This window comes from Lysobacter sp. Root916 (assembly GCF_001429785.1).
Taxonomy (GTDB): domain Bacteria; phylum Pseudomonadota; class Gammaproteobacteria; order Xanthomonadales; family Xanthomonadaceae; genus Lysobacter.
This window is the reverse complement of record NZ_LMJF01000014.1, coordinates 167,913-217,943: the sequence shown is the minus strand read 5'-3', so window position 1 is coordinate 217,943 and position 50,031 is coordinate 167,913. Positions and strand designations below refer to the sequence as shown.

Below are 50,031 nucleotides of genomic sequence, written 5' to 3'. Positions count from 1 at the left end.
CCTCAGCCGCCGCAACTCTCGCGCAACGACAGTGCCTTGGCGATATCGCGCCAATCGAACGCGCCCACGCCCATGTCGTCGTGCACGGCGTAGAACACGCCCTGCGGGAAGCGCTTCGTCGCCCGCTGCTGCAGCCATACGCCGTCGGTGTTGCCCACGGTTTCGCCAGAGAACGCGCCCAGGTGAGCGAGGGTCTTGCGGTCGAAGACGTGGAACAGGCTGCGGTCCTTGAACTGGTCGGTAGTGAGCCAGTAGCCGCTGCCGTCGGAGCAGGTCCACAGGGCGATGCCTTCGGCTTGCGCTTTGAACAGGCCCAGGCCTAGGGTGCGGCCGCGGTAGCGGCCGGCGAGGTCGTACTCGCGCACGGCGGTGCCGGTCTTCAGGTCTTCCTCGGCGATCAGCAGGCGGTCGTGGGCGACGTCGCCCCACAGGGATTCGGGTACGCGGATGGCGCCGGCTTCGGTGGTGTCGCCAAAGGCGCCGAGGTAGCGCGCTTCGAACGCGCCAGCGCCGGTACCGACCTGGTAGCGCTTGTAGCGTGCGTTCAACTCCGCCAGCGGCGGCGGGATTTCGTCGCCGTTGGCGTCTTCGCCAGCCATATAAGCGTCGCTGACCAGCACTTCGACTTGGCCGGCGCCGTTGTCGCGCACCCACAAGCCATAGGGCTGCTTGAGTTCGTCGCTGCCGAAGCTGCCCAGCGATTCCAGGCCGGGCAGCTGCAGCACCTGTACGCGGTGGTTGTCGCGCTCGACCACGTAGACGCGGTCGCCGTGCACGGCGATGCCGTTGGGGCGCAGGAACTGGCCGGGCTTGGCGCCGGCACTGCCGTAGCGGCGCAGTTCGGTGCCGGTGTCGCCGTCGTAGATCATCAGGCGGCTGGTCTTCTTCGAGGTGGCCAGCAGCAGCACGCGGCCGTCGGGCGCGATCCACGAGGCGGGCGAATCCACGTTTTCTTCCGGCGTGCGCGCGGTGAGGAAGGCTTCGCGGATCACCTGGTGCGGCACGTTCGCGGTCGCCAGCATGGGCTCGGCGCCGGTTTCGTCGGGCTCGCGTTCGGCACGGCCGCTGGCGCAGGCGGACAACAGCAACAAACCGATAAAAGACACGGTGACTGGCGGCGCGATACGCAGGCGCATGAGGGTCTCGTTGGATGGGAGCGGAGCGACGGTCCGCGGCGCGCGGAGCGTAGCCGGTGCAGATGACAGCTTGCGGACATCTGCCCGTCAGAGGCAAATGCGCGCGGTGTCATCGTCCCGCCATGCAGGTGACGTAGATAGTCGCGCTTCCCCGAAGCGGACACCCGCAATGACCAAGACCCTCCTGGCCATCGGCCTGGCGCGCGCGCTCGCCGGCACGGCTTTGTTCGCCGTCGCTGGTGGCGCGCTCGCCCAGACCGCCAGCACCGCCGCCGCCAGTGCCGCCGCCGATGCGCGCGATCTCGATGCCGTGGTGGTGCAGGGCGATATCGTCTATCGCAATCGCACCGAGGCGGTCGCGCCGACGCTGTCCTACGATCTGGAGTACTTCCAGCGCTTCGAGCCGCTGACCGTGGGCGACATGCTCAAGCGCGTGCCCAGTGTGACCTTCGTATCCGATGTGCTCGAGTACGACGGCGCCCGTCTGCGCGGCCTGGATTCGGCATATACCCAGATCCTGATCAACGGCAAGAAGGTGCCCGGCGCGGGCGACGACCGTTCGTTCTTCGTCGACCGCATCCCGGCCGAACTGGTCGAGCGCATCGAGATCATCCGTAGCCCCAGCGCGAATCGCTCCGGCGACGCGGTCGCGGGCGCGCTCAACATCGTGCTGCGCGACGCCTACGAGTTCGACGGCGGTTACCTGCGCGCGGGCGCGCTGCGTTTCGACGACGGCGAGGTCAAGGGTACGGCTGGCGCGGTGATGGGCGGCCAGGTCGGCGAGGGCCGCTTGCTCGGCGGCTTCAACGTGCAGGGCCGCTACAACCCCAAGCTCAAGCGCAGCGACCGTTTCGAGGAGCCGGGCGGCGACTTCACCGATGCCGAGAACCAGACCGACACCCGCGACGGAACCGATTACTCGGCCAATCTGTCCTACACCCGCGACATCGGCAGCGGCCGCCTGTCGCTGAGCGGCCTGTACGTGCGCACGGACCGCAGCGAGCGCGAGCATTCGCTGGAGTACAACGACGCCCGCCTCAACGACCGCGCGCACCTGTTGTCGGACAACGACCAGGTCGTGGACATCGACCAGAACAATTTGGCGCTGTCGGGCAGCTACCGCTTCGACATGCTGGGCGGCCGCACCACCGTGGACCTGGGCTATTCCCGCTTCGAGGACGAGCGCACCGACACCGAGGAGGAAAGCAGTTTCGACGACGACGACACGCCGCCCTCGTTCGACGAGCGCGAGGGCACGCGCATCCTCACCGATCAGGTCGACAGCGAGCGCACGGCGTCGCTGTCGCACCAGCGCGACCTCAGCGGCGGCGTGCGGCTGGAGTTCGGCGTCGACACCGCCGCCAAGAACCGCGAGACCACCCTGCGCACCAGCGAGGTCGACAGCGACGACGATGGCGCTCCGCTGCCGCCGTACGCGGACTTCGAGCGCAGCCGCAGCACCATCGAGGAACGCCGGGTCGATCCCTACCTGATGTTCTCCGGCAAGGGCGGCGTCTTCGACTGGGAGGCGGGCCTGCGCTACGAGACCACCGAGGTGGACGTGCGCAACGACGACGAGCGCGCCTCCAACGACTACGCGACCTTGCTGCCGTCGGCGCACCTGCGCTGGAACGTCAGCGAAAACGACCGTATCACCCTGTCGCTGGCGCGCACGGTGCGCCGTCCGAACTTCAACTACATCCTGCCGCTGACCCTGGAAGAGGAGTACGGCGACAACGACTTCGTCGGCAATCCGCAGCTGGACCCGGAGACCGCCTGGGGCCTGGACCTGGGCTTCGAGCGTCGCCTGGGCCGGCACGGCATCGTCGGCGTCAATCTGTTCTACCGCGACGTCAAGGATCTGATCGAGATCGCCAACACCGGCGAACCCAGCGCGACCGCGCGAGACGATTACGAGGACGAGCTGGAGGAGTTCCTGGACGATCATCCGGGCGCGACCCCGGCCACGCCCGGCTATCCGCAGTTCGACCCGGACAGCTTCGTCTACACCGCCGCCAATGTCGGCGACGGCTACGTCTACGGCATCGAGTTCGACCTGTCTACACCGCTGACCGCGTTGGGCCTGCCCAACACCGGCGTGTTCGCCAACTATTCCTGGCTGGACAGCTCGGTGGACGACGAGTTAGGCGAGCGCCGTTTCAACAACCAGTCGCGCTACGTCTACAACGTCGGCTTCATCCACGATATCGCCGACTACGGCATCGCCTTCGGCGCCAGCTACCGCCGCCAGGGCGATGTGCGCTCGCGCGTGTTGGCCGAGGAAGTGACCACGCGCTACGGCGCCGATCTGGAAGTGTTCGTGGAGAAGCGCTTCGGCGAGAACTTCTCGCTGCGCCTGACCGGATCGAACCTGCTGGACGCCAAGAAGCAGGAGTACTTCAACAAGTTCGACACCCTGGCCGACCAGATCGATCGCGATTACGACGAGTACGAACGCGAGAGCGAGCAGGCTGGGCCGGTGTATCAGCTGATCGCGCGTTATCGGTTCTGAGCAACCCGTCCGAATTGGGGCTGGGTGCGGCGGGCGATGGTCGCCGCGCCCGGAGTTCGGCCTGCGTAGGATGCGGTGAGCGCAAGCGAACCGCATCGTCGTGGCCTGCGTGACCGGCGGAGTTTGGCCATAGCCGCGCATGCTTGAGGTTCGCGATCGTGCCGAAGTTGCGCTGGTGCGGTTCGCTTGCGCTCACCACACCCTACGGCCATCGCGTGGCGCGGGCGCGATGGTCAGCGGTCGTCGCACGCGGGCTTCGCTCCATCGTAGGATGCGGTGAGCGCAAGCGAACCGCATCGTCGTGGCCTCCGCGACCGGCGGGGTTTGGCCATAGGCGCGCTTCCTTGAGATTCGCGACCGTGCCGAAGTTGCGCTGGTGCGGTTCGCTTGCGCTCACCACACCCTACGGCCATCGCGCGGCGCGGGCGCAACGGTCGGCGGTCGTCGCACGCGGGGTTCGCTCGCATCGTCGTTACCTCCGGAGCACGTCCGGATCGGAAAAATTCACGCCGCCACAGGTTGCGTACGCGTACCGATGCGACGTTGGTGCGGTTCGCTCGCGCTCACCGCACCCTACGGGTTGAGGCGTCACAACGACGGCCTCGGCGCCGCGCACGGTCAGTTATCGCGGCGCATGCGCAACAAGGCGATGATCAGGATCACCACCAAGGCGAAACAGCCGCCCAAGCCCAGAACGATGATCCAGTGCCACAGACTTAATCCTCCCATTCCCCCCCTCCTATTGCGTCAGCTCCATCCAGCGGCAGGGTAACGGAGTCGGTTGTTGCGGGAGTGTGTGCGCAATGGATACGTGTGGTGACGACGCAGGAGATGCACGGCCTTGTGGCACGAGTTATGCGCACGATGCGGCACAGTTATTCCGCACCACCTAGTGTGGAGACGTACCCGAAGTGATCTGAGTCCAGCGCCTTTCCCCCTTTGAAAAAGGGGGATTAAGGGGGATTTGCTCTTGCAGCCCGATCAGGATTTGAAGCACTCACCGCGACGCTAAGAGCCGTTACCAGCGCCTGCAACGCCCCTCACCCCCGATGCTCCAACGCCAAATACTCCGCCGACTGCATCTCGATCAAGCGCGAGGCCGTGCGTTCGAAGGCGCCGCCCAGTTTGTGGCCGCGGTACAGCTCGGTGGGCGCGGCGGCGGCGGTGCAGACCAGGTTGACGTGGCGGTCGTACAGCTCGTCGATCAGGGTGACGAAGCGGCGCGCGGGGTCTTCGTTGCGGCTATCGAACAACGGGATGTCGCCCAGCAGCACGGTGTGGTGCTCGGTGGCGATCTCGATGTAGTCGCTGGCCGCGCGCGGCCCTTCGCATAGCGCGGCGAAGTCGAACCAGGCGTGGCCCTCGGCGAGGCCGCGCACGGGAATGTCGCGGCCGTCGATATGCAGCGGGCCCTGCGCCTTGGGGCAGGCCATCGACAGTTCTTTCCAGCGCGCGCCCAGCCAGGCGTCGGACTCGGCGTCCAGCGGGGTGCGGTACACCGGCGAGCGCGTCAGCGCGCGCAGGCGGTAGTCGTGCGCGCTGTCCAGCAACAGCACTTCGCAGTGTTGTTCGATCTGCGCGATCGCGGGCTTGAAGCGGTCGCGCTGCAGGCCTTCGGCGTAGAGATTGGGTGGCGCGGTGTTGGACGTGGTCACCAGCGCCACGCCCTCGGCGAACAGGCGTTCGAGCAGGCGGCCCAGCAGCATCGCGTCGCCGATGTCGATGACGAAGAATTCGTCCAGCACCAGCACGCGCAGTTCGCGCCGCCATTGGCGCGCGATCTTGGCCAGGGGGTCGCTCTCGCCCGCGTGCGCGCGCAATTGCGTGTGCACTTCGCGCATGAAGCGGTGGAAGTGGGTGCGGCGCTTCTCGCGGATCGGCAGCCCATCGAAGAACAGATCGATCAGGAAGGTCTTGCCGCGACCGACGCCGCCCCACAGATACAAGCCCTTCGGCGTCTCGGCCTTCTTGCCGAGCAGCCCGTCGAACAGGCCGCGCTTGGGCGGCTCGCTGAGCAGCGCATGGAGACGGTCGAGTTCGCGCAGCGCGGGGTGCTGGGCGGGGTCGTCGTTCCAGTCGCCGCGGGCGACGCCGGCGGCATAGGCGGCGGACGGCAGCGCCGCCGCGGTGGCTTCACTCATGCGCAGGCAGGTAGGGCTTGATGCCGTTCTTGATCGCGCCGCGCAGGTCGATCAGGCGGCGGTGGAAGAAATGGCTGGTGTCGGGCATGCGCACCAGGTCCGGCGGCTGCTTGAGGCTGTCGATCCAGGCGTAGACCGCCTGCGGGTCGACGATCTCGTCGGCCTCGCCCTGGATCACCAGCCAGGGGCAGTCGGGCGCGACGATGCCGGCGAAGTCCCAGCGCCCGGCCGGCGGCGCGATCGAGATCAGCATGCCGGGCTTGAGTTCGTCGGCCAGCTTCAGCGAGACATAGGCGCCGAAGCTGAAGCCGGCCAGCCACAGCTGGGCGTCGGGGCGGGTCGCGCGCACCCAGGCGGCGACCGCGCGCAGGTCGTCGGCTTCGCCGCGGCCTTGGTCGAACTCGCCTTCGGACTGGCCGACGCCGCGGTAGTTGAAGCGCACCGTGGCCGCGCCGGACTCGCGCAGGGCGCGCGCGGTCATGGTCACGACCTTGTTGTGCATGGTCCCGCCCTCGGTGGGCAGCGGGTGGCAGACGATCGCGACCAGCGGCCGCGGCTGGTCTTCGGCGGCTTCTACGATGGCCTCGAGGGTGCCGGCCGGGCCGGTCAGGCTCAGCGCGGTGGAGGCTTCGCTGGGGAAGGCGGGGGTGGTCATGCGCGCATCATACCGAGGGGGCGTGAGCGGGCCGGCCCTCAGCGGGCCGTCACCAGGCGGAACGCCAGCAGCAGCGGGTCGTGGTCGGAGCTGCGCCAGGGGCCGTCGGCGCCGGCGCGATAACCGGCCGACAGTGGCTCGTCGGCATTGATGTGCCATTCCACCGCGCCGCGCAGGCGCGTGGCCAGGCTGGGGCTGAGCAGGGCGTGGTCGAGGCGGCCGAGCTCGCCCTGGTACACATAGCTATAGGGACGCGCGACCTTGGCCACGACGAAGGCGTCGCGCCAGCCCGCATCCTTCAGGGTGCGCACCGGCTCTTCTTCGGCGTAGGCATTCAGATCGCCGAGGATGACCGCAAGATCGCTGCCGGAATGGGCGGGGTCGGTCTTCAGCCAGGCATCCAGGCGGCGCGCCGATTCGGTGCGCAGGGCGTTCCAGCAGGCGGCGCCGTCGCCGGCATCGCGGTCCGCGCCCTGGGCCTGTTGGCCGCAGCCCTTGGACTTGAAGTGGTTGGCCGCGACCGTGAAGGCCGGGCCGGCCGGGCGGCCGCGTCGCAGGGCGACGAAGGCCTGGGCCAGCGGCACGCGGCTGCCGCTGTCGAAGGGGCCGCCGGGCAGGGTGACGGCGGCGCCGCGCGGGGCGACGCGGTCGGCGCGGTAGATCAGGCCGACCCGGATCTGGTCGTTGCCGGGGCCGCGCGCATCCGCCGCGCAGGGCAGCTGGCAGGTGGCCACAAAGCGCCAGTCGCCGCCGTCGCGGCGCAGGCCTTCGACCAGCTGGGCCAGGGTCGAGTCCGGGCCGTAGCCGTCGTTCTCCAGTTCCATCAGCGCGGCGATGTCGGGCTTCAGGCCCTGGATGGTCGCGATCAGCTTGGCCTGCTGGCGCTGGTACTCGACCGCGTCGCGGGCGCCGCGCGGGGTCGGGAAGCCAGCGCCGCGGCCGTCGCCGTTGAACAGGTTTTCCAGGTTGAACGCGGCGATGCGCAGGTCGCTGGCGTCGCCGGCCTGCGGCGCCGGTTCGCGCGCCGCGGCGTGCAGGGTCGGGGTGGCGGTCAACTGCAGGCGCCAGCCGCCGTCGCGCGCGTCGAGCACGCCTTCCGCGCCTTCCAGGGTGCTGCCGCTGCGCGCCTGCGCGTAGCCGGACGGGAGCACGCCGGCGTCCAGCGCGGGCGCGCCGACGATGCGGCCGTCGTCCAGCCACAGGCGGCGGCGGGCGTTGTCGGCGGCGATCGCGCGCGCCGCTTCGCTGCCGGGCGCGGCGCGTTCGCCGGGCTGCCACAGCGGCCCGTCGAAGGCGACCAGGGCGCGGCCGTCCTGGGCGATGTCGTCGGTGTCGGCCAGGGTCAGGGCGCGGCCGATGCCGATGCGCATGCCTTCGTAGCGCGACCAATCGGCGGGCGGCGCGTCCAGCACCAGGGTTTCGGTGCGGCCGGGGCCGAGCACGCGCGCGGCTTCGGGGTCCAGCGCGGTGAGGTGGCTGCCGCGGCCGGTGTCGAGTTCGAGCACCCGCCCGATCACGCGCACGCGGTCGCCCGTGTGCAGCGACACGTCCGCCGCGGCGGGCACGAACAGCGCGTCGGAGCTGGCCTCGTCGTCGTCGCCGCCGTCCTGCACGAACCAACCCATGAAGCGGTCGTTCTCGCCGATCAGCGCCGCGGTCACCGTGCCTTCGACGACCAGCCGTTGCCCGATCAGGGGGCTGGCCGCGCCGTGCCCCTGCACGCTGCCGATCGGCGTCGACGGCGTGCCGTCGGCGCGCAGCGGATCGCGTTGCAGGCTGGCGCAGGCGGCCAGCAGCAGACAGGGCAACAGCAGGGCGGCGGAACGGGGACGGAAGGCAGGCATCGCGTGGGCGCCACGGAGAGGTCGCGCATTATCGAACGGATCGGGCGACTCCGTATTACGCCGCCGTAATGCGCGCGGCGGCGGGGCCCGGAAACGACGACGCCGCCCGAAGGCGGCGTCGTGGCGCGGCGCGATGCGGCGGCGCTTACTTCAGGTTGGCCAGCATCCAGTCGACGGTCGCGGAGACCTGCTCGTTGGTCAGGGCCGGGTTGCCGCCCTTGGGCGGCATGATGCCGGCGGTGCCGGTGAAGCCTTCGATGGCGTGCTTGTGCAGGGTGTCCTTGCCCTTGGCCAGGCGCGGGCCCCAATGGGCCTGATCCAGGGTCGGTGCGCCGCCGGCGCCGGACTTGTGGCAGCCCGCGCAGAGGTTGTCGAAGATCACCGCGCCGTCGGTGGTGCCGCCGTAGGCGACCTGCGAGGCGGCCTTGGCGGCAGCGGCGGCCTTGGCCGCGGCTTGGGCCGAGGCGCCTGTGCTGCCGGCGTAGACCGCGCCGACCGGAGCGATGCGCTGCTCGGTGCGCTTGACCACGGCCGGGTCGATCTCCGGCGGGATCTGCTGGTGCACGAAGTAGGCGGCGATCATCAGCCCGAGGGTGACCAGCATCAGGAAGCCGATCACCATCGAGAATTTCTTCAGGAATTCGAGGTCGTAATTGCGCACGATCCACCTATTGCGCACACCCGGCCGGGCATGCGGAGCCATCAACAAGAACCGCACCAAGGTGCGGCCGCACGCCAGTATAAAGCCGGCACCCGTGCCCGTAGACATGGGAATGGCGCGCCCGGAGGGATTCGAACCCCCGACCAATGGCTTCGGAAGCCACTACTCTATCCGGCTGAGCTACGGGCGCCTGGCTGAGATCCCGGCGCTCCGACCGGTCAAAGTCGGGGCCACGCGGGACCGGCATTCTAGCCGCAAACGCACGCGGACGTGGCGTGGCGGCGGCGAACGGCCGGCATCGCGGCGCGCTTGCGGGGCTTGGTACTCTGATCGGATGAGTTACGAGCGCTACGAAACCCCCGAATCGGTGCCGCCGCCGGCCTGGAAAGTCCGCCTGGGGCTGTACTGGAAGCTGGTGCGCGGTGACCGCCCGATCGGCTGGCTGCTGCTGCTGTGGCCGACCTGGTGGGGCCTGTGGATCGCCGCGCGCGGGGTGCCCTCGCTGTGGACCCTGTTCGTGTTCAGCGCCGGGGTCTGGCTGACCCGTTCGGCCGGCTGCGTAATCAACGACTATGCCGACCGCTGGCTGGACCCGCATGTCGAGCGCACCAAGCACCGCCCGCTGGCGACCGGCGAGGTGCGCGGGCGCGAGGCCCTGATGGTGTTCGCGGCGCTGATGCTGGCCGCGTTCGCGCTGGTGCTGACCCTGAACCGCCTGACCGTGCTGATGAGCGTGGTCGGCGTGGTCCTGGCCGCCAGCTATCCCTACCTCAAGCGCTACACCTATCTGCCGCAGGTCTACCTGGGCATGGCCTTCGGCTGGGGCATCCCGATGGCGTTCGCGGCGGTGCGCGGCGAGGTGCCGGCGGTGGCCTGGCTGCTGTACGCGGCCAACATCCTGTGGGCGACCGCCTACGACACCTGGTATGCGATGGTCGACCGCGAGGACGACCTCAAGATGGGCGCCAAGTCGACCGCGATCCTGTTCGGCGAGATGGACCTGATCGCCCAGGGCGTGTTGTACGCCCTGTTCCTGGCCGCGCTGGCGCTGGCCGGGCAGCGCGCCGATCTGGGCGTCTGGTATTTCGGCGGCCTGGGCCTGGCGAGTTTGCTGGTGGCCTACGAATTCGCGATCGCGCGCGGCCGCGAGCGCGCGGCCTGCTTCAAGGCCTTCCTGCACAACCACTGGGTCGGGCTGACGGTGTTCGCCGGGCTGGCGCTGGACTACGCCCTGGGCGGCGGCGCGACGGCGGCCTGAAGGGTCGGGCCCGGCGCAGTCCTGGCGCCGGCCCCGTGCCTACAATGGCGGCACCGTCCGTCACCGGAGTGCTGCGATGCCGCGTCTGCCTGTCGTGCTGGTGCTGTCCGTGCTGTGCGCCGTGGCCACCGCCGCGGGCGCCGAAACCCCGAGCGCCGCCGCGCCCACGCGCGAGCATTTCGCGCCGGCCGGCTGGCAAAGCTCCTATCACGACATCCACTACACGCCGGTGCTGCGCGTCGGCGACCGGGTGATCGTCTCGGGTATTCCGTCGCGTTCGGGCCCCGACGAGGAGGCCAATATTCGCTGGGCTTTCCAGCAGCTCGAGGTCCACCTCAAGCAGGCGGGCGCGAGCCTGGAGGACGTGGTCGAGCTCAACAGCTTCCACGTGGCCCAGAACCACGAGGAGTTCCGCCGCGTGGTCGAGCCGGTGCTGAAAGTGCACCACGAATTCTTCAAGGACCACTACCCGGCCTGGACCGCGGTCGGCACCACGGCGCTGTTCTCGAAAGGCGCGTCGATGGAACTCAGCGCCGAAGCGGTGATCGGCTCCGGCCGCCGCCCGCGCGCCGACATCCCGAAGCCGAGCCCGCCACCCGCGCCCTGATTCGGCGTCGGGGTGGCACGCCGCGGGTGCCGCTAAGCGGATGGCGTGAAGACCAATTCAGGCATCTCTCCTGATTTTTTGTGACACTGGTCACGTAACAGGGGGATACATGACTCGACGCCGTTTGTTTCGCGGCCTGACCGCGCTCGCCATCGCCTGCCTCGCCTTGCCTGCCGCCGCGCAGGTCCAACGCAGCTTCATCAATATCGGTTTCGAAGCGCCTGTGCTCGGCAACGGCACCACGGCCTGCTACGCGCTGATCCCGGAAGGCGCGATTCCCGGCTGGACCACCACCCATCCGATCGGCACCGCCGGCGGTACGTGCGTGCCGCCGGCCTCGGTCGGCACCAGCGGCCGGCTGATGGAGCTGTGGGCCAATAACTTCAGCAGCGTGCCCGCGCGCGAAGGCAGACAGTTCGCCGAACTCAACGCCGCCGCGACCTCGCGCATGTACCAGAACGTTTGCATGATCAACGGCGAGCGCATCGATTGGGTGTTCAGCCACCGCGGCCGCAGCAGCAACACCGTGCGCGACGTGGCCGAGATGAAGGTCGGCGCGTCCTCCACCGTGATCCGCGTGGGCACCACCGCCAACGGCAGCTTCGACACGCCCACGGTCTCGCAGGGCACCGCCAACGCGCCGGTCGCCGGCGGCAACGGCTGGGTCGACTACAGCGGCAACTTCACCTACGCCGGCGCCACCGGCACCAACAGCCTGGGCTTCGAGTCGATCAGCACCGCCGGCGGCGATCTCACGGTCGGCAATTTTCTCGATGCGATCCAGCTGGTACTGCGGCCCTTCATCGAATTCGATCAGCCCAGCAGTTCCTCGCCCGAATCCACCGGCGGCAATCTGCCGGCCTTGCGCATCAACGGCACGGTGCCGGCCGGCGGGCTGACGGTGCAGGTGCAGGTCACCGGCGGCACCGCGACCCTGGGCGTGGACTACACCACGCCGGGCAATGCGGCGACCTTCAACGTCACCGTGCCCGCGGGCACCTACGACGGCGGTACCGGCAGCCTGATCGCGCTGCCGATCGCGATCACCAACGACATCCTGCCGGAAGGCAACGAGACCATTGCGCTGCGGATCTCGCCGCCCACCGGCTCGCCGCTGCCGTTCCTGCTGACCTCCATCACCACCTGCGGCGGTGCCGCCCAGGACACGCGCAGCTACACCATCACCGACGACGATGCGAGCCTGGCCGTCAACAAGAACGCCGACGCGCCGGTGGCGGTGGCGGGCAGCGCCGATCTGTCCGACGTGCGCTACACGGTGACGGTGAACAACCCCAGCCTGGTCGCGGCCAGCTACAGCCTCACCGACACGCCCGGCCTGGACCCGGACACCAGCATCGTCTCGGCCAGCTACACCTTCAACGGCGGCGCCGCGAGCGCGTTGAGCGGGAGCGGCCCGTGGCTGTTGCAAGGCCAATGGCGCAACCTCACGGCGGGGCAGACCGATACCTATGTGATCAGCGTGCGGGTGCGCGTGAATCGCGGCGGCAGCACCGGCAACGATGCCTGCGCCGTGCCCAGCGCCGCCGGCAGCGGCCTGCACAATGGCGTGCGCGCGGTGCTGCGCGGCCTGATCGGCAACACCAACTTCGACGCCAGCGCCTGCCGGCCGACGCCGACCCCGGTCTGGGTCAACCTGAGCAAGCAATTGCAGGCGCGCGTCGGCGCCAGCGATCAGGCCACGGTGCGGATCTACTCCGGCGGCATCCTCGCCGCCAGCGCCGCCACCAGCGGCGGCGCCGCGCCGACCAGCGCGAGCACGGGCGTAACCATCCTGCCCGCCGGCAGCACCATGCAGTTCGAAGAGGCGATCAAGGCCACGCCGGCCGGCGCGGATCAGGCGCCCAGCGCGTACCGCGTGTCCTTGAGTTGCAGCAATGCGACCGCAGGCTCGGCCACTGCACTGCCCTCGGGCGGCGGCAACAACCTCGGCAACCGCCAGCAATGGGCCGAGTTCTCGCCCAGCGCCGGCGACGATCTGAACTGCACCATCACCAACGCGCTGCGCCAGGCCGACCTGAGCATCGTCAAGAGCGACGGCGCGGCGACCTACACGCCGGGCGGCACCGCCAGCTACACCCTGACGGTGACCAACAACGGCCCGGACGCGGCCAACGCTGCCCAGATCAGCGACAACCTGCCCACCGGCGTAAGCCTGAGCGGGCCCTGGACCTGCAGCGCCAGCAACGGCAGCTGCCCGGCCTCGGGCGGCGCGACCGGCGACACCGCGGTGAGCTTGAACCTCAGCCTCAACAACGGCGGCAGCGCGACGATCACGGTACCGGTGCGGTTCGCGGCGGAGAGCAGTGGGTATTGAGGGTGGGTGTGCGATGCAACCTGTGCGGAGCAGGACGCACGCACGGCTTGGAGTCGTGAGAGCCCTGCTGCAGATGGTTCGAAAAACTCACCATGAACCATGTCCGGCGAGAGTTCGCTCCAAGCTGAGCTCACAAAGCTGGGTCCCCTCTCCCGCTTGCGGGAGAGGGCTAGGGTGAGGGGTGCTTTTGTTGCTGCTCTGCTGGAGCAGCAGCAGTAGAGGCTTGCGCCTACGGCGCTCGCTGCCCTCACCCCAACCCACACCCCGGCCCGACCGCACAGCGGTCGGGCGTTCGGCCCAGCGCGAGCCAGTGGCTCGCGCCACGCCTCACCCCGCAAGCGGGAGAGGGGCTTGTGTGTTGCCCGCACCGGCCCATACCTCGGCCCGAGCGCACAGCGGTCGGGCGTTCGGTGCAGCGTGAACCAGTAGCTCGCAAGCGCTGCCTCTCACCTCGCAAGCGGGAGAGGTCTTCTATCGCTGAGGAGCCAATTTCGGACTCCCATCGCAAACCGCGCCCTCGCTGCGACTAAAGTGCTAACGGCGCTCGCCGCAGGGCCGCGCAGAATCTTCGTGTCCATCGCCGCCGGAAACCTCGACCATGACCCCGACCGCCGCGTCCGCTCCCGCCAACGACGGCGCGCTCGCGCGTTTCGCCCTGCGCAGCGCGGCCTGGGCCGAGCGTTGGTTTCCGGATGCCTATGTGTTCGCGGCCCTGGCGGTGATCGTGGTCGCGATAGCCGCGCTGGGCTTCGGCGCCACGCCCAAGGCCACCGCCAGCGCGTTCGGCGAGGGCTACTGGAGCCTGATCCCCTTCACCATGCAGATGGCTTTCGTGGTGATCGGCGGTTACGTGGTGGCGACCGCGCCGGCGGTGGCGCGCTTGATCGATGCCTTGGCGCGGGTCCCGCGTAGCGGTCGCGGCGCGATCTGCTACGTCGGCCTGCTGAGCATGCTGACCTCGTTGCTGAGCTGGGGCTTCTCGCTGGTGTTCGGCGGCCTGCTGGTGCGCGCGCTGGCGCGGCGTGAGGACCTGGACATGGATTACCGCGCCGCCGGCGCCGCCGCCTACCTGGGCCTGGGCGCGGTCTGGGCGATGGGCTTGAGCTCCTCGGCCGCGCAGTTGCAGGCCAACCCGGCCAGCATGCCGCCGGCGCTGCTGGCGATCACCGGCGTGATCCCCTTCAGCCAGACCATCTTCCTGTGGCAGTCGATCGCGCTCACCGCCGCGCTGATCGGGGTGTCGCTGCTGGTGTGCTACGTGACCGCACCGCGCGGCGCCTCGGTGCGCCGCGCCAGCGAGTTCGGTGCGGACCAGCGCCAGGCCACGCCGGCGCTGCCGCCGCGCACACGCCCGGGCGAATGGCTGGAGTACAGCCCGCTGATCACCATCGCGCTGTCGGCGCTGGGCTTGGGCTGGCTGGTCTACGAGTTCGCGAGCAAGCCGGCGGTGAGCGCGATCGCCAGCCTCAACACCTACAACTTCCTGTTCCTGACCCTGGGCCTGCTGTTGCACTGGCGCCCGCGCAGCTTCCTCGACGCGGTCGCGCGCGCGGTGCCCAGCACCACCGGCGTGCTGATCCAGTTCCCGCTGTACGGCGGCATCGCCGCGCTGCTGACCTCGGCGCCCGGCCACGGCGGCGAGACGCTCGCCCATCATCTGTCCAGCGTGTTCGTGCATATCGCCAGCGCCGACACCTTCGCCCTGGTGATGGGCGCCTATTCGGCGGTGCTGGGCTTCTTCGTACCCTCCGGCGGCGGCAAGTGGATCATCGAGGCCCCTTACGTGATGCAGGCGGCGATCGACCTGAAGGTGCATCTGGGCTGGGCGGTGCAGATCTACAACGCGGCCGAAGCGCTGCCCAACCTGATCAATCCGTTCTGGATGCTGCCGCTGCTGGGCGTGCTGGGCCTGAAGGCGCGCGACATCGTCGGCTTCACCTTCGTGCAGCTGCTGGTGCATATCCCGCTGGTGCTGGGCCTGCTGTGGGCGCTGGGGCTGACCCTGAGCTACCAGCCGCCGGTGATGCCGTAGGGCGCGCGCGAGCGCAGCGATCGCCGCCGCGCCCAGCGCGCGGCAACGCCTCATCACGATGCTCACGGCACCCGCGCGCACACCCAGGCCTCCACCCGCGCCACGCCCGCGCGGCGCAGGGCGCCGGCGGCCGCTAGCAGGGTCGCGCCGGTGGTCATGACGTCGTCGATCAACACTACCCGCGCTGGCGCCGCGCCGCGGAAGCCGGCCGCGAAGGCGCCACGCAGATTGCGCCGCCGCGCCAGCGCGCCGAGGCTGGACTGCGGCGGGGTGTCGCGCGTGCGTCGCAGGGCGCCCTCGATCAGCGGCATGCCCAGAGCCCGCGCCAAGGGCCGCGCGAGTTCGCGGGCCTGGTCGTAGCCGCGTTCGCGCAGGCGGGCACGCGCCAACGGCACCGCGATCAGGGCCGCCGGGGCGGGGCGCTGGGGATCGTCCAGCATCAGGGCGGCGAGCAGGCGGCCGGCGGCGAGGTCGTCGTGGAACTTCAGCCGCGGCAGCAGGCGGTCCAGCGGTGTGCCGTAGACGAAGGCGGCGCGGACCGCGTCGAGCGCGGGCGGGCGTTTCAGGCAGCGTCCGCAGGCAAGCGCGGGTACCGCCAGCGGCAGTGCGCAACGCGGGCAGGCGCAGCGGTTCCAGGGCAGGGCGCGCGCGCAGGCCCGGCACAAATCGCGGCCGTCCGCGCCGCGCTCGCCGCAGACCAGGCAGCGCGCCGGCCACAGCCCGCGCCCGAGCCGGGCCAGGCGGCCGTCAACCGTTGCGGGGTAGGTTTGGTTGACAGCGTCGTCCATGCTTTCCAGACTGCCGCCTCTGCCCCGTGTCGTCTGCCGGAAAACCTCCATGTCCGTCGTCAGTAAAGTCCCCGTCGCCGAGTCGGCCGTTTCCCCCCCGCGGGCCCTGCGCCACGACTGGTCGCGCAGCGAAGTGCGCGACCTGTTCGATTTGCCGTTCCCGGAGCTGCTGCACCGCGCCGCCAGCGCCCACCGCGAGAATTTCGACGCCACCGAGGTCCAGGTCAGCACCCTGCTGTCGGTCAAGACCGGCGGCTGCCCGGAGGACTGCAGCTACTGCCCGCAGGCCGCGCGCTACCACACCGGCGTCGACGCCACCAAGCTGATGAGCACCGAGGCGGTGCTGGAGAAGGCCAAGCAGGCCAAGGCCGCCGGCGCCTCGCGCTTCTGCATGGGCGCGGCCTGGCGCTCGCCCAAGGACCGCGATATCCCGAAGGTCGCGGCGATGATCCGCGAGGTGAAGGCGCTGGGTCTAGAGACCTGCGCCACCCTGGGCATGCTCTCGGGCGACCAGGCCCAGGCCCTGAAGTCGGCCGGCCTGGACTACTACAACCACAACCTGGACACCGCGCCGGAGTTCTACAACGAGATCATCCACACCCGCGAGTTCCAGGACCGCCTGGACACGCTGGCGCACGTGCGCGATGTGGGCATGAAGACCTGCTGCGGCGGCATCGTCGGCATGGGCGAGTCGCGCAGCCAGCGCGCCGGCCTGCTGCAGACCCTGGCCAACCTGCCGGCGCACCCGGATTCGGTGCCGATCAATCGCCTGGTCCAGGTCGAGGGCACCCCCCTGGCCGGCACCGCCGAGCTGGACCCGTTCGAGTTCGTACGCACCATCGCGGTCGCCCGCCTGCTGATGCCGCGCTCGATGGTGCGCCTGTCGGCCGGCCGCGAGAGCATGTCCGACGAGCTCCAGGCCCTGTGCTTCCTGGCCGGCGCCAATTCGATCTTCTATGGTGAGAAGCTATTGACCACGGGCAACCCGGACACCGAGCGCGATATGGCGCTGTTCGAGCGCCTGGGCCTGCGGCCGATGCAGATCATGGAAGAATCGGCCACCGTACACGCCGACATCGTCGAAACCGACGCGGCGCCCTCCCACTCCTGCGCAGCCTGACCACCATGCACCGAGCGCAATGGCCCGAACGCATCGCCGCCGCGCGCGAACAGCGCGAGGCGACCTCGCGCACCCGCGTCATGCGCACGGTCACCCACCGCGACGGCGCGCGCTGCGAAGTCGACGGCCGCAAGCTGCTCAACTTCTGCGGTAACGACTACCTCGGCCTGTCGCAGCATTTCGGCGTGGTCGGCGCACTGCAGGACGCGGCCTCGCGCGAGGGCGCCGGCGGCGTCGCCTCGCATCTGGTCTGCGGCCACCACGCCATCCACGAAGCGTTGGAGCGCGAGATCGCCGACTGGCTGGGCTCGCCGCGCGCGTTGCTGTTCGGCAGCGGTTTCATGGCCAACCTGGCCGCGGTGCAGGGGCTGCTCGGCGAAGACGACGTCTGCGTGCAGGACCGGCTCAACCACGCCAGCCTGATCGACGCCGCGCGCCTGGCCAACTGCCGCCTGCGCCGCTATCCGCACGCCGACGCCGAAGGCGCGATCCGCCAGCTGCGCAGCGTGCCCGAGGGCATGGCCATGCTGGCCAGCGATGGCGTCTTCAGCATGGACGGCGACGTCGCGCCGCTGCGCGACCTGGCCTTGATCGCGCGCGCGCAGAAGGCCCTGCTATACGTCGACGATGCCCACGGTGTGGGCGTGATCGGCCCCGAGGGCCGCGGCTCGGTCGCGTCGGTGAAGCTGTCGGTGCGCGAAGTGCCGCTGCAGTTGGCCACCTTCGGCAAAGCCCTGGGCAGCTACGGCGCCGCGCTGCACGGCGACGCCGACCTGATCGGCCACCTGGCCGAAACCGCGCGCAGTCACATCTACACCACCGCGCTGCCGCCGGCCCAGGCCGCGGCCACGCTGGCCGCGGTCAAGCTGGCGCGCAACGAACATTGGCGGCGCGACAAGCTGGTCGAGCTGACCCAGCGCTTCCGCGACGGCGCGCGCAAGCTGGGCCTGGAACTGCAGCCCTCGAGCACGCCGATCCAACCGGTGATCTGCGGCGACGACGCGCGCGCGATCGCGATGGCGCGTTCGCTGGAAGAAAGCGGCTACTGGGTCGCGGCGATCCGGCCGCCGACCGTGGCCGAAGGCCGCGCCCGCTTGCGGGTGACGCTGTCGGCGCTGCACACGCCGGCCGACGTCGACGGCCTGATCGAAGCCTTCGCGCGCGCCGCCGAGCGCGCCGGCCTGGGCCGCGCCCCGGTCGTCGCCGCAGCCGAGCTGCGCGCCACCCCCGCACCATGACCGCGGCGCCCGTCGCCGCGCGCCCGGTCGCCGAACGCGACCTCGCGCCGATGCTGGCCAGCCTGGACGTGTATCGGCGCGCGGGCGAATACGTTTACGTCGCCAGCGCGCGGCACGATCCCGAACTGGCCGCGCTCGCTCACGCCAGCGTGCGCGAGGACGAGGGCGCGAGCTATGTGCTCGCGCGCGCCGATGCCGACGCGCGCGGGCTGGGCTACGACTTCGTCGCCGCCTGGCTGAGCCTGAGCGTGCATTCGGCGTTGGACGCGGTCGGACTGACCGCCGCGGTGTCGGCCGCACTGAGCGAACGCGGCATCGCCTGCAACGTACTCGCCGGCCTCCATCACGATCATCTGCTGGTGCCGGCCGAACGTGCCGCCGACGCGGCCGCGGCGCTGGCCGCGCTGCGGCGACCGGCCGACGCGCACTGAGGGCCGCGCATGTACGTGCAGACCCTCGGCAGCGGACCTTCGCTGGCGCTGATCCACGGCTGGGCCATGCACGGCGGCCTGTTCGCGCCGCTGGTCGAGCGCCTGGCCGACGACCACACCCTGCACCTGATCGACCTACCCGGGCACGGCCACGCGCGCGATGACCGTACCGCGCTGGAGCCCGCGTCGCTGGCCGCCGAACTGGTCGCGCGCATTCCCGATGCGGTCTGGCTGGGCTGGTCGCTGGGCGGGCAGTTCGCGCTGCGCGCCGCGCTCGACCATCCGCAGCAGGTGCGCGGCCTGGTGATGATCGCGTCCTCGCCGCGCTTCGTGACCGGCGCCGATTGGCCGCACGGCGTGTCGCCGAACCTGTTCCGCGATTTCGGCGATGCGCTCAAGCGCGATTTCCGCGGCACGCTCGAGGGCTTTCTGGCCCTGGAGGCCTTGGGCTCGGCCAGCGCCCAGGACGAGTTGCGCAAGCTGCGCAGCCAGGCCTTCGAGCGCGGCGAGCCGGCCGAGCACGCCCTGCAGGAAGGCCTGCGCCTGCTCGACGCGATCGACGTGCGCGATCAGTTGCCGAACTTGCGCGTGCCCAGCCTGTGGATCTCCGGCCGACGCGACCGCCTGGTACCGGCGGGCGCGATGCCGGCCGCGGCCGCGCTGGCGCCCGGTGGCCGCAGCGTGGTGCTGGACCGCGCCGGCCACGCACCCTTCCTGAGCGCGGCCGAACAGGTCGCGCAGCTGGTCGACGAATTCGCCGCATCTTTGCCGCCGGCGAACGCCGCCGGCGCATCGCCCTGATCCCCCAGCGCGGACGTCGCGCCCACGACGCACGCGCGCTACCGAAATCGCCTTACCGATGACCGATCTGTTCGACCACCGCCAAGTCCGCCGCGCCTTCTCCCGCGCCGCGCATGGCTACGACGGCGCCGCCGCGCTGCAACGCGAAGTCGGCGCGCGCCTGTCGGAAACCCTGGACTATCTGGAAGACCGCACGCCCGAGCTGGTGGTCGATGTCGGCTGCGGCCCCGGCCATGCCGCGATCGCGATGCAGAAGCGCTGGCCGCGCGCGCAGGTCGTCGCGCTGGATCTGGCCCTGCCGATGCTGCAGGAAACCCGCCACAACGCCGGCGGCGGCCTGCCGCGCTTCCTCGGCGGCGCGCGCCGGCCCGACGCCATTTGCGCCGATGCGCGCGCGCTGCCGCTGCGCGACGCCAGCGTCGATGTGCTGTATTCCAATCTGTGCCTGCAGTGGGTCGAGGACCTGCCGACGGTGTTCGCCGGCTTCCGCCGCGTGCTCAAGCCCGGTGGCCTGTTGTTGGTGTCGACCTTCGGCCCCGACACCTTGTTCGAGCTGCGCGGCGCCTTCGCCGAAGCCGACAACACCCCGCACGTGAGTCTGTTCCCGTCGATCGCGCAGTTCGGCGATGCCTTGATCGCGGCGGGCTTCAAGGACCCGGTGCTGGACCGCGACGAGTTCGTGCTGAGCCACGACGATCTGGGCGGCCTGATGCGCGAACTGCGCACTCTGGGCGCGACCAACGCCATGCGCGAGCGCCGCCGCAGCCTCACCGGCCGCACGCGTTTCGCGCGCGCGGCGCAGGCCTACGAGGCGCTGCGCACTCCCGACGGCCGTCTGCCGGCGACCTGGGAAGTGGTCTATGCCCACGCCTGGGGCCCGCAGCCGGGCACGCCGATCCGCGTCGGCGGCGTCGACGAAGTGCAGGTGCCGGTGGCGAGGATTCCGATCCGGAGACGCGGCTGAGCATGCGCGCGCTGCGCGCCGGCTGGCTGTCGCTGCTGCGCGAGATCCGCTTGGGCAGCCAGCCCGAGGGCGGGCGCAAGACCAGCTTCATCGCGGTCGATCTGCATCCGTTCGCGCCTAGCCTGACGGTCACCTGGTGGCGCACGCCGCGCGCCGAACGTAGCGTCAAACTGCTGGCCGCGAGCTATCTGGAACGCGCCGAGCGCGGCCATCACGAATTGATGCACGTCGTCGAGCTGATCCAGCGCACCCTGCAGGAACGCTGCCTGGATCCGGGCGTGTTCGAAGGCGTGCTCACCGCACCCGCGGGCTCCTTGTTCGATCGTCTGGCCGTCGCCGAAGCCGACGCGGTCGATACACTGCACGCCGCGATGGAGGCGCAGCTGCTGGGCGACAGCGGCCGCTGGGTCGCGATCCATCCTTTGTACCGGATCGTCGGCGCGAGCGTCGATCTGGGATTCGCGAACCTGCGCATCGTGCGGCCCGACGACGAAAGCTATTGGCGTTCGTTGAACGGCGGCCGCGTACTCGCGAATTGGAGCCCGCTGACCGGTCACCTGACCGGCAGCGCGATCGGCTTTCGCGAAGGCCTGTTCCATGCCTGGCTGGTCGGCGAGTACCAAGGCAGCAAGGAAGGCGTGCGCCAGCGCTACAAGCGCGATGCGCAACAGGCGATGGCCGCGGTGTACGCGTTCTGGAGCGAAGACCGCCGCCGTCATCGCGTCGCCCAGGTGGCGCAGGAACACTGTCTGCTGCTGCAGGACGGCCCGCTGCGCAGCGGTTACGAGCTGTCCGGCCTGGGTCGGGTCTATCCCTGCTACGGCGACGAGAACGAGGTCGCCTTGCTGGCGCCGCGCCTGCGCGCCTGGAACCTCGCGCGCGCGGCCTTGTCGGCGGACGCGGCGCAACGGCTCGGCAACGCGCTGTGCTTCGTCAACCTGGCCATGGGCTCGGACGACATCGCCTACTACCTGCATTACTTCATCGCCCTGGACGCGCTGTTCGGCGTGCGCGGCCGGGTCGAGGACAGCATCGTCGAGGGCGTGCGCCGGGTGTCGGCGCTGCCTGCGGCGGCGGACCGGGCCGCCTGGCTGTTCGAGCTGCGCAACGAGCTGGTGCATGGCGGCTCGCGCAACGTGCACGAGTGGCCGCGCTATCCCGATTACCTGCGTCATTTCGATACCGAACCCGAGCGCGATATCGAAGCCATCGTCCTCGACTGCCTGCGTCGCTACCCCGACGCGTACGCGCCTGGAGCGCCGCCATGACCCCACGTCGTCTCGCCCTGGCCGCGGTCGCGATCGCGCTCGCCTCGGCGTTGTTCTTCACTTGCACCTACGTGCTCAACCGCGCCGCCGCGGTCGGCGGCGGGCATTGGGCATGGACGGCGTCGCTGCGCTACCTGATCACCCTGCCGCTGCTGTTGCTGGTGATGCCGGTGCAGGGCGGCGCGGCGCCGGTGTGGCGTGCGATCCGCGCGCATCCGTGGCCGTGGTTGCTGTGGAGCGGCATCGGCTTCGTGCTGTTCTACGTGTGCCTGAGCTGGGCCGCGGCAAGCGGGCCCTCGTGGCTGGTCGCGGGCACCTTTCAGCTCACCGTGATCGCCGGCATGTTGTGCGCGCCGTTCCTGTACCGCGATGCGCGCGCGCGGATTCCGTTGCCGGCGCTGTTGGCCGGTGCGGTGGTGGTGGCCGGCGTGTTGCTGCTGCAGCTCGGACACGGCGGCGGCCAGCTGGATCGCGAAGGCTGGATCGCGCTGATCTGCGTGGCGGTATCGGCCTTCGCCTATCCGCTGGGCAACCGCGGCCTGCTATTGCATCTGGAGCGCAGCGGGACCGAATTGAACGCGACCCAGCGCGTGTTCGGCATGACCCTGGCCAGCCAGCCGCTGTGGATCGCGGTCGCGGTGTACGCCTTCGCGCAGGCCGGCGTGCCTTCGGCCGGGCAACTGTGGCTGGCCGGCGGCGTGGCGCTGGGTGCAGGCGTGATCGCGACCGTGCTGTTCTTCCAGGCCACCGGCATGGTCCGCAACGACCCGACCGCATTGGCCGCGGCCGAGGCGATGCAGGCGGCGGAGATTTTGTTCGCGACCCTGATCGGCGCGCTCTGGCTGGGCGAAGCCTGGCCGCAGGGGCGTAGCCTGCTCGGCGCGGCCATCGTGGTGGTCGGCATCGTCGCTTTCAGCCTGGTCGCGGCGCGCGCGGCGGCCGGCGACGATCACCGCACCAAGGAAATGCGCAGCGACCGCGGCGCCTGAGCCGGGTCAGCGCATCGCGTCGCCCGGCCGCGCCAGACGCGGCGCGAACTCGACCTGGAAGATCACCCGGCGCTCGAAGGGCGCGCCCAGCGCGCTCGCGCGATAGCCGAGCGTGGCCACGCGCGCGCGCAACCGCGGCCACATCGTTTGTTTGCAGACCCAGACCGTACCGGGCTCGTGCTCGGCCAGCTCCTGCGCCAGCGATTCGTCGAACTCGGGATTGAAGCGTGCGCCCGGCGCCGGCTCCAGCGAGACCTTCTCGATCTCGGCATCCAGATGCAGGTGCAGGCCGTAGCGCGCCATGTCTTCGACGAACACCACCTCGCGCACCGGACCGGGCGCGCGCGTGCGGATCGCCTCGGCCCAGGCCGACGCGTCCTTGTGGGTGGGCCAATAGACCGTGGCCAGCTTGAGCGCCAGCAGCACCGCGACCAGTGCCGCCAGCCATGGCCAGGTCGGCAGGCCGCGGCCTTCGTCCTGGCGCTGCCGCGCCGCGATCACCGCCAACGGCAGGAACAGCGGCAGCAGGTACAGCGGCATGCGCGACTGCGCCAGGCAGAACACCAGCAGCGGCAGCCACAGCCACAAGGCCAGCAGCAGCGCCGGCGCCTCGCTCAGGCGCGCGGCGCGATCGCGCCAACGCCCGGCCCGCGCGGGCAGCGCGCGCGCCCAGCGCCACAGCGCCGGCGTCCACGGCAGGGTGCCCAGCAGCAGCGTGGGCAGGTAGATCTCCAGCCAGCCGTACCACTCGCCGTGGCGGCCGAATTCGTTGGTGGTGACGCGGTTCACCACCTCGTCGCCGATGAAGTACTTGAACAGGCCCGGATGATTGGCGATCACCGCCGCGTACCAGGGCAGCGCCAGCAGCACGAACAGCGCCAGGCCCGACCACTGCAGGATCCGATACCCGCCCGGCGCGAGCAGATTGAAAGCCAGGATCGGCAGCAGCAGGAGCAGCGCCGGCGGGCCCTTGCACAGGAAGCCCAGCGCGAAGCCGATCCACATCAAGGCGATCCAGCCGCGCGCGCGCAGGCGTTCGCGCGCGGCTTCGGCCTGCGCCGGCCCGAAGCGCGCCTCCACATAGGCCCACATCGCCAACCCGGTGCAGGCCGACAACAGGTAATCGGTGGTGATCAGCTGCGAAGCGCCGACGGTGAACGGCAGGGTCGCGTAGATCGTCGCGGCCTGCGCCTGCGCGCCCGGCGCGAGCCGGCGCGCGACGCGCCAGGCCAGCCACACGCTGAGCAGATAGGCCAGCGCCGCCGGCAGCCGCGCCGCCCAGGTGTGATGGCCGAACACCGCCACGCTGGACGCGATCGCCCAGTAGGTCAGCGGCGGCTTGGTCCAATGCGCGACTTCATGACTGCGGCGCGGATTGATCCAGTCGCCGGTGTCGAGCATGTTCAGGGCGACGTTGGTGTAGCGGCCTTCGTCGGGGTCCCAGATGCCGCGACTGCCCAGAAAGCACAGCGCCAGCGCCAAGGCCAGCGCGGCGATCCAGTAGGCGGGCGTACGCGGGAGTCTGAGCATCGGGGCCGTGCGGCGGTCGGGCGCCGCGACAGCCTAGCGGAGCGGATGTTACGCGTCGGTCGCGTCGCCGCGCCGATGCGCGGCGGTTGCGCCGCGGCCGCGCTCAGCTGACCTGGGCGATCCAGTCCTGCAGGTTGTAGTAGTTGCTCACGCGCTGGATGCGGCCGTCGCGCAGCTCGAAGAACGCGCCGCCGGGCAGCACGTATTTCTGCCCGCGCGCTTCCGGCAGGCCGGCGTCGCTGGCCAGGTACTGACCGTGGACCACGTACTCGGCCGCCGCGCGGCTGCCGTCGGGCGAGACCAGCACCACGATGTCGTGCAGCTGCTCGCGGTAGCTGGCCTGCATGCGCTGCAGGAACTGAGCGAATGCGGCGCGCCCGTTTTCGCGCGGGCCCTGGTTGAGGTCGTGGGCGACGTCGTCGGACAGCAGGACGAGCATGCCGTCCCAATCGCCGCGGTTGAAGGCGGCGTAATAGGCCAACACCACCTCGGTGGCACGGTCGTGGCTGCGGGTACCGTCTATCTTCATCGGGGGCCTGGCTGCATCGGTATGCGGGACGCGGCGATGATACCGGCGTCGCGCTCAGGCCGCGTGAGCGCGGTCGAAAAACGCGAGCGCGCCCGCGCCGCATGCGCCAAAACGAAGGGCCCGCATCGGCGGGCCCTTCGCGCTACCGCGTTACGGAAGGTGCGGTCAGATCTGCACCATCGCGCGCTGACGCTGGCGCAGCATGCTCAGGGTCAGCACCGTGGCCAGCAGCAGGGTGGTCACGGCGAAGATGCCCATGCCCAGATTGGCGCCGCTGATGCCGCCGGCCAGCGCGGCCGCGCCGGCCTGATTGGGCGCGAAGCTGGCCGCGAGCATGCCGGTGTAGTGCATGCCGCACACCGCCACGCCCATCACCAGCGCGCTGCCCAGCATCTGCAGCCAGCCGCGCAGGTTGAAGGCCAGCCACAGGGCCACGATCGAGGCCACGATCGCGATCGCCGCCGAGGCCGACACCAGGGTGCCGTCGTAGTGGATGTCGGCCGGCATGCGCATCGCCGCCATGCCGCTGTAGTGCATGCCGGTCACACCCAGGCCCATGAACACGCCGGCGATCACCAGCTTGCCCCAGCCGAACACGCCCGCGCTGGCGATCGCCAGGCCGGCCATGCACGAGAGGATCGCGATCACCGCCGAGGCGATGGTGATGGTGAGGTCGTAGGTCACCGGGATCTGCATCTGGCAGGCCAGCATGGCGATGAAGTGCATCGCCCAGATCGCGCCGCCGCCCATCGCCGCGCCGGCGGCGAAGATCGCGCGCCAGCGCGCCGCGCCGCGCGCGGCCGGGATCGCGATCGCGAGCTGCAGGGCGGTGAACGAGCCCAGCACCGAAACCAGGTAAGAAAGCACGACCAGCAGCGGGTCGTGGATGCATTGAATGGCGTGATCGTGCGGCATTGGTAGTCCCCCGTGGTGGTTGGCCTGACTCAGGCGTGGAACTCGAAGCAGCAAGTCTCCGCGCCGGTGTTGCGACAATGGCTTTCGACGACGCGCACCCCTTCGGTGCCGTGGGGTCCGCCGAGCAGGCCGCCGAGCATGCCGCGCAGGAAATGGCAGGAAGCGCCGTGTTCGCCGCGATGGCAGAAGGGACTGTTCTTGACCCGCAGGGTGTCCTCGTGGAGTTCGGCCTGGACCAACTGGCGCATCGCCGGCAGGGCGATGTGGCGCACCGCGTCGGCCAGGGCGAGGTGGCCGCCCAGGGAGTAGTCGCGCTTGTAGACCCATGTGCCCACGCGCTGGCCGATGTAACGCAGCGTCGCCTCGCGCTGCGACGGCGGCAGGTCGTGTTCCAGCGCCAACAGCTGGATGAAGATGTTGGGGTAGTCGCGCGCCAGCTGCGGCAGCAGAGATTCGACCCGGCGCGTGTCCATCGCGGTGGCGGCCTCGTCGGACGCGGTCGCGGGCTTGAGCGTCGCTCCGCCGTTGGCCTTGGGCGCGGCCGGTGCGGGCGCAGGCGCGCTGACGGTATTGGCGACGCTGGCGTCGACCGGCGAGGCTTCGAAACTATTGACCAGGTGATGGGTGCCCAGACGCTCTTCGAGCATCAGCAGCCCGTTCTCCGGGCCGCGCACCACCATGGTCAGCACCACGCCTTCCTCGCTGTTGACCATGCGCTGACGCAACAGGGTGAACCCCGCCGCGATCACGGTCTGGCCCAGGGCCAGCAACAGCCCGTCGCGGCGGTCTGCGACCACCCGAAACTCGACATCCACCATCAGCCACCCCTTCGGCTAAACGTTGTTCAGTGCTTGAACGAAATGGTCGGATCTCGTCGCGCACCGGCGTAAGTGAATCAACGCCGTGGGGTGCGCTGCGTAGCTCAGCGTGCCAGTGGCATGCGCAAAAAAATGATAGAGGTGTCACAAATAAAACACGTCGCATCGCCGTCGATGCGGCGGCTTCCACCGCCGATGTATTCAGCGCGCGAACAAAGTCGCCAACGCATCCGCATCGACGTTGCCGCCGGACAGGATCACGCCGACTTTTTTTCCGGCGAAAAGCGAACGATTAGCGAATACCGCGGCTATTGCGACCGCAGCGGAGGGTTCCAGCACTTGTTTTGCGCGTTGCAGGAACAGGCGCATCGCGGCCACGGTGTCGGCGTCGTCGACCACCAGGGCCTCGACAGCATAGCGCTGCAAAAGCGCGAAATTAGGCGCGCCCAACGTGCCTCTCAATCCGTCGCAAATCGTGTCCGGTACGAACTGCGTAATACGTTTACCCGCTTGCAGCGAAGCGTGGGTCTCGGCGGCGCCGGCCGGTTCGGCCACGAACAGGCGCGTGGCCGGCGACACCGCCGCGCTCGCGATCGCGGTGCCGCTGGCCAGGCCGCCGCCGCCGACCGGCGCGATCAAGGCGTCCAGCGCGGGCGTCGCCGCCAACAATTCCAAAGCGGCCGTGCCTTGGCCGGCGATCACGCGCGCGTCGGTGTAGGGATGGACCAGCTCGGCGCCGGTCTCGGCCTGCACCTGCGCGCACTTGGCCTCGCGCGCGTCGATGCTCGGCGCGCAACGGTGCAAGGTGGCGCCGTAGGCTTCGATCGCGGCCAGCTTGGCCGCCACCGCGCCCTCGGGCACGACCACGTGGCAGGCGATGCCGCGGGTGCGCGCGGCCAGCGCCAGCGCGGCGCCATGATTGCCGGAGGAATGGGTGACCACGCCGTGCGCGGCTTCGGCCTCGGACAAGGACCACACCGCATTGCAGGCGCCGCGGAACTTGAAGGCGCCGATGCGCTGCAGGTGCTCGGCCTTGAAGTAGAGCTCGCAGCCGGCCAGGGCGTCGATCGAACGCGAGCGCAGCACCGGCGTGGTGTGCGCATGCGGGGCGATGCGCGCGGCCGCGGCCAGCACGTCGCGGAAACCGGGCAGGTCGGTGGCGGGCGCGGAGGGGTCGTTCGGGGGAAGTTCGCTCATCGTCGCGAGACTAGCGCACCCGCGCCACCGCGCTCCATGCCGGCGCGACGGCGTTCATGCGTTTTCGCTGGTGGGCGCGCGCCGCCCGAGCAGGCTGACCGCGGCCGAACCGGCCACCACCAAGGCCGCGCCGACCCAGCCCAGGCTCGAGATCCGTTCCGGCGCCAGCATCTGCGGCCAGAACGCGTGCACCACCGTCACCGCCACGATGCACAGCAAGGGCGTGGTCGCCAGGATCGCCGACACCCGCGAGGCTTCCCAGTGCGCCAGCGCCTCGGCGAAGGCGCCGTAAGCGCCGACGGTGTTGAGCGCGCAGTAGGCCAGCATCGCCCAGTGGAAACCGTCCAGCGCCAACAGCGCGGACGGACGCGCGAACGGCAGCAGCAGCACGCTGGCGGCGACATAGATGAAGAGCAGGATCTGCATCGATCCCAACTTCATCAGCAACTGCTTCTGCAGCAGCGCGTAGGCCGCCCACACCACCGCGCCGGCGATCACGAAGGCCGAGCCCAGCAGGTAGTCGCCGCTGTGCGCCGCGCTTGCGCTGGCCGCTTCCTGGGCCCAGGCATGGACCAGCTGGTCGCGGAAGAACAGGCTCAGCCCGATCAACAGCAGGGCCAGGCCCAGCCATTGCGCGGCGCGGAAGCGTTCGCCGAACACCCAGATCCCGCCCAGGGTCATCAGCAGCGGCGCCAGCTGGATCAGCAGTTGGGCGTTGGCCGGCGAGGTGTACTGCACGCCCAACAGGTACAGCACGTAGTTGCCGACCAGCATCAGCGCGGCCACCGCCAGCAGGGTCCAGCCGCGCCGGCCCAGGGCGCGGTAACCGCCCAGGCGCCCGCGCAGGCCCAGCCAGGCGCCGGTCACGCCGGCCGCGACCAGGAACCGGAACCAGGTCAGGGTGATCGGGTCCAGCGCCTCCAGCACGATCTTCAGCGCGATCGGCAGGGTCGCCCAGCAGGCCGCGGTGAGCAGGGTCAGCAACAGGCCCAGCCGCCAATGGCCGGAGGTGCGGTGCAGGGTCATGGGGGCTCGCGAACGGGGGGGCGGGGCGCCTGCGCGCGGCCGCGGACCGGCATGCTGGCACCGGTGCGCCGGCCCGGCAATTGCGCAAGCGGTCGGTTAGGGCGGCGACACTGGTAGCGCGGACCTGAACCGGTCAGGATGGGGTTTCCGGCCACCCGCCGAGTTAAGCCCGAGTTCAATGCCCCGGGCCGAAGCTGGCGGCACACCCTGGGGGGTTCCAGCCATGATTCGCAAACTGATCCTGCCCGTCGTAGCCGCCGTCCTGCTGGCCGGTTGCTATCCCGATTACGTGTATCGCGACGGCGCGCGCGGCGACTATTACTACGGTCAGCCGAGCACCGAGTACCGCTATTACGGTTCTTACGGCGGCTCCTACGGCGGCTATTACCCGTACGGCGAGGCGTACCGCTTCGGCTACCGCTACGGCGGCTATCCGTATCCTTATAGCTACGGCTACCGACCGGGCTACGGTTACGGCTACCCGGGCTATTACCCCGGTTATCCGGGCTACGGCTACCCGGGCTATCACCGTCCGCACCGCCCGCGTCCGCCGGTGGTGGTCAATCCGGGCCAGCCGCCGACCAATCCGCCGCCGCCGGGCCGTCCGGACAACGATCGCTCGCCGTGGCGCAACCTGGACGGCATCCGCCGCCAGCATGCCGACGGCGGCCGTCCGCCGACCCACGTGCCCTCGCAGCCGATGCCTCGGGTCTACAACAACCCGCCGCCGCGCCGCGACGGCGGCTCGCCGATGCAGCAGACCATCCGCCGCGCGATCGAGAGCCGCGACAGCCGTCCGGCCACGCACGAGCAGTGAGACCGGGCCAGGGGCGGCGCTGAACGCAGCGCCGCTCCCGCACCGCCGCTTTCCACGGGTGCGGCTTCCGCAAGCGCGGCTTTCCACAAGCGAGTTTCCGGTCACACCCCAGGGTCTTGCATCGGGACCGGACTGACCGCAATCTACGGGTATTGACCGGCTGCGTCGCATTTGGACGTAGTCGGTAAGACAGCCTGACTATGTCGGCGCCCGGCGAGGAATCACGGATCCCCCCTGTTCCGTCCCCGTCGGGCGTCGGCGCCTTCTACGAGGCGACGCGCAAGACGCGGCGTCCCGCGCGCAAGCCGCGCCAGACCGGCCTCAGATCGATGGATCGCGCGTATCGCGCAGCGGAATCGGGAAAAAAATAAGGGGCCGAATGTCCCCCGACATTCGGCCCCCTGCTTCCCCCGCGAGCGCTTGGCCAGCCCCTGTTCCAATTCCGACCGGCGTCTAGCGCCTGCCCCGCTGGGTGCAAGAGTAATGACGCAGGAACCGTGCCAAGTTTCCGTGCCCGGGCGCCCCGCGCCGGCATGCCCTAAAATTCCGCCCGCCGCCCCGCGGCGCCGGACCCTGCGATGACCGACTCTTTCTACCAATACGATGTGATCGTGGTCGGCGGCGGCCACGCCGGCACCGAAGCCGCGCTGGCTTCGGCGCGTGCCGGTGCGCGCACCCTGCTGCTCACCCATTCGGTCGAGACCGTCGGCGCGATGAGCTGCAACCCCGCCATCGGCGGCATCGGCAAGGGCCACCTGGTCAAGGAGATCGATGCCATGGGCGGGATCATGGCGCGCGCCGCCGACGCCGCCGGCATCCAGTGGCGACGCCTCAACGCCAGCAAGGGCCCGGCCGTGCGGGCGACGCGCTGCCAGGCCGATCGCGGTCTGTATCGCAGCTTCATCCGGCGCGCGGTCGAAGCGCAGCCGAACCTGACCCTGTTCCAGGCCGCGGTCGACGACATCGAATTCGCCGACGGCCGCGTCAGCGGCGTGCTCACCCAGACCGGGCTGCGCTTCCAGGCGCGCGCGGTGGTGCTGACCGCCGGCACCTTCCTGGCCGGCAAGGTCCATGTCGGCCAGACCACCTACGCCGCCGGCCGCGCCGGCGACCCGCCCGCGACCGCGCTGGCCGCGCGTCTGCGCGAAGGCCCGTTCGTGGTCGACCGGCTCAAGACCGGCACGCCGCCGCGCATCGACGGGCGCACGCTCGACTACTCGGTGATGGAGGAGCAGCCCGGCGACGATCCGCGCCCGGTGATGTCCTTCCTCGGCAGCCGCGACGACCATCCGCGTCAGGTCTCGTGCTGGATCACCCACACCTCCGAGCAGACCCACGACCTCATCCGCGGCGCGCTCGACCGCTCGCCGCTGTACACCGGCCAGATCGAAGGCACCGGCCCGCGCTACTGCCCGTCGATCGAGGACAAGGTGGTGCGCTTCGCCGAGAAGGCCAGCCACCAGATCTTCGTCGAGCCTGAAGGCCTGGATGTGGCCGAGATCTATCCCAACGGCATCTCGACCTCGCTGCCGTTCGACGTGCAGCTGGCGCTGGTGCGCTCGATCCGCGGCTTCGAGCGCGCCCACATCACCCGCGCCGGCTACGCGATCGAGTACGACTACTTCGACCCGCGCGGCCTCAAGACCACGCTGGAGACCAAGGCCGTGGCCGGCCTGTACTTCGCCGGCCAGATCAACGGCACCACCGGTTACGAGGAGGCCGCCGCGCAGGGCCTGCTGGCCGGCGCCAACGCCGCGCGCCACGCGCACGGCCTGGACGGCTGGAGCCCGCGCCGCGACCAGGCCTACCTGGGCGTGCTGGTCGACGACCTGATCACCCACGGCACCAGCGAGCCCTATCGCATGTTCACCTCGCGCGCCGAGTACCGGCTGCAACTTCGCGAGGACAATGCCGACCTGCGCCTGACCGAAACCGGCCGCGAACTGGGCCTGGTCGACGACGCGCGCTGGGCCGCGTTCGCGCGCAAGCGCGAAGCGATCGAGCGCGAGAGCGCGCGCCTGGCCGCGGTCTGGGCCGCGCCCGGCAACGCCCTGGGCCGCGAAGTGGCGCAGACGCTGGGCATCGAACTCACGCGCGAAACCAGCGCGCTGGACCTGATCAAGCGCCCCGAGCTGGACTACGCGAAGCTGACGAGCGTGCCCTCGCTGGGCCCGGCGGTGGCCGATGCCGCGGTGGCCGAGCAGGTCGAGATCGGCGTCAAGTACGCCGGCTACCTGGAACGCCAGCGCGAAGAGATCGCGCGCCAGCAGCGCAACGAAGACACCGCGATTCCCGACGGTTTCGATTACGCCGGCGTGCACGGCCTGTCGGCCGAGGTCCAGCAGAAACTGGAGCGCGTGCGTCCGCAAACCGTCGGTCAGGCCCAGCGCATTCCGGGCATGACCCCGGCGGCGATCTCGCTACTGCTGGTGCACCTGACCCGCGCGCGCCGCGCGCGCGTGGCCTGAGACGCGGCGCGCTCGCCGCGCACCCACCCGCCCGCCCGCTCGCCCGTAGGATGCGGTGAGCCATAGGCGAACCGCATCGTCGCGTAACACCACGACCGCCCTCGCGGCCTCGGGCTGGATTACCCTTCCGCCATGAAGCCCCGCCCGATTCTCGCGATCGCACTGATCCTGGCCGGCAGCGCCTGCGGGCGCGGTGACGCGCCGCCCCCCGTTGCAGCCGAGGCCCCCGCATCGGCGCCGGCCCTGCGCCTAAGCGCCAGCGCCTGGGCGCTGCCCGTGGACACCGCTGCCGCGCAACCCGATCTGGTCGCCGGCGCGGACGGCCGCTTGCTGCTGTCGTGGATCGAGTCGCATGACGGCGAACATCGCCTGCGGCTGGCGCAATCGAGCGATGCCGGCCACGCGGCCTGGTCGGCGCCGGTGCAGGTCGCCGCCGGCCGCGACTGGTTCGTCAACTGGGCCGACACCCCGCACGTCATGGCCACCGCCGACGGCGCGTTATGGGCGCATTGGCTGCGCAAGTCCGCGAGCGCGCCCTATGCCTACGACGTCGCACTGGCGCGTTCGGCCGACGATGGCGCGACCTGGTCCGCGCCCGTGCTGGTCAACAACGACGGCACTTCGACCGAGCACGGCTTCGTGTCGCTGTGGCCGGCCGCGGAGGATCGCCTCGGCATCGCCTGGCTGGACGGCCGCCACAATGCGGCTGCGTCCACCGACGCGCATGCCGGCCACGAGGACCATGGCGGCACGATGAGCCTGCGCAGCGCGATCGTCGATGCCGAGCTGCGGCGCAGCGACGAGGTCGAGTTGGACCGCAGGACCTGCGACTGCTGCCAGACCGATGTCGCGCTGACCGAGGGCGGCACCTTGCTGGTCTATCGCGATCGCTCGGTCGAAGAGCTGCGCGACATCGCGGCAGTACGGCGCGGGCCGGGAGGGTGGGGCGCGGCGCGCATGGTGCACCCGGATCGTTGGACCATGCCGGCCTGTCCGGTCAACGGCCCGGCCGTGGCCGCGCGCGGATCGCGCGCGGTGGTGGCCTGGTACACCGCGGCCGGCGACACCCCCACGCTCAAGCTCGCGCGCAGCGAGGACGCCGGCGACTCCTACGCCGCGCCGCGCGTGCTCGATCAGGGCGCGCAGGTGCAGGGCCGCGTCGATGTCGCCATAGCCGCGGACGCGGTGTGGGTGCTGTGGCTGCGCGAAGACGCGCAGGGCCAATCGCTGCAGCTCGCGCGCTACGCCGCCGACCTGTCCGGCGAACCGCAACGTCTGGAGCTCGCGCGCCTGCAAGGACGCGGCCGCGCCACCGGTTTTCCGCAGCTGGCCCTGTCCGGTGCCGCGGCCTACGCGGTGTGGACCGACGTGGCCGACGGCCGCCCGCGTCTGCATGGCGCGCGCATCGTCGCGCGCTGAGCGCTCAGGCCTCGGTGGAGTACAGCAGCAGTTCTTCGGCGTCTTCGCTCAGCCGCATCCGGCGCTGGTAGCGCAGGCCGATCTTCTCCAGCACGCGGGTGGAGGCTTCGTTGCCGGGCGAGACGATGGCCAGCACGCGCGGCAGTCGCAAAGGTTCGCGCGCATGCGCGATCACCGCCGTGCAGGCCTCGACCGCGTAACCCTGGCCGCGGTACTGCGGCAGGAAGGCGTAGCCGATGTCCGCATCGGGCAGGGTGTCGCGCTGCAACAGCCCGCTCAAGCCTAGACGTTCGCCGCTGACCTTGTCGCGCACCAGCCACAAGCCGAAGCCGTGCTTGGCGTAGCTGGCGGCCGGCCCGTTGGCGATGTAGCGCAAGGCGTCGGCGTGATCGCGTACGCCGCGATCGCCGATGTTGGCCAGGAAGGCCGGGTCGTTGAGCAGTTCGACGATGAAGTCCGCATCCGGCGGCGCCAGTTCGTCCAGCGTCAGGCGTTGCGTTTCGATCACGGTGGTCACGCGTTGCGGTCCTCGAAGTATTTGGCCGATGCCGGCAGTGTCGCCGCTGGACTAAGCTTGATGCCAGTGCAGGCGGCCCGCAATTCGATGACCGACGTCCCCGATTCCGACATCCATCCGATCGCGCCGGAGCAACGCGCGGCGGTGCTGGCTGCCCTGGACGGCATCGAGCGCGATCACGATGTGCGCATCGTGTTCGCCTGCGAGTCCGGCAGCCGCGGCTGGGGCTTCTCTTCGCCCGACAGCGACTACGACGCGCGCTTCGTCTATGTGCACCGGCGCGACTGGTACCTCAGCGTCAACGAGCGCACCGGGCCGGGCGAGCCGCAGCGCGACGTGATCGAACTGCCGATCGACGACGAGCTCGACGTCAGCGGCTGGGACCTGCGCAAGGCGCTGCGCTTGCTGTCGAAGTCGAATCCGACCTTGCTGGAGTGGCTGCGCTCGCCTGTCGTCTATCGGCAGGACGAACGCTTGGTCGCCGGACTGCGCGAACTGGTGGACCGCAACTATTCGCCCATTGCCACTTGGCACCACTACCACCGCATGGCGCGCGGCAACTTCCGCGGCTACCTGCGTGGCGAGCGAGTACGGACCAAGAAGTATTTGTATGTGCTGCGGCCGATATTGGCCTGCCTGTGGATCGAACAAGCTTCCGGTCCGCCGCCAATGGCCTTCGAGCGGCTACTCGACCGCCTGTTGCCCGACGGACCGCTGCGAGTCGCGATCGACGCTTTGCTGGTTAAGAAGCGCAGCGCCAAGGAAGTCGAGGATGGACCGCGCGTGCCCGAGATCAGCGAATTCATCGAAGCCCAGTTGCGGCGTATGGAACAGTCGCCGCCGACGCTGACGCCCGGCCGCGGCCAGGGCGAGCAACTCGACGAATTCTTCAGGCGCGCCATAGCGCCCGCCTGACCGCGCGCCAGTCGTAAGCTTTTAGCGGCCGAGGTTCATCGTGCCCAACCTGGGCGCCGGCTCTGCCATCGATTCGAGCAGGCTTCGATAAGCGAAGACGCCACCGCCACGCCGCGCGAGATCAGCGCCGCAGCATGCGAGGCAGGGTCTGGCGCATATCGAACCGAGGCGGCTGCGGCGGAGCGGCCCCGTCCGGCCGCGCGCTGGCGCACAGCGGCGCCGGCAATGCCGAACGCGGCGCGGCGATCGTCGCCAGTTCGGTGCATGCGCCTTCGGCGCCGCGCACGCCTGCGGTTTGCGCGCGCATCGCGACGGGCACGCCTGGCGCGGCCGGTACGCCGCCGGTGGCGTGCGGCGTGTCGCCCAATTCGATGTGCTCGCGGGTGGCAAGTACGGCCGGGTTGGCCGGCAGGCCTTCCCAGGCGCGCGGCGTATCCAGCAGCTCGATCTTGCGCAGCATCACCTCGCCGGGAACATTGATCGCCCAGGTGCGGAAGCTCGCGCCGTTTTTGGGATCGCTCGCGTTCGCGGGCGGCGCCGTCATCGGGCCCCACCAGGAGCGAAAGCCGCCTTGCAGCAATACGTGACGCACGCTGCCGTCGACGTAAGTCAGACGCAGGCTGTAGTCGCAGCCGCTGGCGTGGCAATACCAGGGCACCGGCCCGGTGTTGGGCACGATGCTGGCGCGTTGCGCCGCATCGGTGGGGTCGATCGTACGCAGCAGGTTGCCGCGGTGGCTCAGCACCGGATAGATCTGCGAGACCTGGGGCGTGCCGGCCAGGCTGTAGGAGATCGCGATGGCGTGCACTGGCACGTCGCGCCGCAGAGGCAGCCCGCCGTCCAGGCCGTACAGACCCTTGTCGGTGGTGGTCCGGTCGACGTTGACCCAACGCCGGTCCAGGCTATCCCAACGCTTGTAACCGCCGGGGAAGGCGGCATCGGCGACGATGCTGCCGCCGTCGTACACGCGCCGGCCCTGGTCGTCGTTGCGGGCGACGCCTTCGAAATGCCGTTGCATCATGGCGGTGCTGTAGTCGGAGAAGGTGGCGAAGCGATAGCCGGCCGCCTCGTCTCCGGAGCCGCTCTGCATCGGGTCTTGCTTGATGCAGCGCCCCTGGGCGTCGAGCTGGCGCGGCGTGCCGGCGAAGGTATCGCCGCGGCAGGTGCTGTAGCGCGACGCGGTGGTCGGCACGAACGGCGCCAGGAACTGCTTGCGCGTGCTGTCGTAACCCCAGACCGATCCGTTGAGGCTGCCGGCCAGATACGGATAGCGGCCGCCCTTGTAGCCGTCGTCCTGATGCGGCAGGCCCATGGCGTGGCCCTGCTCGTGCACGAAGATCCCGCGGTAGTTGTGATCGCCGACGCCGGTATCGCCGCCGACCGTGCCCAGGCCGCCGCCGGGGCTGCGGTACACGCGGTTGGCGTCGAACATGATCAAGGGCGCGTAGTACTGCACCGGACCATTGCCTTCGCCGTTGGCGTCGAGCAGGCCGCCCAGCACGTCGAGCACCGCGCCCATCAACTCGTAACCGGCTTGTTCCTCGTTGGTGTTGTGGGCGACGTAGGCCGGCCGGCCGCCGGCGGGCCCGACCACCAGGATCGGCCATTGCGCGAGCCGCGCGGGATGGTTCTGCGCGACCACGCTGGCGACCGGCCACTTGGCGTAGAGCTCGTCGACCGTGGCCGCATTGGGCACCGCGGTGGTGCTGAGCGGGATCGAATTGAGTTCGTTGGCGCCGAACAGGTAGAAGGGCAGCACGCGCAGGGTGACCGGGCTGTCGGCGCCGATCGACGGCGAGCGGAACCCGCCGGCGCTGTAATTGTCGGCGCTCGCGCGCAATTGCAGGCCCGGTGCCAGCCACGACGCCGGCAGCGTGGCGCTAAGCGTGCCGTAGGGGTGGGCGGGGCCCGCGGCTTCGGTCGGCGGCGTCGCGCCGCTCAGCGCGATCGAGCCCAACTGCTGGCCGCCGCGCCAGGCTTCGATCCTCGGATTGACGGCGTTGTCCGCCGCCAACTTGACCAGCACCAGCGCTTCGCGATTGCCGATCGCATGCAGTTCTTCCTTGGCGTTGGCCAGGCTCCATTGCAGGCCCGCTTCGGGCATGACGTGGGTCTGCGCCAGGTGCAGCTGCACAATCTCCAGGGGCGTGGCGAAGGGCTGCGCTTGCGGCGCGTTGGGCGTCGCCATCGACATGCCGGTGGCCGCAGCGGCGCCCGTCGCGGCCGTTTCCCCTGAGCTAGCGCCCTCCTGTTGCGCCCCGGGCGTGCAGGCGATCAGGCATAGCGTGGCCGTCAAAGCGGCGGCGAGTCGATGAATGCGCATGGGGTCCCGGATCGGCTGAAGGGCGGCCGTTGCGCCGCGCGCAAATCTTGGGCCCTGCGGGCATGCAAAGCGATGGCAGCGGCGGTCGCGGCCACTGTTTGGCTGTGATGCAGTTCGCGAATCGAGCGCAAGCAGGCTCGGCGCGAAGCGCGACGAATCCTTCGTCGCGCCGAAACGAAAGTTTCCTGGCGTGCGGCTTACTTTTCCTTGCGCCAGTTGATCGAAGCGCGGTTCTCGATCGTGCTGGATTCGATCTCGATATCGAAGCCCTTGCGCAGCAGGTATTTCAGCGTGAGCACCTGGCCGGTGCCGAGCAGGGACACGCCGTAGCCCACGTACAAGCGCGGCGACAAATACTTGCCCACGCCCAGCACCGAACCGCCGAGCGCGCGGCTTTCCATCACGCCGGCGTCGTCCAGGCCGATCTTGGCGCCCAGCTGGGAGGCCAGCAGGCTGCCGCCGGCCGAGAGCGCGGCGCTGGCGGCGTTGAGCTGGCGGCTCTCGTCGCCGCTGGCGCTGGACAGCGGACGGCCCAGCGCGAGGTAGGCCAGCGCTTCGGACTGCGAGCTGGCCGGGTTGGACCACACGTTGACCTGCGGCGCGCTGGCGCGGCCGGAGATGTCGACGCCTGCGGTGACTTCGCCGACTTCGCGTTCGGCGCGTACGTCGAGGATGGGATCGGACACCGGGCCGTTCGACCAGGCCAGATGGCCGCGGGTGATCTGCAGCTTCTGTCCGTAAGCGCTGTAGCGTCCATCGACATCCAGGCGCCCGCTCGCGGTCATCTCGCGGCCGGGCCGCGCGCGCACGCGCATCTGGCCTTGCAGGCTGCCGTCCAGGCCGAAGCCGTTGAGCTTGACGTCGTCGCCCAGCGCCAGGGTCAGGTCCAGATCCAGCGGCGAGTCGCCGGTGTCTTCGGGGTCCACGGGATCGAGCACGACCACGTCGGGGGAGGCCGACACGCCCTGATCCAGGCGCTCCAGGTCGATGCGCGCCGACGGAATCGCAACCGTGCCGGTCACCTGCAGCGGTTGCTTGGCGGCGTAGCGCACGGTCAGGTTGGGATCGGCCACCGCGCGCAGATCGCGCGTGTCCGACATCAGCACGTTCTTGCCGCGCAGGTTCAGCACCAGCGGGGTGTCGTCGCCCTGCCAGCCCAGGCTGCCGTCGATGTTGAGCGTGCCTTCGCCCGAACGCACTCTGCCGACGATGCGCGCAGTGCCATCGGGCTGCGCGTCCAGGCGCACGTCGCCGTCCTGCAACGCGATCGCCAGCGCCGGCAACTCGGTGCTGAACTCGCTCAGGCGCGCCTGTCCGCTCAGGCGCGGCGCATCGCGGGTGCCGCTCAGGCCGATGCGGCCGTCGAGCTTGCCCTTGGGCTCGACGATGTCGGGCGAGAACAGTTCCACCCAGGTCAGCTCGTCGGTGTTGAGCGCGATGTCGCCTTCCAGCGGCGAGTACGCGTCCCAACCGGTGGCGATGCGCGCGTCGAGACGACCGTCGTCGTTGACCACCGCGTCCAGGTCGGCTTCGATGCGGCGCGGGTCGAAGCTCGCGCGCAGGCTGAGGTTGCTGTAGCGCACCGGCTCGCGGCGCGCGCGTTCGCTGAACTTCATGCCGCCGCCGGCCGAGGTCACCGTGGCCTGGCCGCGCCAGGCGTTGCCGACCGGGCGCAGTTCGCCGTCGATCGCGATCTCGCCGCGCAGCACCCACGGCCGCTTGTCGGCGCGCTCGGGCAGATAGGGCTGGGCCAGCGTCAGCGGCAGGCCCTGACCTTTGACGTCCAGCCCGCGCCGCGGCCAGTCGGCGTTGGCGCACAGCGAACCGCCGCCGCTGGAGGCCAGGCAGGCGTTGCTGAGCGCGCCGTTCTTGCCGTCCCAGCGGAATTGCGCGGCCTGCTGCAAGCGCCAGGACGCGCCCTTGCTGGGCGCCAGTTGCAGGGTCGCCAGCGCGCCCTGCCAGGTCGCGCCGCGCTTGTCGGCGTGGCCGGACAGTTCGAGCGTGCCGATCTCGCCGCGCGCGTTGCCCTGCAACTGCAGCGATTCGACCGCGCCGCGCGCGTCGATCGCGACGCTGTCCATCGGCAGGCCCACGTCCAAGCCGCTGGCGCGCACTTCGATCGCGCCGCCGCGACCGGTCCAGGGCAGCCTGCCCTTGGCCAGCAGGGTCTCGGCGCGGTAGTCGCCGTACTTCAGGCCGCTGCCGCTGAGGTCGGCGTCGATATTGGGCGCGGTGCGCGCGCCGCTGAGCTTGAGCGTGCCGCGCAGGCTGCCGGCGGTGTCGGGCAGCAGGTCGTTGAGTTGCAGCGGCGAGAACTTGGCGTCCACGTCCAGGGTTTGCGCGAGCTTGCCCTTGGCGTCGATGCGGCTGCCGCCCAGCGACAGCGCGACCTCGCCTTCAAAGGCGTCGTCGCTCTTGCCGGTGGCGGCGCCGTGCATGAGGAAACGGCCGCGGCCCTGCAGCGGGCGATCGCGCAGGCGGCCGCCGAGTTGGCTGGCGTCGACCGCGATCTCCAGCCCGCCGTCGGCGCGGGTGTCGCCGCGCGTGACCAGCTTGCCGTTGACCGCGCCCTTCCACTCGGGCGCGAAATAACCCGGATCGAAGCCGGCCAGGGTGGCGTCGAAGTTCCAGCCCAGCTTGGGCGCCCAGGCCACGTCGCCCTTGCCGTCGAGGCGGCCGGTCGGCATCTGCGCCTGCAAGGCGTTGAGCGTCATGCGCTGGTCGTTGCCGCGGCCGTCGAAGCGCACCGTCGCGACCTGCTTGTCGCGTTCGATGCGCGCGTTGCCGATCGCGGCCCAGGCCTGAACCGTGCCGGCGAAACCCAGGTCGGCGTCGGCGACGATCGCCGGCGTGGCCGCGGCGGCGGGCGTGACCGGCGTCTTCGCGCTGGGCGCGGGTGCGTTGCCGCCCCAGCGCAGGCCGCGCGCGTTGACCGCGAACTTGAAGCGGCCGTTCTCGGCATCGGTGAAGTCGGCATGGCCGCGCAGGGTCGCGGTGCCGTCGAAGATACGCAGCGCTAACGGCTGCACGTCCAGCACCTGTTCTTCCAGCTTGACCTTGGACGGCAGGATCTCGGCGCGCAGATCGCCTTGCGCGAAGCGGCCGCTGAGCTCGGCCGTGCCGCCGACGCCGTGCATGTCGAACTGCGCTGACAGCGGCGTGTCGCTGGGTTCGGCATCCGGCGACAGCAGCAAGCCGATATCGAGCGCGTCGGCCTTGGCGCGCAGCTGCCAGCGCGGATCGTCCTTGCCGCGCAGGGTCGCGGTGGCGCGCACCGGGCCGGGCGCGTAACCGGAGATGGCGACGTTCATGCGCGACAGATCGCCCTTGGCGACCAGGCCCAGGCGCGGCGGCGTGCGCCCGGCGCGCGCCGGCAGCACCGCGGTGGCGACCAGGTCCGTGCGGTAGTCGTTGCGCGGTGAGTACTCGCCGTGCAGGGTGATGCGCGCGCGGTCGCTGTCGATCGCGAGTTTCTCGACCTTGAGCTGGCCGCTCTGCGCATCCAGGCCGCCGCGCAGGCGGCGGACGTCGATGATGGGCTCGCCGGCCTGACTGACCTTCATGCGGTCCACGCGCACGTCGTCGGCCTGCAGCGACAAGGGCGGCGCGATGTCGGGCAGCACGTCGGGCCAGCTCGGGAACTTGAAGGGCTCCTTGCTCTTGGGCAGGTCCAAGCTGGCGTCCTCGACCTGCAGCGCATCCAGCCGCAACTTGCGGCCCAGCAGCGGACGGATCGCGGTATCGACGTAGACGCGCTCGGCGCGGAAGTCGATGCCTTCGTAGCTGAAATGCACGCCGCGCAAGGTCAGCGGGCCGGAGGCCGGGCCGTCGGCATCGCGCCAGGTGAAGCTGGCGTTGGCGGGCAGGCGCGCCTTGATCTGGTTCAACAGCACATCGCGGCCGCCGACCGTGGCCAGCAGCCAATACGCGGCGAACGCGATCAGCAGGGTCAGCGCGCCGGCGACGAAGCTGCTGCGCCAGGCCCAACGGCGCGCGGCCGCGCGTCGGCGCTGACGGCGCTCGGCGAGCAGTTCTGCGGCGGTCTTAGGCGTGTCGCTCATGTCCGTGTGCGGTCTGTCCTGGGGCGTGGATCGCGCGGCGCGTCAGAGATCGGCGCCGATGTTGAGGTAGAGCTGGAAACCCGAATCCGGATCGTTGATGCCGCGCGCGATGTCCACGCGCAGCGGCCCCACCGGCGAACGCCAGCGCAGGCCGACGCCGACGCCGGTGCGCCAGTCGGGCGTGCCGTCGAACGCGCTGCCGCTGTCCACGAACACCGCCGCGCCCCAGCTGTCGTTGAAGTACTGCTCGAACTCCAGGCTGCCGGTGGCGACGTTCTTCGCGCCCAGGGCGTACTGCTTGCCGTCGTTGCCCGGAATGCGCGGGCCGACTTCGCGCCAGGCATAGCCGCGGATGCTGCGATCGCCGCCGGCGAAGAAACGCAGGCTGGGCGGCATGTCGATCAGGGCGTCGGTGAAGGTGTGGCCGAGCTCGCCGCGCGCGATCAGACGGCTGCGCGCGCCCATGCCGCGGTACCAGCGCGCGCTGGCATGGGCCTGGGCGAAGCTGGCGTCGGAACCGGCGCCCTCGACGCCGCCGCGCAGCATCACGGTCGCACCGAAGGCATTGCGCGGATAGATGCGGTCGTCGGCGTTGACGTATTCGGCGCGCAGCGAGGGATAGGTGAAAGTGGCGCTGCGATAGTCGACCGGGGTGCTGGCGTCGTCGTCGTCGTCGATCGCGTAGGCCCAGCGCTCGCGCAGCACGTGCACGGACGCGGTCGCGTTCCAGTGGCGGTCGATCTGGCCGCTGCGGCTGGCGACGATCTCGATGCGGCGCGAGTCGATGTAGTCGGTCTGTTCGTCGGCGAGCTGGGCGCTGAAGGTGTACCAGCCGTCCAGCCAGGTGAACGCCGGAATGCGGTACTGCAGAGTCGCGGTCTTGCGCTTCTCGGCCCAGTCGACCTGAGCCAGCGCCTTGTGGCCGCGATCGTTGACGTAGCGGCGCTCCACGCCCATGCGCACGCCGGCGCCGCTGTCGGTGCCAAAGCTCAGGCCGGCGGTGTAGATGCTGCGCTTGGCCGGGGTCAGGGTGACCTTGACCGGCACTTCGCCGTTGACCGCGTTTTCCGGCTGCGGCTCGATGTCGATGCTGGCGAAATAATCCAACCGCGCCAACGATTCGCGGAAGCGGTCGAGCTTGCCCTGGTGGTAGTAGCTGCCCTGTTCCCAGTACACCAGCTTGTCGAGCAGGCTATCGCGGATGATGCGCTTGGGCGTCTGCTCGAACGTGATCGGGCCCATGTCGTAGCGATCGCCGCTGCTCCAGACCAGGTCGACGTCGGCGGCGCGCTCGGCGCGCGTGACCTCGACCCGGCGCGAGGTGAAGTCGGCATCGAAGTAACCGCGCTCGGCCAGGCGGCGGGTGATCTTGGTCTTGGCCGCCTCGTAGATCGCGTGATTGAACACCTCGCCGACGTCGGGCTTGAACGCGGCCAGGTCTTCCTTGAGGTAACGGTCCTCGCTGCCGGCGCCGAGGATGGCCACGTCGGAGCGGCGCACGCGTACCGGTTCGCCCTTGTCCACCGTGATGACCACGACGACCTTGGCGTTGGAGCGCGGCGCCGGCGCGTTGGGATCGTTGGGGTCGGGCGTGGCCGGCCTGTTCGCGTTGGCACGCTCAGCGCGCGCGATAGCTTCACTGGGCGTGGCGACGGCGGAGTCGGCGGGGCTCGGTTCGGCGTTGGCGGCGGCCTCGGCATTCGTGGGCGCGTCGGCGTCGGCCGCGGGCGTCGCGCCCGGACCGCGTGCGCTGCCGCCGCTGCGGGTGTCCTCGACCTGGATGGTGGGCGAGTAATAGCCGAACGGTTCCAGCGCTTCGCGGGTCTCGTTCTCGGCCTCGCGCAACAGATAGCCCAGACGCCGGCCCGACAGGTCCTTGCCGATCGCGTCCACCAACGACAACGAGGTGCGCACGTTGATCGTCATGGGCTCGTCCAGCCCGCGTATTTCCACCGACGTCACGGTGGCGGCCTGGGCCACGCCGGCGGCACCAAGGGTCAGGGCGGCGGCGAGGGCGAGGCGGGGGAACGGGGGCATGCGGGCAGGATAACCAACGAAGACGGGCATTGCTTGCGCGCGCGTGGCGGCCGAGCATCGTGTTAAGCGCGTGTGATGCAATGTGCAGGCGCATCGAATGCACGCCCACACCCCTTTGCATTTGCCTCCCCCCTTTGGAAAAGGGGGGCTAGGGGGGATTTGCTTCTAAGCGTGAGAGCAACAGCAACAGCAAATCCCCCGCGTGCGCTGCGCGCCCGCCGCCCCCTTTTTTCAAGGGGGCAGCAGATTCGCTTGCCCTTTCATCAAAGGGCTTGCATCAAGAGCGCGACTCGGACGAGTTGCGGATCAGATCGACAAATGCTCGATCGCCGCGACGCTGCCAAGGCGGTCCGACAAACGCTTGAGCAGGGCCAGGCGGTTGTTGCGCACGGCCGGGTCGTCGACGTTGACCATCACGCCATCGAAGAACGCGTCCACTTGCGGGCGCAGGCGCGCGAGGCGGCCGAGCACGGCGACGTAGTCGCGCTGCGCGAGCAGCGGATCGGTGTCGGCGACGGCGGCATCCACCGCCTCGGCCAGCTCGCGCTCGGCGTTCTCGGCGAACAGCGCCGGATCGATCGCGGTCGGCAGTTCGCCTTCGACCTTCTTGAGGATGTTGCGGATGCGCTTGTTGGCCGCGGCCAGGGCTTCGGCCTCGGGCAGCTTGGCGAACTCGGCGATGGCCTTGAGGCGACGGTCGAGATCGACCAGCGACCCCAGACGCAGCGCCGACACCGCTTCGAACTGCTGCGCGGGCACGCCCTTGTCGGCGTAGTAGCCGCGCAGGCGGTCGTAGACGAAGTCCTGCAGCTCGGCGATCTGCTCGGCGGCGCTGCGGGCGTCGCTCTTGGGCGCCCCGCTACGCTTGCCATCGTCCTTGCTCAGCAGTTCGTTGCGCGCGATCGCCTCGGTGGCGCCGTTGTGGCCGCTGTCCAGCGAGCGCAGCAGGTCCAGATCGAGGACGCCCTCGATCAGGGTGCGCGCCAGCGCCAAGGCATTACGCCGCAGCGCGAACGGGTCCTTGTTGCCGGTCGGTTTCAGGCCCGCGGCGAAGCCGCCGGCCAGGGTGTCCAGACGCTCGGCGATCGCCAGCACCTGGCCCAGCTTGGACGGCGCGATCGCGTCGCCGGCGAAGCGCGGCATGTAGGCTTCGTCGAGCGCGGCGGCCAGTTCCAGCGGCTCGTTCTCGACCGCGGCGTAGTAGCGGCCGGCGATGCCCTGCAGTTCCGGGAACTCGTTGACCAGGCGCGACTGCAGGTCGGCCTTGGACAGTTCCGCCGCGCGGCGCGCGAGCGCGGGATCGACGCCCGCGGCCTCGGCCACCGCTTCGGCCAGCGCGGCCACGCGCGCGACCTTGTCGGCGACGGTGCCCAGCTTGTCCTGGTACTTGACCGTCTTCAGGCCCTCGTTCATCGAGCCCAGGCCTTGCTTCATGTCCTCGACAAAGAAGAACTTGGCGTCGGCGAAGCGCGGACGGATCACGCGCTCGTAGCCCTTGCGCACTTCCGACTCGTCGCGGCTTTCGATGTTGGCGATGCCGACGAAGCGCTCGCTGAGCTTGCCGCCGGCATCCAGCACCGGGAAGAACTTCTGATTCGCTTCCATGGTCGCGATCAGCGCTTCCTGCGGCACCGCCAGGAACTCGGCCTCGAAGCCGCAGGCGATCGCCTTGGGCCATTCGGTCAGGCCGTTGACCTCCTCCAGGATGCCATCGTCGATGCGCGCGCTGCCGCCGCCGACGCGGGCGGCGTTCTGGACTTCCAGCACGATGCGCTCGCGGCGCTCGTCCGGATCGACCAATACCTTGGCGCCGCGCAAGGACTCGACGTAATCGGTCGCGGTGCTGAACCACACCGGCTTGTCGTGCATGAAGCGGTGGCCGCGGCTCATGCGGTCGCTGCGCACGCCCAGCACTTCGGCCTCGACCACGTCCTTGCCCAACAGCACCACCAGCCAATGGGCGGGACGCGCGAAACCGTAGTCGTGATCGCCCCAGCGCATCGGCTTGGGAATCGGCATGGCCGCGAGCGCGTCGCGGATCACGTCCTGCAGCAGGTCGCGTGTCTGCGCGCCGGGCTTGATCGCGCGGTGGACGAAACGCTCGCCCTTGTTGTCGCTGGTCTTCTCCAGCTGGGTCCAGTCGATGCCGGCCTTGGCGGCGAAGCCCTGCAGGGCCTTGGTCGGCTGGCCGTCGGCGTCGAGCGCGATGTTGAGATAAGGGCCCAGTACTTCCGACTTCTGCTCGGGCTGCTCCACGGCGACGCCGGGCAGCAGCACGGCCAGGCGACGCGGCGTGTACAGCGGCTTGGCGCCGTTGCGGTCGAAGGCGATGCCGCGCTTGGCCAGGCCGTCGATCACGCCGTCGAAGAAGGCTTGGGCCAGGCCGGGCAGGGCCTTGACCGGCAGTTCCTCGGTGCCCAATTCGATCAGCAGCGGCTGCAGGGAGGTGGCGTTGGACATCACGCGGCCTCCTGCGCATCGCCGCGCTTCAAGCCGGGGAAACCCAGCTTTTCGCGTTGCGCGTGATAGGCCTCGGCCACGCCCTGGGCGATGCGGCGCACGCGCAGGATGTAGCGCTGGCGCTCGGTCACGCTGATCGCGCGGCGCGCATCGAGCAGGTTGAAGGAATGGCTGGCCTTGCAGACCTGGTCGTAAGCCGGCAACGGCAGGCCGAGTTCGATCAGCTTGATCGCTTCGCGCTCGCAGGCGTCGAAGCGGTGGAACAGCTCATCCACGTCGGCATGCTCGAAGTTGTAGGCGCTCTGCTCGACTTCGTTCTGGTGGTAGACGTCGCGGTAGGTCACCGGCGTGCCATCCGGGCCATAGGTCCAGACCAGGTCGAACACGTTGTCGACGTTCTGCAGGTACATGCACAGGCGCTCGAGACCGTAGGTGATCTCGCCCAGCACCGGGCGGCACTCCAGACCGCCGGCCTGCTGGAAATAAGTGAACTGGGTCACTTCCATGCCGTTGAGCCACACTTCCCAGCCCAGGCCCCAGGCGCCCAGCGTCGGCGATTCCCAGTTGTCCTCGACCAGGCGCAGGTCGTGCACCAGCGGATCCACGCCCAACGCCTTGAGCGAATCGAAGTACAGCTCGACGATGTTGTCGGGGCTGGGCTTCATCGCCACCTGGTACTGGTAGTAGCGCTGCAGGCGGTTGGGGTTTTCGCCGTAGCGGCCGTCGGTGGGACGGCGGCAGGGCTGCACGTAGGCCGCATTCCACGGCTCCGGGCCCAGCGCGCGCAGGAACGTGGCCGGATGGAAGGTGCCGGCACCGACTTCCAGGTCGAGAGGCTGGATCAGCACGCAGCCCCGATCGGCCCAATAGGCGTTCAGGCGCTGAATGAGCTGCTGGAACGTGGGTGCGTTCGTCCCTGTCGCTGGCGATTTCGCAGACATGTTCAAAGAGTGCCCTGCACGGGGCGCGCTAGTATAGCGGCCGCCCCCATGATGTCTGAGCAGGCAGGAGCGGTACCCGGTGGAATATCGGCAAGGTTCCGAATCCACGGCCGCGCCCGGTCGCGGCGCGCCGCGTCTGCCGCCGGGCCGGTTGAGCCTGGAGCGGGTGGCCGCGGCCCTGGCCGAGGACGGCCTGATCGGCCCAGACGACGTCAAGCGCGTGCAACTGCCGGCCGGCGCCCGCCACGCCAGCGACGTGCACCCGCTGGTGCTGATCGCCAACCTCAAACTCGCCTCCGGCCAGACCCCGGGCACCGATCTGGGCCTGGAGCGCTTGAGCGAGTGGCTGGCCCAGGTCACCGGCCTGCGCTACCTGCGCATCGACCCGACCCGCGTGGACGTGCCGGCCGCGACCGCGGTGGTCTCGCACGCCTATGCGCGCCGGCACCGGATCCTGCCGCTGGCGGTCAGCGCCGACCGCGTGCTGATCGCGACCAGCGAGCCCAACGACCTGGACTGGCTGCCCGACGTGCGCCACCTGACCCGGCGCGAGATCGAGCTGGCGGTGGTCAATCCGCTGGACCTGCATCGCTACACCATGGAGTTCTTCGGGGTGACGCGCTCGGTGCGCGGGGCCCGCGACGGCAATCGCGAACAGAACACCGGCATGCCCAGTTTCGAGCAGCTGGTCGAGCTGGGCCGGGTCGGCGAGGTCGGCGCCGACGACCACCACATCGTCCACATCGTCGACTGGCTGCTGCAGTACGCCAACGAGCAGCGCGCGTCCGACATCCATCTGGAACCGCGCCGCGACATCGGCCGGGTGCGTTTCCGCATCGACGGCGTGATGCACAAGGTGTTCGAGATGCCGCCGCCGGTGATGAACGCGGTGGTCAGCCGCATCAAGGTGCTGGGGCGCATGGACCTGGCCGAGCGCCGGCGCCCGCAGGACGGCCGCATCAAGACGCGTTCGCCGGGCGGGCGCGAGGTCGAAATGCGTTTGTCGACCATGCCCACCGCGTTCGGCGAGAAGTGCGTGGCGCGACTGTTCGATCCCGACACCGCGCTCAAGTCGATCGATCAACTGGGTTTCAGCGCCCAGGAATCGGCCGGCTGGAACGACCTGGTGCAGCGCCCGCACGGCATCGTGCTGGTCACCGGGCCGACCGGCTCGGGCAAGACCACCACCCTGTACTCCACGCTCAAGCAGCTGGCGACGCCGGACGTGAACGTGTGCAGCGTCGAGGACCCGATCGAAATGATCGCGCCCGAGTTCAACCAGATGCAGGTCCAGCCGTCGATCGACCTGGACTTCGCCAGCGGCGTGCGCACCCTGCTGCGCCAGGATCCCGACATCATCATGATCGGCGAGATCCGCGACCTGGAGACCGCGCAGATGGCGGTGCAGGCCGCGCTGACCGGCCACCTGGTGCTGTCGACCCTGCACACCAACGACGCCGCCTCGGCGATCACCCGCCTGCTCGACCTGGGCGTGCCGCACTATCTGGTCGCATCCACGCTCAACGGCGTGCTCGCGCAGCGCCTGGTGCGCACCCTGTGCCCGCACTGCAAGCGTCCCGGCCCGCTGGGCGAGGCCGAATGGCAGACCCTGCTGGGCATCGGTCAGGCGCCGCCCTCCGGCGCCGGCGCCCAGGCCCCGGTCGGCTGCCTGGAGTGCCGCCGCACCGGCTACCTGGGCCGGGTCGGCCTGTACGAACTGCTGCCGATCACGCCCGCCCTGCGCCGGATGATCCGGCCCGACCTGGACCTGGCCGCCTTCAACCGCGCCGCCGCCGCCGAGGGCGTGCGTTCGCTGCGGGTGGCCGCGGCCGAAAAGGTGGCCTTGGGATTGACTACAATTCCCGAAGTCGTATCGGTATTGCCCCCGCAGGAATGAACAGCGCCCCCTTCTTGATCCTCGAGACCGGTCAGCCGGTCGCCACGATGCGCCGCCACCGCGGCTTTCCGCATTGGATCCGCGTGGCCGCGGGTCTGGAGCGCGACCAGGCGGTGACGGTCAACGTCGAGGCCGGCGAGCCGCTGCCGACGCGCGAGGGCTTCGCCGGCACCATCGTCACCGGCTCCGGCGCCATGGTCACCGACCGCGCCGAGTGGAGCGAACGCAGCGCGGCCTGGCTGCGCGAGGCCGCGCACGCGGGTATGCCGTTGCTGGGCATCTGCTACGGCCACCAGCTGCTCGCGCATGCGCTGGGCGGCGAGGTCGGCGATCACCCGCAGGGCCGCGAGATGGGCACGATCGCGCTGGAGCTGCACGCGCAGGCCAGCGAGGATCCGCTGTTCGGCGGCCTGCCCGCGCGTTTCGAGGCCCAGGCCACGCATCTGCAGACCGTGCTGCGCGCGCCCGACGGCGCGACCGTGCTGGCGCGCTCGCCGCACGACGCCTGCCACGCCTTCCGCTGGGGCGATCGCGCCTGGGGTGTGCAGTTCCATCCCGAATTCAGCGCCACCCACATGCGCGGCTATGTGCAGGCGCGCAAAGTCGCGCTGCAGCGCGAAGGGCATTGCCCGAAGACCATCGCCGGCAACATCACCGCCACGCCGCACGCGCGCCGCGTGCTGCGCCGGTTCGTGCATCACGCGCGCGGCTTGCACGGCCGCTGAGGCGGCGGCGAGGGTTCGGAACGCATGCGGCAACTACAGGCCATAGGGCCGGGGAACAGATCGGAATGACGCAGATTCGCAAGGTGCCGCTCAGCCAGGGCGTCCAATGGCTGGTGCAGGCGGTCAATATCGGCGCGCGCAACCCGCGTGCGGTGTTCGGTGCGGCGCTGTTGTTCATCGCCACGTTGTACACGCTCGCCCTGTTGTTCGTACTGCCGTTCGCCGCGGGCATCCGCGACGCCGCCACGGGCGCGCCGGATCCCGCGCGGATGCTGACCACGATGGTGCCGCTGTTCCTGATGCTGGTGTTCGTGCTGCCGATTCTGCTCGGCGGTCTCATGCACGTCATCCGCGAAGCCGAGGCCGGACGGCCGGTGCGCGCGCGCGATCTGTTCGCGCCGTTCCGTCTGCGCAAGGCCGGCCCGCTGGCCATGCTGGGGGTGATTCAGATCGTGCTGGCCGCGTTGAGCATTCTGCTGGTGGTGGTGTTGGCCGGCGACGACTACTGGACCGACTACATGACCGCGATGCGCACGGTGATGAGCGGCGGTACGCCGGTGATGCCCGAGCCCAACCATCCGGGCCTGATGATGGCGGTGCAGCTGCTCTTCAACTACTTCACCTACACCCTGCTGCTGCTGTGCATTCCGCTGATC

At 70.0% G+C, this 50,031-nt stretch carries 37 protein-coding genes and 1 tRNA gene (1 of these 38 cut by a window edge); 19 read left to right on the top strand and 19 right to left on the bottom strand.

Going from position 1 to position 50,031, the window contains the following annotated elements; translation table 11 throughout:
* Positions 1-2: 2 nt before the first annotated feature.
* Positions 3-1,136 (bottom strand): phytase, encoded by a 1,134-nt coding sequence (locus ASE35_RS15770; protein WP_057164443.1) that lies wholly within the window; start codon positions 1,134-1,136, stop codon positions 3-5.
* A 169-nt stretch (positions 1,137-1,305) separates the two neighbouring features.
* Here ASE35_RS15770 and ASE35_RS15765 point away from each other — a divergent pair, with 169 nt between their 5' ends.
* On the top strand, positions 1,306-3,648 hold the full coding sequence (locus tag ASE35_RS15765) for a TonB-dependent receptor (protein ID WP_057164442.1): 2,343 nt from the start codon (positions 1,306-1,308) through the stop codon (positions 3,646-3,648).
* Positions 3,649-4,688: 1,040 nt separating this feature from the next.
* On the opposite strand, the gene zapE is transcribed toward ASE35_RS15765, so the two are convergent.
* From zapE to ASE35_RS15740, 5 genes are all read right to left on the bottom strand, one after another.
* On the bottom strand, positions 4,689-5,789 hold the full coding sequence (zapE, locus tag ASE35_RS15760; RefSeq protein ID WP_057160039.1) for a cell division protein ZapE: 1,101 nt from the start codon (positions 5,787-5,789) through the stop codon (positions 4,689-4,691).
* The gene (locus ASE35_RS15755) at positions 5,782-6,444 is read right to left on the bottom strand and encodes an alpha/beta hydrolase (protein WP_056177565.1); all 663 of its coding nucleotides are present in this window, start codon (positions 6,442-6,444) and stop codon (positions 5,782-5,784) included. Before ASE35_RS15755 ends, zapE begins: the two co-directional genes overlap by 8 nt.
* 38 nt (positions 6,445-6,482) lie before the next feature.
* Complete coding sequence (locus ASE35_RS15750) at positions 6,483-8,288, bottom strand: ExeM/NucH family extracellular endonuclease (protein WP_082611311.1); 1,806 nt, start codon at positions 8,286-8,288, stop codon at positions 6,483-6,485.
* A 145-nt stretch (positions 8,289-8,433) separates the two neighbouring features.
* Positions 8,434-8,949, bottom strand: a complete 516-nt coding sequence (locus ASE35_RS15745) for a c-type cytochrome (RefSeq protein ID WP_056179792.1) — start codon at positions 8,947-8,949, stop codon at positions 8,434-8,436.
* Between the two features lie 113 nt (positions 8,950-9,062).
* Positions 9,063-9,139, bottom strand: a tRNA-Arg gene (locus ASE35_RS15740).
* 144 nt (positions 9,140-9,283) lie between these two features.
* Between ASE35_RS15740 and ubiA the strand changes: the two genes are divergently transcribed.
* From ubiA to ASE35_RS15720, 4 genes are all read left to right on the top strand, one after another.
* Positions 9,284-10,207 carry a 4-hydroxybenzoate octaprenyltransferase gene (gene ubiA, locus ASE35_RS15735; RefSeq protein WP_057164441.1) on the top strand — a complete coding sequence of 308 codons (924 nt, stop codon included), beginning with the start codon at positions 9,284-9,286 and terminating at the stop codon, positions 10,205-10,207.
* A gap of 76 nt (positions 10,208-10,283) precedes the next feature.
* Positions 10,284-10,814, top strand: a complete 531-nt coding sequence (locus tag ASE35_RS15730; RefSeq protein WP_056177570.1) for a Rid family hydrolase — start codon at positions 10,284-10,286, stop codon at positions 10,812-10,814.
* 109 nt (positions 10,815-10,923) lie between these two features.
* The gene (locus ASE35_RS15725) at positions 10,924-13,149 is read left to right on the top strand and encodes a DUF11 domain-containing protein (protein ID WP_157489513.1); all 2,226 of its coding nucleotides are present in this window, start codon (positions 10,924-10,926) and stop codon (positions 13,147-13,149) included.
* A 598-nt stretch (positions 13,150-13,747) separates the two neighbouring features.
* Positions 13,748-15,181 carry a TIGR00366 family protein gene (locus ASE35_RS15720; RefSeq protein WP_057164439.1) on the top strand — a complete coding sequence of 478 codons (1,434 nt, stop codon included), beginning with the start codon at positions 13,748-13,750 and terminating at the stop codon, positions 15,179-15,181.
* Positions 15,182-15,243: 62 nt separating this feature from the next.
* On the opposite strand, the gene ASE35_RS15715 is transcribed toward ASE35_RS15720, so the two are convergent.
* Positions 15,244-15,969, bottom strand: coding sequence for a double zinc ribbon domain-containing protein (locus tag ASE35_RS15715; RefSeq protein ID WP_057164438.1), 726 nt, complete (start codon positions 15,967-15,969; stop codon positions 15,244-15,246).
* A gap of 49 nt (positions 15,970-16,018) precedes the next feature.
* Here ASE35_RS15715 and bioB point away from each other — a divergent pair, with 49 nt between their 5' ends.
* The 7 genes from bioB to ASE35_RS15680 are packed head-to-tail and all read left to right on the top strand — an operon-like array spanning position 16,019 to position 22,780.
* A complete protein-coding gene (gene bioB / locus ASE35_RS15710; RefSeq protein ID WP_056177578.1) occupies positions 16,019-17,089 on the top strand; it encodes a biotin synthase BioB in 1,071 nt (356 codons plus the stop codon).
* 5 nt (positions 17,090-17,094) lie between these two features.
* Positions 17,095-18,327, top strand: coding sequence for an 8-amino-7-oxononanoate synthase (gene bioF, locus ASE35_RS15705; protein WP_056177580.1), 1,233 nt, complete (start codon positions 17,095-17,097; stop codon positions 18,325-18,327).
* On the top strand, positions 18,324-18,758 hold the full coding sequence (locus tag ASE35_RS21330; protein ID WP_057164437.1) for an ACT domain-containing protein: 435 nt from the start codon (positions 18,324-18,326) through the stop codon (positions 18,756-18,758). Before bioF ends, ASE35_RS21330 begins: the two co-directional genes overlap by 4 nt.
* A 9-nt stretch (positions 18,759-18,767) precedes the next feature.
* Entirely contained in the window at positions 18,768-19,559 is a 792-nt protein-coding gene (bioH, locus tag ASE35_RS21325; protein WP_057164436.1) for a pimeloyl-ACP methyl ester esterase BioH, read from the top strand.
* Positions 19,560-19,617: 58 nt separating this feature from the next.
* A complete protein-coding gene (gene bioC, locus ASE35_RS15690; RefSeq protein ID WP_057164435.1) occupies positions 19,618-20,523 on the top strand; it encodes a malonyl-ACP O-methyltransferase BioC in 906 nt (301 codons plus the stop codon).
* 2 nt (positions 20,524-20,525) lie between these two features.
* Positions 20,526-21,791 carry a hypothetical protein gene (locus tag ASE35_RS15685; RefSeq protein WP_057164434.1) on the top strand — a complete coding sequence of 422 codons (1,266 nt, stop codon included), beginning with the start codon at positions 20,526-20,528 and terminating at the stop codon, positions 21,789-21,791.
* The gene (locus ASE35_RS15680; RefSeq protein ID WP_056177589.1) at positions 21,788-22,780 is read left to right on the top strand and encodes a multidrug resistance efflux transporter family protein; all 993 of its coding nucleotides are present in this window, start codon (positions 21,788-21,790) and stop codon (positions 22,778-22,780) included. Before ASE35_RS15685 ends, ASE35_RS15680 begins: the two co-directional genes overlap by 4 nt.
* Positions 22,781-22,786: 6 nt before the next feature.
* Here the strand turns inward: ASE35_RS15680 and ASE35_RS15675 are convergent, their stop codons facing one another.
* From ASE35_RS15675 to ASE35_RS15650, 6 genes are all read right to left on the bottom strand, one after another.
* Positions 22,787-24,310 (bottom strand): glycosyltransferase family 39 protein, encoded by a 1,524-nt coding sequence (locus ASE35_RS15675; protein ID WP_056177592.1) that lies wholly within the window; start codon positions 24,308-24,310, stop codon positions 22,787-22,789.
* Positions 24,311-24,413: 103 nt separating this feature from the next.
* Complete coding sequence (locus tag ASE35_RS15670) at positions 24,414-24,839, bottom strand: ketosteroid isomerase-related protein (protein ID WP_057160050.1); 426 nt, start codon at positions 24,837-24,839, stop codon at positions 24,414-24,416.
* Positions 24,840-25,004: 165 nt separating this feature from the next.
* Positions 25,005-25,754: an MHYT domain-containing protein gene (locus ASE35_RS15665; protein WP_056177596.1), complete on the bottom strand. Its 750-nt coding sequence runs from the start codon at positions 25,752-25,754 to the stop codon at positions 25,005-25,007.
* Positions 25,755-25,783: 29 nt separating this feature from the next.
* Entirely contained in the window at positions 25,784-26,551 is a 768-nt protein-coding gene (locus ASE35_RS15660) for a hypothetical protein (RefSeq protein WP_235570091.1), read from the bottom strand.
* A 222-nt stretch (positions 26,552-26,773) separates the two neighbouring features.
* Entirely contained in the window at positions 26,774-27,769 is a 996-nt protein-coding gene (locus ASE35_RS15655; RefSeq protein WP_056177600.1) for a pyridoxal-phosphate dependent enzyme, read from the bottom strand.
* A gap of 54 nt (positions 27,770-27,823) precedes the next feature.
* Entirely contained in the window at positions 27,824-28,795 is a 972-nt protein-coding gene (locus ASE35_RS15650; protein ID WP_057164433.1) for a DMT family transporter, read from the bottom strand.
* A gap of 223 nt (positions 28,796-29,018) precedes the next feature.
* Between ASE35_RS15650 and ASE35_RS15645 the strand changes: the two genes are divergently transcribed.
* From ASE35_RS15645 to ASE35_RS15635, 3 genes are all read left to right on the top strand, one after another.
* The gene (locus tag ASE35_RS15645) at positions 29,019-29,612 is read left to right on the top strand and encodes a hypothetical protein (RefSeq protein WP_057164432.1); all 594 of its coding nucleotides are present in this window, start codon (positions 29,019-29,021) and stop codon (positions 29,610-29,612) included.
* 578 nt (positions 29,613-30,190) lie between these two features.
* Complete coding sequence (gene mnmG, locus ASE35_RS15640; RefSeq protein ID WP_057164431.1) at positions 30,191-32,080, top strand: tRNA uridine-5-carboxymethylaminomethyl(34) synthesis enzyme MnmG; 1,890 nt, start codon at positions 30,191-30,193, stop codon at positions 32,078-32,080.
* Between the two features lie 132 nt (positions 32,081-32,212).
* Positions 32,213-33,499: a sialidase family protein gene (locus ASE35_RS15635; RefSeq protein WP_057164430.1), complete on the top strand. Its 1,287-nt coding sequence runs from the start codon at positions 32,213-32,215 to the stop codon at positions 33,497-33,499.
* A gap of 4 nt (positions 33,500-33,503) precedes the next feature.
* On the opposite strand, the gene ASE35_RS15630 is transcribed toward ASE35_RS15635, so the two are convergent.
* Positions 33,504-34,016, bottom strand: coding sequence for a GNAT family N-acetyltransferase (locus ASE35_RS15630; protein ID WP_200957044.1), 513 nt, complete (start codon positions 34,014-34,016; stop codon positions 33,504-33,506).
* Between the two features lie 87 nt (positions 34,017-34,103).
* Between ASE35_RS15630 and ASE35_RS15625 the strand changes: the two genes are divergently transcribed.
* Entirely contained in the window at positions 34,104-34,931 is an 828-nt protein-coding gene (locus ASE35_RS15625; RefSeq protein WP_057164542.1) for a nucleotidyltransferase domain-containing protein, read from the top strand.
* Between the two features lie 121 nt (positions 34,932-35,052).
* Here the strand turns inward: ASE35_RS15625 and ASE35_RS15620 are convergent, their stop codons facing one another.
* The 5 genes from ASE35_RS15620 to glyQ form a co-directional block, all read right to left on the bottom strand.
* Complete coding sequence (locus ASE35_RS15620) at positions 35,053-37,119, bottom strand: M66 family metalloprotease (RefSeq protein WP_082611337.1); 2,067 nt, start codon at positions 37,117-37,119, stop codon at positions 35,053-35,055.
* A 332-nt stretch (positions 37,120-37,451) separates the two neighbouring features.
* Positions 37,452-41,315 (bottom strand): translocation/assembly module TamB domain-containing protein, encoded by a 3,864-nt coding sequence (locus ASE35_RS15615; RefSeq protein WP_057164428.1) that lies wholly within the window; start codon positions 41,313-41,315, stop codon positions 37,452-37,454.
* Between the two features lie 42 nt (positions 41,316-41,357).
* Positions 41,358-43,352 carry an outer membrane protein assembly factor gene (locus ASE35_RS15610; protein WP_057164427.1) on the bottom strand — a complete coding sequence of 665 codons (1,995 nt, stop codon included), beginning with the start codon at positions 43,350-43,352 and terminating at the stop codon, positions 41,358-41,360.
* Positions 43,353-43,658: 306 nt separating this feature from the next.
* Positions 43,659-45,812, bottom strand: a complete 2,154-nt coding sequence (gene glyS, locus ASE35_RS15605; RefSeq protein WP_056177615.1) for a glycine--tRNA ligase subunit beta — start codon at positions 45,810-45,812, stop codon at positions 43,659-43,661.
* Entirely contained in the window at positions 45,812-46,753 is a 942-nt protein-coding gene (gene glyQ / locus ASE35_RS15600; RefSeq protein WP_057160058.1) for a glycine--tRNA ligase subunit alpha, read from the bottom strand. Before glyQ ends, glyS begins: the two co-directional genes overlap by 1 nt.
* A 79-nt stretch (positions 46,754-46,832) precedes the next feature.
* Between glyQ and ASE35_RS15595 the strand changes: the two genes are divergently transcribed.
* The 3 genes from ASE35_RS15595 to ASE35_RS15585 all read left to right on the top strand — a co-directional run.
* Complete coding sequence (locus tag ASE35_RS15595; RefSeq protein ID WP_057164426.1) at positions 46,833-48,650, top strand: GspE/PulE family protein; 1,818 nt, start codon at positions 46,833-46,835, stop codon at positions 48,648-48,650.
* Entirely contained in the window at positions 48,647-49,375 is a 729-nt protein-coding gene (locus tag ASE35_RS15590; protein ID WP_056177620.1) for a glutamine amidotransferase, read from the top strand. The genes ASE35_RS15595 and ASE35_RS15590 overlap by 4 nt, the downstream gene beginning before the upstream one ends.
* 65 nt (positions 49,376-49,440) lie before the next feature.
* Positions 49,441-50,031: the 5' portion of a hypothetical protein gene (locus tag ASE35_RS15585; RefSeq protein WP_057164425.1), read on the top strand. The gene runs 345 nt beyond the window's last position; the window shows 591 of its 936 coding nt (coding positions 1-591); its start codon is at positions 49,441-49,443; the stop codon falls past the right edge of the window.

Coding starts and splice junctions, on each gene's coding strand:
- ASE35_RS15730 (WP_056177570.1), top strand. CDS start 10,284: ATGCCGCGTCTGCCTGTCGTGCTGGTGCTGTCCGTGCTGTGCGCCGTG.
- ASE35_RS15685 (WP_057164434.1), top strand. CDS start 20,526: ATGCGCGCGCTGCGCGCCGGCTGGCTGTCGCTGCTGCGCGAGATCCGC.
- bioC (WP_057164435.1), top strand. CDS start 19,618: ATGACCGATCTGTTCGACCACCGCCAAGTCCGCCGCGCCTTCTCCCGC.
- ASE35_RS15650 (WP_057164433.1), bottom strand. CDS start 28,795: ATGACCCTGCACCGCACCTCCGGCCATTGGCGGCTGGGCCTGTTGCTG.
- ASE35_RS15670 (WP_057160050.1), bottom strand. CDS start 24,839: ATGAAGATAGACGGTACCCGCAGCCACGACCGTGCCACCGAGGTGGTG.
- bioF (WP_056177580.1), top strand. CDS start 17,095: ATGCACCGAGCGCAATGGCCCGAACGCATCGCCGCCGCGCGCGAACAG.
- ASE35_RS15625 (WP_057164542.1), top strand. CDS start 34,104: ATGACCGACGTCCCCGATTCCGACATCCATCCGATCGCGCCGGAGCAA.
- ASE35_RS15645 (WP_057164432.1), top strand. CDS start 29,019: ATGATTCGCAAACTGATCCTGCCCGTCGTAGCCGCCGTCCTGCTGGCC.
- ASE35_RS15655 (WP_056177600.1), bottom strand. CDS start 27,769: ATGAGCGAACTTCCCCCGAACGACCCCTCCGCGCCCGCCACCGACCTG.
- bioH (WP_057164436.1), top strand. CDS start 18,768: ATGTACGTGCAGACCCTCGGCAGCGGACCTTCGCTGGCGCTGATCCAC.
- glyQ (WP_057160058.1), bottom strand. CDS start 46,753: ATGTCTGCGAAATCGCCAGCGACAGGGACGAACGCACCCACGTTCCAG.
- ASE35_RS15680 (WP_056177589.1), top strand. CDS start 21,788: ATGACCCCACGTCGTCTCGCCCTGGCCGCGGTCGCGATCGCGCTCGCC.
- ASE35_RS15755 (WP_056177565.1), bottom strand. CDS start 6,444: ATGACCACCCCCGCCTTCCCCAGCGAAGCCTCCACCGCGCTGAGCCTG.
- ASE35_RS15620 (WP_082611337.1), bottom strand. CDS start 37,119: ATGGCGACGCCCAACGCGCCGCAAGCGCAGCCCTTCGCCACGCCCCTG.
- ASE35_RS15765 (WP_057164442.1), top strand. CDS start 1,306: ATGACCAAGACCCTCCTGGCCATCGGCCTGGCGCGCGCGCTCGCCGGC.
- ASE35_RS15635 (WP_057164430.1), top strand. CDS start 32,213: ATGAAGCCCCGCCCGATTCTCGCGATCGCACTGATCCTGGCCGGCAGC.
- ASE35_RS15770 (WP_057164443.1), bottom strand. CDS start 1,136: ATGCGCCTGCGTATCGCGCCGCCAGTCACCGTGTCTTTTATCGGTTTG.
- ASE35_RS15720 (WP_057164439.1), top strand. CDS start 13,748: ATGACCCCGACCGCCGCGTCCGCTCCCGCCAACGACGGCGCGCTCGCG.
- ASE35_RS15590 (WP_056177620.1), top strand. CDS start 48,647: ATGAACAGCGCCCCCTTCTTGATCCTCGAGACCGGTCAGCCGGTCGCC.
- ASE35_RS15725 (WP_157489513.1), top strand. CDS start 10,924: ATGACTCGACGCCGTTTGTTTCGCGGCCTGACCGCGCTCGCCATCGCC.
- ASE35_RS21330 (WP_057164437.1), top strand. CDS start 18,324: ATGACCGCGGCGCCCGTCGCCGCGCGCCCGGTCGCCGAACGCGACCTC.
- ubiA (WP_057164441.1), top strand. CDS start 9,284: ATGAGTTACGAGCGCTACGAAACCCCCGAATCGGTGCCGCCGCCGGCC.
- mnmG (WP_057164431.1), top strand. CDS start 30,191: ATGACCGACTCTTTCTACCAATACGATGTGATCGTGGTCGGCGGCGGC.
- bioB (WP_056177578.1), top strand. CDS start 16,019: ATGTCCGTCGTCAGTAAAGTCCCCGTCGCCGAGTCGGCCGTTTCCCCC.
- ASE35_RS15665 (WP_056177596.1), bottom strand. CDS start 25,754: ATGCCGCACGATCACGCCATTCAATGCATCCACGACCCGCTGCTGGTC.
- ASE35_RS15610 (WP_057164427.1), bottom strand. CDS start 43,352: ATGCCCCCGTTCCCCCGCCTCGCCCTCGCCGCCGCCCTGACCCTTGGT.
- ASE35_RS15715 (WP_057164438.1), bottom strand. CDS start 15,969: ATGGACGACGCTGTCAACCAAACCTACCCCGCAACGGTTGACGGCCGC.
- ASE35_RS15675 (WP_056177592.1), bottom strand. CDS start 24,310: ATGCTCAGACTCCCGCGTACGCCCGCCTACTGGATCGCCGCGCTGGCC.
- glyS (WP_056177615.1), bottom strand. CDS start 45,812: ATGTCCAACGCCACCTCCCTGCAGCCGCTGCTGATCGAATTGGGCACC.
- ASE35_RS15615 (WP_057164428.1), bottom strand. CDS start 41,315: ATGAGCGACACGCCTAAGACCGCCGCAGAACTGCTCGCCGAGCGCCGT.
- ASE35_RS15750 (WP_082611311.1), bottom strand. CDS start 8,288: ATGCCTGCCTTCCGTCCCCGTTCCGCCGCCCTGCTGTTGCCCTGTCTG.
- zapE (WP_057160039.1), bottom strand. CDS start 5,789: ATGAGTGAAGCCACCGCGGCGGCGCTGCCGTCCGCCGCCTATGCCGCC.